The organism is Streptomyces sp. NPDC005402 (assembly GCF_040606575.1).
GTDB lineage: Bacteria > Actinomycetota > Actinomycetes > Streptomycetales > Streptomycetaceae > Streptomyces.
The window spans coordinates 1-57,671 of the sequence record NZ_JBEXFB010000017.1; the positions used below are offsets into that span (position 1 = coordinate 1).

The 57,671-nt window shown below is 69.2% G+C and carries 49 protein-coding genes (1 of these 49 running past the window's edge); 15 read left to right on the forward strand and 34 right to left on the reverse strand.

All coding sequences use genetic code 11. The features are described from left to right. Positions 1-254: 254 nt before the first annotated feature. From ABZT02_RS29235 to thyX, 3 genes are all read right to left on the reverse strand, one after another. Entirely contained in the window at positions 255-1,940 is a 1,686-nt protein-coding gene (locus ABZT02_RS29235; protein WP_356022555.1) for a ribonuclease J, read from the reverse strand. Positions 1,941-2,097: 157 nt separating this feature from the next. Continuing rightward, positions 2,098-2,997, reverse strand: coding sequence for a 4-hydroxy-tetrahydrodipicolinate synthase (gene dapA / locus ABZT02_RS29240; RefSeq protein WP_356022558.1), 900 nt, complete (start codon positions 2,995-2,997; stop codon positions 2,098-2,100). Between the two features lie 211 nt (positions 2,998-3,208). Further along, positions 3,209-3,949 (reverse strand): FAD-dependent thymidylate synthase, encoded by a 741-nt coding sequence (gene thyX, locus ABZT02_RS29245; protein ID WP_356022560.1) that lies wholly within the window; start codon positions 3,947-3,949, stop codon positions 3,209-3,211. 178 nt (positions 3,950-4,127) lie between these two features. Here thyX and ABZT02_RS29250 point away from each other — a divergent pair, with 178 nt between their 5' ends. Together ABZT02_RS29250 and ABZT02_RS29255 are read left to right on the forward strand one after the other, a co-directional pair. After that, positions 4,128-4,367 (forward strand): hypothetical protein, encoded by a 240-nt coding sequence (locus ABZT02_RS29250; RefSeq protein ID WP_356022963.1) that lies wholly within the window; start codon positions 4,128-4,130, stop codon positions 4,365-4,367. A 91-nt stretch (positions 4,368-4,458) separates the two neighbouring features. Beyond that, complete coding sequence (locus ABZT02_RS29255) at positions 4,459-5,016, forward strand: phage holin family protein (RefSeq protein WP_356022562.1); 558 nt, start codon at positions 4,459-4,461, stop codon at positions 5,014-5,016. Between the two features lie 69 nt (positions 5,017-5,085). On the opposite strand, the gene ABZT02_RS29260 is transcribed toward ABZT02_RS29255, so the two are convergent. From ABZT02_RS29260 to eccD, 6 genes are all read right to left on the reverse strand, one after another. After that, positions 5,086-5,541 carry a hypothetical protein gene (locus tag ABZT02_RS29260; protein WP_356022565.1) on the reverse strand — a complete coding sequence of 152 codons (456 nt, stop codon included), beginning with the start codon at positions 5,539-5,541 and terminating at the stop codon, positions 5,086-5,088. Next, a complete protein-coding gene (gene dapB / locus ABZT02_RS29265; protein ID WP_356022567.1) occupies positions 5,541-6,293 on the reverse strand; it encodes a 4-hydroxy-tetrahydrodipicolinate reductase in 753 nt (250 codons plus the stop codon). Before dapB ends, ABZT02_RS29260 begins: the two co-directional genes overlap by 1 nt. A 25-nt stretch (positions 6,294-6,318) precedes the next feature. Next, positions 6,319-7,698 (reverse strand): pitrilysin family protein, encoded by a 1,380-nt coding sequence (locus ABZT02_RS29270; protein ID WP_356022570.1) that lies wholly within the window; start codon positions 7,696-7,698, stop codon positions 6,319-6,321. Next, on the reverse strand, positions 7,695-9,917 hold the full coding sequence (locus ABZT02_RS29275) for a polyribonucleotide nucleotidyltransferase (RefSeq protein ID WP_356022572.1): 2,223 nt from the start codon (positions 9,915-9,917) through the stop codon (positions 7,695-7,697). Before ABZT02_RS29275 ends, ABZT02_RS29270 begins: the two co-directional genes overlap by 4 nt. Positions 9,918-10,230: 313 nt before the next feature. Beyond that, entirely contained in the window at positions 10,231-10,518 is a 288-nt protein-coding gene (rpsO, locus tag ABZT02_RS29280; protein WP_007385095.1) for a 30S ribosomal protein S15, read from the reverse strand. 253 nt (positions 10,519-10,771) lie between these two features. Beyond that, a complete protein-coding gene (gene eccD / locus ABZT02_RS29285; RefSeq protein ID WP_356022576.1) occupies positions 10,772-12,235 on the reverse strand; it encodes a type VII secretion integral membrane protein EccD in 1,464 nt (487 codons plus the stop codon). Between the two features lie 260 nt (positions 12,236-12,495). Between eccD and eccCa the strand changes: the two genes are divergently transcribed. Both eccCa and ABZT02_RS29295 read left to right on the forward strand, forming a co-directional pair. Further along, entirely contained in the window at positions 12,496-16,434 is a 3,939-nt protein-coding gene (gene eccCa, locus ABZT02_RS29290; protein WP_356022578.1) for a type VII secretion protein EccCa, read from the forward strand. Between the two features lie 179 nt (positions 16,435-16,613). After that, positions 16,614-17,216: a hypothetical protein gene (locus tag ABZT02_RS29295; protein WP_356022581.1), complete on the forward strand. Its 603-nt coding sequence runs from the start codon at positions 16,614-16,616 to the stop codon at positions 17,214-17,216. A 75-nt stretch (positions 17,217-17,291) separates the two neighbouring features. Here the strand turns inward: ABZT02_RS29295 and ABZT02_RS29300 are convergent, their stop codons facing one another. From ABZT02_RS29300 to ABZT02_RS29325, 6 genes are all read right to left on the reverse strand, one after another. Further along, positions 17,292-18,155, reverse strand: a complete 864-nt coding sequence (locus tag ABZT02_RS29300) for a hypothetical protein (protein WP_356022583.1) — start codon at positions 18,153-18,155, stop codon at positions 17,292-17,294. 16 nt (positions 18,156-18,171) lie between these two features. Beyond that, complete coding sequence (locus ABZT02_RS29305) at positions 18,172-19,293, reverse strand: hypothetical protein (RefSeq protein ID WP_356022585.1); 1,122 nt, start codon at positions 19,291-19,293, stop codon at positions 18,172-18,174. 5 nt (positions 19,294-19,298) lie between these two features. After that, positions 19,299-20,552: a putative T7SS-secreted protein gene (locus ABZT02_RS29310; RefSeq protein WP_356022587.1), complete on the reverse strand. Its 1,254-nt coding sequence runs from the start codon at positions 20,550-20,552 to the stop codon at positions 19,299-19,301. A gap of 63 nt (positions 20,553-20,615) precedes the next feature. After that, positions 20,616-20,903 carry a hypothetical protein gene (locus ABZT02_RS29315; RefSeq protein ID WP_356022590.1) on the reverse strand — a complete coding sequence of 96 codons (288 nt, stop codon included), beginning with the start codon at positions 20,901-20,903 and terminating at the stop codon, positions 20,616-20,618. Positions 20,904-21,015: 112 nt separating this feature from the next. Next, positions 21,016-21,783, reverse strand: coding sequence for a hypothetical protein (locus ABZT02_RS29320; RefSeq protein WP_356022593.1), 768 nt, complete (start codon positions 21,781-21,783; stop codon positions 21,016-21,018). Between the two features lie 993 nt (positions 21,784-22,776). Then, entirely contained in the window at positions 22,777-23,496 is a 720-nt protein-coding gene (locus ABZT02_RS29325) for a DinB family protein (RefSeq protein WP_356022595.1), read from the reverse strand. 220 nt (positions 23,497-23,716) lie between these two features. Here ABZT02_RS29325 and ABZT02_RS29330 point away from each other — a divergent pair, with 220 nt between their 5' ends. Genes ABZT02_RS29330 through ABZT02_RS29345 form a run of 4 tightly spaced genes read left to right on the forward strand, consistent with a single transcriptional unit; the run spans position 23,717 to position 28,707 of the window. After that, a complete protein-coding gene (locus ABZT02_RS29330) occupies positions 23,717-25,447 on the forward strand; it encodes a nucleic acid/nucleotide deaminase domain-containing protein (protein ID WP_356022598.1) in 1,731 nt (576 codons plus the stop codon). A 53-nt stretch (positions 25,448-25,500) separates the two neighbouring features. Further along, entirely contained in the window at positions 25,501-26,073 is a 573-nt protein-coding gene (locus ABZT02_RS29335) for an SUKH-4 family immunity protein (protein WP_356022600.1), read from the forward strand. 5 nt (positions 26,074-26,078) lie between these two features. Beyond that, positions 26,079-26,855 (forward strand): nucleic acid/nucleotide deaminase domain-containing protein, encoded by a 777-nt coding sequence (locus tag ABZT02_RS29340; protein WP_356022603.1) that lies wholly within the window; start codon positions 26,079-26,081, stop codon positions 26,853-26,855. 19 nt (positions 26,856-26,874) lie between these two features. Next, a complete protein-coding gene (locus ABZT02_RS29345; protein WP_356022605.1) occupies positions 26,875-28,707 on the forward strand; it encodes a WD40 repeat domain-containing protein in 1,833 nt (610 codons plus the stop codon). Positions 28,708-28,771: 64 nt separating this feature from the next. Here the strand turns inward: ABZT02_RS29345 and ABZT02_RS29350 are convergent, their stop codons facing one another. The 4 genes from ABZT02_RS29350 to ABZT02_RS29365 all read right to left on the reverse strand — a co-directional run bounded on the left by ABZT02_RS29350 (position 28,772) and on the right by ABZT02_RS29365 (position 31,508). Further along, positions 28,772-29,461 (reverse strand): hypothetical protein, encoded by a 690-nt coding sequence (locus tag ABZT02_RS29350; RefSeq protein WP_356022607.1) that lies wholly within the window; start codon positions 29,459-29,461, stop codon positions 28,772-28,774. Beyond that, complete coding sequence (locus tag ABZT02_RS29355; protein ID WP_356022610.1) at positions 29,458-30,759, reverse strand: hypothetical protein; 1,302 nt, start codon at positions 30,757-30,759, stop codon at positions 29,458-29,460. The genes ABZT02_RS29350 and ABZT02_RS29355 overlap by 4 nt, the downstream gene beginning before the upstream one ends. Next, entirely contained in the window at positions 30,756-31,070 is a 315-nt protein-coding gene (locus tag ABZT02_RS29360; RefSeq protein ID WP_356022612.1) for a hypothetical protein, read from the reverse strand. Before ABZT02_RS29360 ends, ABZT02_RS29355 begins: the two co-directional genes overlap by 4 nt. A gap of 93 nt (positions 31,071-31,163) precedes the next feature. Beyond that, positions 31,164-31,508 carry a hypothetical protein gene (locus tag ABZT02_RS29365; RefSeq protein ID WP_356022615.1) on the reverse strand — a complete coding sequence of 115 codons (345 nt, stop codon included), beginning with the start codon at positions 31,506-31,508 and terminating at the stop codon, positions 31,164-31,166. A 398-nt stretch (positions 31,509-31,906) separates the two neighbouring features. Between ABZT02_RS29365 and ABZT02_RS29370 the strand changes: the two genes are divergently transcribed. Both ABZT02_RS29370 and ABZT02_RS29375 read left to right on the forward strand, forming a co-directional pair. After that, the gene (locus tag ABZT02_RS29370) at positions 31,907-33,544 is read left to right on the forward strand and encodes a hypothetical protein (RefSeq protein WP_356022617.1); all 1,638 of its coding nucleotides are present in this window, start codon (positions 31,907-31,909) and stop codon (positions 33,542-33,544) included. A gap of 404 nt (positions 33,545-33,948) precedes the next feature. Then, positions 33,949-35,250 (forward strand): PQQ-binding-like beta-propeller repeat protein, encoded by a 1,302-nt coding sequence (locus ABZT02_RS29375; protein ID WP_356022619.1) that lies wholly within the window; start codon positions 33,949-33,951, stop codon positions 35,248-35,250. A 165-nt stretch (positions 35,251-35,415) separates the two neighbouring features. Here the strand turns inward: ABZT02_RS29375 and ABZT02_RS29380 are convergent, their stop codons facing one another. The 8 genes from ABZT02_RS29380 to ABZT02_RS29415 form a co-directional block, all read right to left on the reverse strand. After that, on the reverse strand, positions 35,416-36,762 hold the full coding sequence (locus ABZT02_RS29380; protein WP_356022622.1) for a hypothetical protein: 1,347 nt from the start codon (positions 36,760-36,762) through the stop codon (positions 35,416-35,418). Positions 36,763-36,872: 110 nt separating this feature from the next. After that, entirely contained in the window at positions 36,873-38,003 is a 1,131-nt protein-coding gene (locus tag ABZT02_RS29385; protein ID WP_356022624.1) for a WXG100 family type VII secretion target, read from the reverse strand. Next, positions 38,000-38,323 (reverse strand): hypothetical protein, encoded by a 324-nt coding sequence (locus ABZT02_RS29390; RefSeq protein ID WP_356022627.1) that lies wholly within the window; start codon positions 38,321-38,323, stop codon positions 38,000-38,002. The genes ABZT02_RS29385 and ABZT02_RS29390 overlap by 4 nt, the downstream gene beginning before the upstream one ends. 420 nt (positions 38,324-38,743) lie before the next feature. Next, entirely contained in the window at positions 38,744-39,808 is a 1,065-nt protein-coding gene (locus ABZT02_RS29395; protein WP_356022629.1) for a hypothetical protein, read from the reverse strand. Between the two features lie 24 nt (positions 39,809-39,832). Next, on the reverse strand, positions 39,833-40,495 hold the full coding sequence (locus ABZT02_RS29400) for a hypothetical protein (RefSeq protein ID WP_356022632.1): 663 nt from the start codon (positions 40,493-40,495) through the stop codon (positions 39,833-39,835). After that, the gene (locus ABZT02_RS29405) at positions 40,492-42,687 is read right to left on the reverse strand and encodes a DUF6571 family protein (RefSeq protein WP_356022634.1); all 2,196 of its coding nucleotides are present in this window, start codon (positions 42,685-42,687) and stop codon (positions 40,492-40,494) included. Before ABZT02_RS29405 ends, ABZT02_RS29400 begins: the two co-directional genes overlap by 4 nt. Positions 42,688-42,777: 90 nt before the next feature. Beyond that, positions 42,778-43,215 (reverse strand): hypothetical protein, encoded by a 438-nt coding sequence (locus ABZT02_RS29410; RefSeq protein WP_356022636.1) that lies wholly within the window; start codon positions 43,213-43,215, stop codon positions 42,778-42,780. A gap of 268 nt (positions 43,216-43,483) precedes the next feature. Next, the gene (locus ABZT02_RS29415) at positions 43,484-44,185 is read right to left on the reverse strand and encodes a hypothetical protein (RefSeq protein WP_356022638.1); all 702 of its coding nucleotides are present in this window, start codon (positions 44,183-44,185) and stop codon (positions 43,484-43,486) included. 380 nt (positions 44,186-44,565) lie between these two features. Between ABZT02_RS29415 and ABZT02_RS29420 the strand changes: the two genes are divergently transcribed. Continuing rightward, on the forward strand, positions 44,566-45,078 hold the full coding sequence (locus ABZT02_RS29420; protein WP_356022641.1) for a hypothetical protein: 513 nt from the start codon (positions 44,566-44,568) through the stop codon (positions 45,076-45,078). Positions 45,079-45,518: 440 nt separating this feature from the next. On the opposite strand, the gene ABZT02_RS29425 is transcribed toward ABZT02_RS29420, so the two are convergent. From ABZT02_RS29425 to eccB, 7 genes are all read right to left on the reverse strand, one after another. Further along, the gene (locus ABZT02_RS29425) at positions 45,519-46,859 is read right to left on the reverse strand and encodes a S8 family serine peptidase (RefSeq protein ID WP_356022643.1); all 1,341 of its coding nucleotides are present in this window, start codon (positions 46,857-46,859) and stop codon (positions 45,519-45,521) included. 86 nt (positions 46,860-46,945) lie between these two features. Then, a complete protein-coding gene (locus ABZT02_RS29430; RefSeq protein WP_356022646.1) occupies positions 46,946-48,331 on the reverse strand; it encodes a hypothetical protein in 1,386 nt (461 codons plus the stop codon). A gap of 48 nt (positions 48,332-48,379) precedes the next feature. Beyond that, a complete protein-coding gene (locus ABZT02_RS29435; protein WP_356022649.1) occupies positions 48,380-48,694 on the reverse strand; it encodes a hypothetical protein in 315 nt (104 codons plus the stop codon). A gap of 5 nt (positions 48,695-48,699) precedes the next feature. Next, positions 48,700-49,998: a type VII secretion-associated serine protease mycosin gene (gene mycP, locus ABZT02_RS29440; protein ID WP_356022651.1), complete on the reverse strand. Its 1,299-nt coding sequence runs from the start codon at positions 49,996-49,998 to the stop codon at positions 48,700-48,702. 133 nt (positions 49,999-50,131) lie between these two features. Further along, the gene (locus ABZT02_RS29445; protein WP_057616722.1) at positions 50,132-50,425 is read right to left on the reverse strand and encodes a WXG100 family type VII secretion target; all 294 of its coding nucleotides are present in this window, start codon (positions 50,423-50,425) and stop codon (positions 50,132-50,134) included. 67 nt (positions 50,426-50,492) lie between these two features. After that, positions 50,493-50,813, reverse strand: coding sequence for a WXG100 family type VII secretion target (locus tag ABZT02_RS29450; RefSeq protein ID WP_007385064.1), 321 nt, complete (start codon positions 50,811-50,813; stop codon positions 50,493-50,495). Between the two features lie 264 nt (positions 50,814-51,077). Further along, entirely contained in the window at positions 51,078-52,643 is a 1,566-nt protein-coding gene (gene eccB, locus ABZT02_RS29455) for a type VII secretion protein EccB (protein ID WP_356022654.1), read from the reverse strand. A gap of 267 nt (positions 52,644-52,910) precedes the next feature. Here eccB and eccE point away from each other — a divergent pair, with 267 nt between their 5' ends. From eccE to ABZT02_RS29475, 4 genes are all read left to right on the forward strand, one after another. Beyond that, positions 52,911-54,179, forward strand: coding sequence for a type VII secretion protein EccE (gene eccE, locus ABZT02_RS29460; protein WP_356022965.1), 1,269 nt, complete (start codon positions 52,911-52,913; stop codon positions 54,177-54,179). Next, positions 54,179-55,003 carry a hypothetical protein gene (locus ABZT02_RS29465; protein ID WP_356022657.1) on the forward strand — a complete coding sequence of 275 codons (825 nt, stop codon included), beginning with the start codon at positions 54,179-54,181 and terminating at the stop codon, positions 55,001-55,003. Before eccE ends, ABZT02_RS29465 begins: the two co-directional genes overlap by 1 nt. A gap of 138 nt (positions 55,004-55,141) precedes the next feature. Beyond that, positions 55,142-55,477, forward strand: a complete 336-nt coding sequence (locus ABZT02_RS29470) for a DUF397 domain-containing protein (RefSeq protein WP_356022659.1) — start codon at positions 55,142-55,144, stop codon at positions 55,475-55,477. Between the two features lie 329 nt (positions 55,478-55,806). Next, positions 55,807-57,671, forward strand: partial view of an SCO5717 family growth-regulating ATPase gene (locus ABZT02_RS29475; protein WP_356022662.1) — the 5' portion only. Its footprint extends 1,114 nt past the window's final position; 1,865 of the gene's 2,979 nt are visible here — the first part of the coding sequence; the start codon lies at positions 55,807-55,809; its stop codon lies beyond the right edge, outside the window.

Consider the following 57,671-nt stretch of genomic DNA (forward strand, 5'->3'; position numbering starts at 1 on the left):
GACTCTATCAGACCGTTTCCGGTTCCGATTTCCTCGGTGCTTTCCAGGTTCCCGCTTCCGCGTTTCCCTTTCCGGCGGTTCCGACTTTATCAGAAGTTCTGAGTCGGAATTCCCGCCCCCTGGAGGTTCACCCCGGAGCACGAAGCTGCCGGGTTCCCCCTCGGGCGGAGCCGTAAACGTACTGGAGCGGGGCGCCCCGATGCAAATCGAGGCGCCCCGCTCCATGTTCACTCGGACGCGTGTCCGACGATCCGTCAGACCTCCACCACCACAGGCAGGATCATCGGCCTGCGGCGATACGTGTCGGAGACCCACTTGCCCAGGGTCCGCCGCACCAGCTGTTGCAGCTGGTGGGGTTCGACCACGCCGTCCTGGGCCGAGCGCTCCAGGACCTCGGTGATCCTCGGGATCACGTCGCTGAACGCCGAGTCCTCGATGCCGGAGCCACGCGCCTGGATGTGCGGGCCGCCCGTGATCTTGCCGGTGGACGAGTCGACGACCAGGAAGACCGAGATGATGCCCTCGTCGCCGAGGATCTTGCGGTCCTTGAGAGCCGGCTCGCCGACATCACCGACCGAGAGACCGTCGACGTAGACGTATCCCGCCTGGACCTTGCCGGTGATCTTCGCCTTGCCCTCGACGAGGTCGACGACCACACCGTCCTCGGCGATGACGATGTGGTCGTGCGGGACGCCGGTCAGGGCGCCGAGTTCGGCGTTGGCGCGCAGGTGGCGCCATTCGCCGTGGACCGGCATCAGGTTCTTCGGTCGGCAGATGTTGTAGAAGTACAGGAGCTCGCCCGCGGACGCGTGGCCCGAGACGTGCACCTTGGCGTTGCCCTTGTGGACGACGTTGGCGCCCCAGCGGGTCAGGCCGTTGATCACGCGGTAGACCGCGTTCTCGTTCCCCGGGATGAGCGAGGACGCGAGGATGACGGTGTCGCCCTGGACGATCCGGATCTGGTGGTCGCGGTTGGCCATGCGGGACAGGGCGGCCATCGGTTCGCCCTGCGATCCCGTGCAGACCAGGACCACCTCGTGGTCCGGGAGGTCGTCGAGCGTCTTGACGTCGACCACCAGGCCCGGAGGGACCTTCAGGTAGCCGAGGTCACGTGCGATGCCCATGTTGCGGACCATCGAACGGCCGACGAAGGCGACCCGGCGGCCGTGCTCGTGGGCCGCGTCCAGGATCTGCTGGATGCGGTGGACGTGGCTGGCGAAGCTCGCCACGATGATCCGCTTGCGGGCACTGCCGAAGACCTGCCGCAGGACGGTCGAGATCTCTTTCTCGGGCGGAACGAAGCCCGGGACCTCGGCGTTCGTCGAGTCCGCCAGGAGGAGGTCAATGCCCTCCTCGCTCAGGCGCGCGAACGCGTGCAGGTCGGTGAGCCGGCCGTCCAGCGGGAGCTGGTCCATCTTGAAGTCGCCCGTGTGCACCACCATGCCCGCGGGAGTGCGGATGGCGACGGCCAGGGCGTCGGGGATGGAGTGGTTGACCGCGACGAACTCGCAGTCGAAGGGGCCGATGCGTTCGCGCTGCCCCTCGACCACTTCGAGGGTGTACGGGCGGATGCGGTGCTCCTGGAGCTTCGCCTCGATGAGCGCGAGCGTCAGCTTGGAGCCGATCAGCGGGATGTCCGGCTTCTCGCGGAGAAGGAAGGGGACACCGCCGATGTGGTCCTCGTGGCCATGCGTGAGGACGATGCCCTCGATGTCGTCGAGGCGGTCCCTCACGGACGAGAAGTCCGGCAGGATCAGGTCGATTCCGGGCTGCTCCTCCTCCGGGAAGAGCACGCCGCAGTCGACGATCAGCAGGCGGCCGCCGTACTCGAAGACCGTCATGTTTCGGCCGATCTCGCCGAGACCGCCGAGTGGGGTGACCCGCAGGCCGCCTTCGGGAAGCGGCGGGGGCGGGGCCAGTTCGGGATGCGGATGACTCAAAAGACTCTCCTCACCACGCACGCCACGTACCGGTGGGGCACGTGGCGCGCGTGACGTTCGTGCGTGTAGCAGTTGTCGTTGTGGTGTGTGCGGGCACCGGTGGCCCGCGTATTCAGTTGTTGAGTCCGGTTGCGCGCCGGGCGCGCGAAGTCTGGTGCTAGAGCTGTACCCCGCCGGCGGCAAGATCGATCTTGAGCTGCTCGGTCTCTTCCGGCGAGAGCTCCACCATGGGGGCGCGCAGGGGCCCGGCGGGGAGGCCCTGGAGGGTGAGCGCCGCCTTGGTGGTCATCACGCCCTGGGTGCGGAACATGCCCGTGTAGACGGGAAGCAGCTTCTGGTGGATCTCGGTGGCCTTCTGTACGTCACCCGAGATGAACGCCTCGACCAGGGCGCGCAGGTCCGGGGTGACCACATGGCCGACGACCGAGACGAAGCCGACCGCGCCCACGGAGAGCAGCGGGAGGTTCAGCATGTCGTCGCCGGAGTACCAGGCGAGGCCGGAGCGGGCGATGGCCCAGCTGGCGCGGCCGAGGTCGCCCTTGGCGTCCTTGTTGGCGACGATCCGCGGGTGCTCGGCGAGCCGGACCAGCGTCTCGGAGCTGATCGGGACTCCGCTGCGGCCGGGGATGTCGTAGAGCATGACGGGCAGCTCGGCGGCATCGGCGACGGCCTTGAAGTGCCGGTACAGGCCCTCCTGCGGGGGCTTGTTGTAGTACGGCGTCACGATCAGCAGGCCGTGCGCGCCGGTCTTCTCGGCGGCTCGGGCGAGCTCGATGCTGTGGTGGGTGTCGTTGGTGCCGACGCCGGCGACGACGTGGGCGCGGTCGCCGACCGCCTCCAGTACCGCTCGTACGAGGTCCGATTTCTCCGCGTCACTGGTGGTGGGGGACTCGCCGGTGGTGCCGTTGATGATCAGGCCGTCGTTGCCTGCGTCCACCAGGTGGGTGGCGAGCCGCTGTGCGCCGTCGAGGTCGAGTGCGCCGTCCGCCGTGAACGGCGTGACCATGGCGGTGAGGACCCGCCCGAAGGGGGTCTGCGGAGTGGAGGTCGGAGCCATGGGTAACACGCTACTCGTTGCGCAAGGCGGGGTCTGCCCTAGGGGGGCGGGAAAAGTCAGGACAAATGCGGAGCCCGGCACTGCCTGCTCGGGGGTTCAAGCAGTGCCGGGTCCGTTTGATCAGGCTAGATGAACTTCTCTAAATGCCGCAATACGGACACTTCGCGCGGTGGGCCCGCACATCTGTGCACCGCCGGTAAACAGGCGTCCGTTACGGCGCCACACGGCCGTTCGCATTGAAGGCGGCATAGGTGAGCGGCATGAGCTTCGCCCACTCCGCCTCCATCTTCTCGCCGACCATCTCGATCTCCCGCTGCGGGAAGGACGGCACCTTCGCCTGCTCGTGCTGGGTGCGCAGGCCGAGGAAGTGCATGAGCGAGCGGGCGTTGCAGGTGGCGTACATCGAGGAGAACAGGCCGACGGGCAGGACCGAACGGGCGACCTCGCGGGCCACGCCCTGCGCGAGCATCTCCTGGTAGGCCCGGTACGCCTGGCGGTACGACTCCTCCATGGCGTTTCCGACGGACGCGTGCTGCTCCGGGGTGCCCTCGACGAAGACGTACTTGCCCGGGCGGCCCTGCTGGACGAGCTTGCGGTCGGGGCCGGGGACGTAGAAGACGGGCTGGAGCTCCCGGTAGCGGCCGGACTCCTCGTTGTACGACCAGCCCACGCGGTGCCGCATGAACTCGCGGAAGACGAGGATCGGGGCGCTGATGAAGAAGGTCATGGAGTTGTGTTCGAACGGGCTGCCGTGCCGGTCCCGCATGAGGTAGTTGATCAGGCCCTTGGAGCGCTCCGGGTCCTTGTTCAGCTCGTCCAGGGACTGCTCTCCGACGGTCGACACCCTGGCGGCGAACAACACGTCGGAGTCGGCCGCGCTGTGCTTGACCAGCTCGACGGTGACATCGTCGCGCAGCTCGATCTTGAAATCGTCGTCGGGGGTGGGGGTCACGGTTCGGGGGGTCCTTCCCAGCTCGTTCGGTGGCGACGCCACTCTACGGCCCGCCAAACGGGACTTTCAGTGTCGTGACCGAGTTAAGTCGGCGAAACCGGGCACCTTTTGCGGCAACCGCTCGTCTGTACAGACAGCAGCGATTCGTTCGATCCCCGAAGGGAGAAGTACCCCCATGCTGTTGCGTCGGCGCGAGCCCGTTCCGTTCGCCTTTGTCGCCGAAGCCGACAGGTTCCGCAGCAATGTCACTCCTCCGCCCCGTGAGCGGGCGTCCGCCGGTGAGAGGGTCGGCCGCTGGCTGACGGGGCTCACCATCGTCGCCGGACTCGTGGGGTCCCTGGTCCTCGGAATGCCGGCGCTGTCGCAGGATCAGGCGCCCTCGCAGACACAGCAGTCGCAGGCCTCCCAAGGGCGCTGACTCATCCGGTCCCCCTGAAGTGGTCAGCGAGGACACCGGCGGATAACCTCACCGGGCACAGCCCACCGATGGGATCGAGTGAGGACCCGCCGTGCCCCTGCCCTTCCTGACGGCCGACCGCGCATTCGAGGCGACGGACGACGACGTCGCTCTGCCGTTCGAGAACCGTGACCGCTGGCGGCGCCCCTACCGGCCCGGCCCGTGGCGGGTGGGCGTGGCGGCGGTTCTTCTGCTGCTCGCCTCGTATGTGTTGTTCGCCGCGGTGATCATCGCGCTGACCGATTCGCCGACCGAGGCCGCGGTGGTGTTCGGCCTCGCGGTGCTCGTCATCGTCGGCGCTCTGCGACTGCTGCGCATGGGGGTGTGGGTGTGCGCCCGCGGGGTGCGACGGGTGGGCTTCCTGTTCACTCGTACGGTGTCCTGGGAGCAGGTCGTCGCCGTGCGGACGGCACAGCAGCCGGTGCGCTGGCTCGGACTGCCGCGCACGGTTCAAGGTCAGGCCCTGACTCTCGTACGGCAGGGTCGGGGAGCGGGTGACCCCCAGCCGCTGCTGACCACGCACAACGCGGACTTCCTCGCGCGCGGCCAGGCGTTCGACCGGGCCGCGGACGCGGTGGAGGCCTGGGCGGCGGAGTACGCGCGGGGCTGACCCCGACAGGGACACACGAGGAAGGGGGCCGGTCCACACCAGGACCGGCCCCCTTCGACGTGCCGCGGTTCAGAGCTGCTGGACGGGCCTGCCGTCGTGCAGCGCTATCGCGCGCTGCATGGCCTTGCGGGCACGTGGGGTGTCGCGGGCGTCGTGGTAGGCCACGGCGAGCCGGAACCAGCTGCGCCAGTCGTCCGGGGCCGCCTCCGTCTCGGCCTTGCGCTTGCCGAAGACCTCGTCGGCCGAGTCGCGGTCGATCCGGCCGGCGGGCGTGCGCTTCAGCTCGTCGACGGGCAGGCCGCCCTCGGCGTCGAGTTCGGCGGCGAGGGCGTTGGCCTTGCGGACGAACTGGGTGTTCTTCCACAGGAACCACAGGCCGATCACCGGCAGGATCAGTACCGCGACGCCGAACGTGACGGTGATCAGCGTGCCGGACTGGATCAGCATGACGCCCCGGCTGCCGACCAGGACGAAGTAGAAGACCAGGACGGCGGCCGTGACGGCGTAGGACAGCTTGGCGCGCATCAGCCCAGGTCCAGGAAGTTCTCCAGGCCGAAGGTCAGGCCCGGGGTCGTGACCACTCGGCGGGCGCCGAGCAGGATGCCCGGCATGAAGCTGCTGTGGTGCAGCGAGTCGTGGCGGACCGTCAGGGTCTCGCCCTCGCCGCCGAGCAGGACCTCCTGGTGGGCGAGCAGACCGCGCAGGCGGACGGCGTGCACGGGGATGCCGTCGACGTCCGCGCCGCGTGCCCCCTCCAGGGCCGTCTCCGTGGCGTCCGGGGCCGGGGCCGTGCCCGCCGCGCGCCGGGCCTCGGCGATGAGCTGGGCCGTGCGCGTGGCGGTGCCGGACGGGGCGTCGACCTTCTTCGGGTGGTGCAGCTCGACGACCTCGACGGACTCGAAGTAGGGCGCGGCGATCTGCGCGAACTTCATGGTGAGGACGGCCCCGATGGAGAAGTTGGGAGCGATCAGCACGCCCGTCTCCGGGGACTCGGCGAGCCAGCCGTTCAGCTGCGCGAGGCGCTCGTCGGTCCAGCCTGTCGTACCGACGACGGCGTGGATGCCGTGGCCGACGCAGTACTCGAGGTTGTCCATCACCGAAGCCGGCGTGGTCAGTTCGACGGCGACCTGGGCTCCCGTCTCGGCGAGGGTCTCCAGCTTGTCGCCCCGGCCGAGGGCAGCCACCAGCTCCATGTCCTCGGCGGCTTCGACGGCTTTGACCGCCTCGGCGCCGATCCGGCCCCTGGCTCCGAGGACCGCCACGCGCAGCTTGCTCATCTTCTTGCTTCCTTATGGGGAGGGCTTACGCGACCGCTTCGTGCAGTCGGGCCGCCTGCTTGTCCTTCAGCGGGCCGATGACCGACAGCGACGGGCGCTGTCCCAGGATCTCGCGGGCGACCGCGCGGACGTCGTCCGGGGTGACCGACGCGATGCTGGTCAGCATGTCGTCGACGGACATCTGCTCGCCCCAGCACAGCTCGCTCTTGCCGATGCGGTTCATCAGCGCGCCGGTGTCCTCCAGGCCCAGGACCGTGGAGCCCCTCAACTGGCCGATGGCGCGGCCGATCTCTTCGTCCGGGAGGCCGTGTTCGGCGACCTGGTCGAGTTCGTCGCGGCAGATCTTCAGCACGTCGTGGACCTGCGAGGGCCGGCAGCCGGCGTACACGCCGAACAGGCCGCAGTCGGCGAAGCCGGAGGTGTACGAGTAGACGCTGTACGCGAGTCCGCGCTTCTCCCTGACCTCCTGGAAGAGGCGGGACGACATGCCGCCGCCGAGCGCGGTGTTGAGCACGCCGAGGGCCCAGCGGCGGTCGTCCGTGCGGGCGAGGCCGGGCATGCCGAGAACGACGTGGGCCTGTTCGGTCTTGCGGCCGATCAGCTCTACGCGGCCCGCGGTGCGCAGGGTGCGCCGGCCGTCGCGCGGGGCGATGGGCATGGCGTCGGAGCTCTGGAGGGCGCCGGCCTTCTCGAAGGCGGCGCGGACCTGTCGTACGACCTTGTCGTGGTCGACGTTGCCCGCGGCCGCGACCACGAGATGCGTCGGGTCGTAGTGCTTCTTGTAGAAGCGGCGGATGCGGTCGGCGGTCAGGGCGTTGACGGTGTCGACCGTGCCGAGGACGGGGCGGCCGAGGGGGTTGTCGCCGAACATGGTGTGCGCGAACAGGTCGTGCACGCAGTCGCCCGGGTCGTCCTCGGTCATCGCGATCTCTTCGAGGATCGCGCCGCGCTCGACGTTGACGTCCTCCTCGCGGATGAGGGAGCCCGTGAGCATGTCGCAGACGACGTCGATGGCGAGCGGCAGGTCGGCGTCGAGCACGCGCGCGTAGTAGCACGTGTACTCCTTCGCCGTGAACGCGTTCATCTCGCCGCCGACCGCGTCGATGGCGGAGGAGATGTCCAGCGCGCTCCTCTTCCGGGTGCCCTTGAAGAGAAGGTGCTCCAGGTAGTGCGTGGCGCCGTTCAGAGACGGGGTCTCGTCGCGGGAGCCGACGTGCGCCCAGATGCCGAAGGTCGCGGAGCGGACCGAGGGGAGGGTCTCGGTGACGATGCGCAGGCCACCGGGGAGGGTGGTCTTGCGGACGGTGCCGATGCCGTTCTCGCCCTTGATCAGGGTTTGGGTACGGGCGACGGCCCGCGCCTCCGAAGAGGTGCGGGCCGTCGCCTTGGAGCTACGGGACGTCACTGGTCGGCGTCGTCCTTCTTCTCGTCGGAGGAGCCTTCCTCGCCCTCGATCACGGGGATCAGGGAGAGCTTGCCGCGGGAGTCGATCTCGGCGATCTCGACCTGGACCTTGGCGCCCACACCGAGCACGTCCTCGACGTTCTCCACGCGCTTGCCGCCGGCCAGCTTGCGGATCTGCGAGATGTGCAGCAGGCCGTCCTTGCCGGGGAGCAGCGACACGAACGCACCGAAGGTCGTGGTCTTGACGACCGTACCCAGGTAGCGCTCGCCGACCTCCGGCATGGTCGGGTTGGCGATCTGGTTGATCGTGGCGCGGGCGGCCTCGGCCTGCGAGCCGACCTGGGCACCGATGTAGATGGTGCCGTCGTCCTCGATCGTGATCTCGGCGCCGGTGTCCTCCTGGATCTGGTTGATCATCTTGCCCTTCGGGCCGATGACCTCGCCGATCTTGTCCACGGGGATCTTGACGGTGATGATCCGCGGGGCGTTCGGGGACATCTCGTCCGGCGTGTCGATCGCTTCCATCATCACGTCGAGGATGTGGAGGCGGGCGTCACGGGCCTGCTTGAGGGCGGCGGCCAGGACGGAGGCGGGGATGCCGTCCAGCTTGGTGTCGAGCTGGAGGGCGGTGACGAACTCCTTGGTGCCGGCGACCTTGAAGTCCATGTCGCCGAAGGCGTCCTCCGCACCGAGGATGTCGGTGAGGGCGACGTAGTGCGTCTCGCCGTTGATCTCCTGGGAGATCAGGCCCATGGCGATACCGGCGACGGGGGCCTTGAGGGGCACACCGGCGTTCAGCAGCGACATGGTGGAGGCGCAGACCGAGCCCATGGACGTCGAGCCGTTGGAGCCGAGGGCCTCGGACACCTGGCGGATCGCGTAGGGGAACTCCTCGCGCGTCGGCAGGACCGGGACGATGGCGCGCTCGGCGAGGGCGCCGTGGCCGATCTCGCGGCGCTTGGGCGAGCCCACGCGGCCGGTCTCGCCGACGGAGTACGGCGGGAAGTTGTAGTTGTGCATGTAGCGCTTGCGGGTCACCGGGGAGAGGGTGTCCAGCTGCTGCTCCATACGGAGCATGTTGAGGGTGGTGACGCCCAGGATCTGGGTCTCGCCACGCTCGAACAGCGCCGAGCCGTGCACGCGCGGGATGGCCTCGACCTCGGCGGCGAGGGTACGGATGTCCGTCACCCCACGGCCGTCGATGCGCGTCTTCTCCTTGATGACGCGCTCACGGACCAGCTGCTTGGTGAGCGAGCGGTACGCGGCGGAGATCTCCTTCTCGCGGCCCTCGAACTCCGGCAGGAGCTTTTCGGCGGCAAGGCCCTTGACGCGGTCCAGCTCGGCCTCGCGCTCCTGCTTGCCGGCGATCGTCAGCGCGGAGGCGAGCTCCGGCTTGACGGCGGCGGCGAGCGCCTCCAGGACGTCGTCCTGGTAGTCGAGGAAGACCGGGAACTCGCCGGTGGGCTTGGCGGCCTTCGACGCGAGGTCGGCCTGGGCCTTGCAGAGGACCTTGATGAAGGGCTTCGCGGCGTCCAGACCGGAGGCGACGACCTCCTCGGTGGGGGCCTCGGCGCCGCCCTGGACCAGCTGGATGGTCTTCTCGGTGGCCTCGGCCTCGACCATCATGATCGCGACGTCGCCGTCGTCCAGGACACGACCCGCGACGACCATGTCGAAGACGGCGTCCTCGAGCTCGGTGTGCGTCGGGAAGGCCACCCACTGGCCGTTGATCAGCGCGACGCGGACGCCGCCGATCGGGCCGGAGAAGGGCAGACCGGCCAGCTGGGTGGACGCGGAGGCGGCGTTGATCGCCACGACGTCGTACAGGTGGTCGGGGTTGAGGGCCATGATCGTGGCGACGACCTGGATCTCGTTGCGCAGGCCCTTCTTGAAGGAGGGGCGCAGCGGGCGGTCGATCAGGCGGCAGGTGAGGATGGCGTCCTCGGAGGGGCGGCCCTCACGGCGGAAGAAGCTGCCGGGGATCTTGCCGGCGGCGTACATCCGCTCCTCGACGTCCACCGTCAGGGGGAAGAAGTCGAGCTGGTCCTTGGGGTTCTTGGAGGCGGTGGTGGCCGACAGCACCATGGTGTCGTCGTCCAGGTACGCCACGGCGGAGCCGGCGGCCTGCTTGGCGAGGCGGCCCGTCTCGAAGCGGATGGTGCGGGTGCCGAAGGAGCCGTTGTCGATGACGGCCTCGGCGTAGTGGGTCTCGTTCTCCACTAGGTGCTCTCCGTTACTTTTCGTCTGCGTATCGTCTTTTGTCCCGATCCGCCCGTGTGGCGGGGGGACGTGCGCGGAGAAGCGCTCCATCTGGTGCGGGCCGGTCTTCGATCGAAGCACCCGGGTTCGCAAGGCCCGGGGGCCACTACCGAGGACCGGCGGCGGCGAGGTGCACTTCTCCTCGTGGTACTGCGTTGTGCTACCACACTACAAAGTGGGTGTGACACCGCGCACGTTTCCGCACGCGCGGTGAGCACGTACGGCAAAGGGAGCGGTCCCCGATCGTTTCGGGAACCGCTCCCCTCACGGCGTCCTACTTGGCGCCCGCCGCACCGCGGCGGATGCCGAGGCGGTCGACCAGCGCACGGAAGCGCTGGATGTCCTTCTTCGCCAGGTACTGGAGAAGGCGACGGCGCTGACCGACCAGGATCAGCAGACCACGACGGGAGTGGTGGTCGTGCTTGTGGGTCTTGAGGTGCTCGGTCAGGTCCGAGATACGGCGCGAGAGCATCGCGACCTGGACCTCGGGGGAGCCGGTGTCGCCCTCCTTCTGGCCGAACTCGGTCATGATCTGCTTCTTCGTAGCGGCGTCGAGCGACACGCGTACTCCTCGTAGTCTCTTGGGTAGCCACCGAGTGCCCCTGGTCCACTTCTCAGGGGTGCTTCCGTTACTCGGGAGGCGGGGATCCGCTGGGCGCGGCCTCCAGAGCGATCAGCTCCGGGGGTGCGTACACAAACGGCCGTCAGCCAGGGTATCAGCCCGGCGACAGTGCCCCGGCCCACGCCCGCGTCGTACACATGACACGGCGGCCGCCACCCGAGTGGGTGACGGCCGCCGCGAGGTGCCCGGGTCGTCAGCTGGTCATGCCGCGGGCCGCCGCGTACAGGTCGAGGACCGCGAGGCAGAGCGGGACGAGGGAGAGCAGCACCGCGCCCTCGCTCAGGTCGAGCATCCGGCCCCAGAACGGGGTGACGCCCTTGCGCGGCACGATCAGGGCGACGGCCACGAGGAGCGTGGCACCCAGGGCCACCGCGGCCGACAGCCAGACGGTGCGGATGTCCAGCGGGGCGCTGTTGTGGTCGTAGACGAGGTCCTTGATGATGTCGGCCGGCGGGTTCAGGGCGAGGCCGAGGACCAGCAGGCTGACGGTGATGATGCCCGAGATCATCAGGGTCACGACCTGGGACGTGTACAGGAAGAGACGGGCCCGCATCAGCATGGCGAGGCCGGCCGCCAGGGACAGCAGCTGGGCCCAGCCGCTGCTGGAGAAGCCGAGCACCACGCCCGCGGAGGCGACGCCGGTGACCGCGCAGCCGCCGACGAGGCCGAGCAGCAGTTCGTGGCCGCGGCGGGCCTGGTCGGTGATGAGCCGGTAGTCGACCGGCTCCTGCTCCTGCTGGTCCTCGGCGCGGCCGCGCTTGGCGATCTGGTCGGGCGAGCGGAAGCCGATGGGCAGCCGGGAGAAGCGGGCGGACCAGCCGGGCAGGAAGCCGATGACGGCGACCATGACGACGGCGGTGACGGCGGCGGTCTCACGCGGCTCGGCCTCGGAGACGATCGCGGCGAAGGTGGCGAGGACGCCGACGCCGGAGCCGAACGCGGCGGCGATGAAGGGCGCGTCGTTCTGCGGCAGCATCAGGACGAGCAGCACCGCGGCGACGAGGACGACGGCGAAGCCGACGAGGAGGTTGAGCCGTCCGGGGCCTTCGCCCGCGTCGAGGCTCATGACGCCGGAGCCGCCGACCATCAGGTGCGGCAGCGAGGCGAGTCCGAGGGCCACGGCCGCGTGGTGGTCGTCGTAGACCCGTGCGCGTACGGAGGCGAGCGCGACGAGGATGATGCCGGTGACGCCGGCGATGACGCCGGGCAGGCCGTGCATGTCGTGGCGCAGCGGCTCCGAGAACCACAGCGCCAGCGCCATCATGGTCAGCAGCAGTGCGCCGGCGGTCAGGCCGACGACGCGCATCATGCCGTCGTTCCAACTGCGCCGGTCGGCCTCGACGGCGGCGGCCACGGCGTCGACGACATCGTCGAAGACGGCGGGCGGCAGCGAGTCCGAGAAGGGCCGCAGGAGCAGCAATTCGCCATCGCGTATCTGCTGTTCGGAGAGCGAGCGCCCGTCGTCGAGGACGGAGCCGTCCCTGCGTACGAGGTTGTACCCGGTGGGCGCGGCCTCTTCGGGAGTCTGTCCCGACAGCCGCAGGATCTCCGGGTATACGTCAGAGAGCGGCACGTCCTCGGGGAGTGCCACATCGATCCGGCTGTTCGGTGCCGCCACCGTGACCCGGCAGAATCCGGTTGCTGAAACCGTACTCACCTGACGGTTCCCCCTAGTCCAGTACTCGGTGATTCGTCGCGGTTTGCCAGGGCGATTCCCGCTCCGCGCTTCGTTTGGAGCGTCACCCTACCGTCCTCTTGCGGCATCTCCTCATCCCCTCCCGGCTCAACGGCCCCGCAGAACAGTAGGATCAACGCCCGACTCATGAGTGGGCTGAGCCCCATGAGTCGAGAGACGTACGGGGGCCGTCACGACGGGGGCGGTTCGACATTGCTATTGCGTGAAGGACTGGTGGATCGGTGAGCGTTGTCATCGTCAAGCGCCCGCCGCGGGTTTACCCGCCGGAGGTGCCGAGTGAGGAGGTCAAGCTCGAGTCCCCTCCCGAACTCCCTCGTACCGAGGACGACAGTCTGCTGATGAACCTGCTGCCCATGCTGGGCATGGGTTCGTCGGCGGCGTTCTTCTTCATGCCGGGTGCCCAGGGCTTCATGAAGATCATGGGCATGATGATGATGGCGTCCACGGTCGCCATGCTGGTCGCCCAGATCGTGCGGGCCCGCAAGGGGCCGTCCGGTCAGATGGCCGAGGCCCGGCGCGACTACCTCAAGTACCTGGCGCAGAAGCGGCGTGAGGTGCGGCGCACGGTGCACAAGCAGCGGGACGCCCAGTACTACCTGCACCCGGCGCCGGAGCAGTTGTGGGCGCTGGTCGCCGAGGGCTCTCGGCTGTGGGAACGCCGTTCCACGGACCCGGACTTCGCGCAGGTGCGCATCGGCCTCGGCCCGCAACAGCTGGCGACGCCGCTGGTCGCGCCCGACACCGCGCCGGTGGACGAGCTGGAGCCGCTGACCGCCCACGCGATGCAGCAGTTCATCGCGAGCTACGGCACGCTCGGTGAACTCCCGCTGGCGATCGGGCTGCGCTCCTTCTACCACGTGACGATCTCCGGCGACGCCGAGACGGTCTACGGCCAGACCCGGTCGGTCGTCGGCCAACTGGCCTCGCTGCACTCGCCCGAGGACATGGTGATCGCGGTCGTGGCCTCGCCGGGCGCGGCGGTGGACTGGGAGTGGACCAAGTGGCTGCCGCACATGCAGCACAAGGAGTCCGACGGCGCCGGTACCCGGCGTCTGCTCTGCTTCGACCTCGGCGAGCTGGAGGAGATGATCGCCCACCAGCTGGAGGGCCGCCCGCGCTGGAGCCGGGACGGCTCGCCGGTGCTCGACCAGCCGCACCTGGTCGTCGTCCTGGACGGCGGCGGGGTGCCCGCGGACTCGGTCCTCGCCTCGGCTGAGGGCCTGCAGGGCGTGACCATCCTCGAGGTGGTGCCCGGTGACCTCGGCGAGGAGCGCGGCTCGCTGTCGGTACGGGTGTGGCCCGAGGCGATGGAGCTGGAGGCGGGCACGGGTGTCTTCACCGGTGTCCCCGACGTGCTGTCGCAGGCGCAGGCCGAGTCGCTGTCCCGTCAGCTCGCGCCGCTGCGGCTCGGTGCCGCCGACGCGGACGAACCGCTGCTCGCCAACCTGGACTTCACCGATCTCATGCAGATCGGTGACGCGGCGAGCGTGGACGTCTCGCGCACCTGGCGGCCGCGCACACTGCACGAGCGGCTGCGGGTGCCGATCGGTCTCGGCGAGAGCGGCGAGCCGGTCATGCTGGACCTCAAGGAGGCCTCGCAGGAGGGCATGGGCCCGCACGGCCTGTGCGTCGGCGCCACCGGTTCCGGCAAGTCGGAGCTGCTGCGCACGCTGGTCCTCGGACTCGCGGTCACGCACTCCTCCGAGACGCTCAACTTCGTCCTGGCGGACTTCAAGGGTGGTGCCACCTTCACCGGCATGGGCAACATGCCGCACGTCTCGGCGGTCATCACCAACCTGGCCGACGAGCTCACGCTCGTGGACCGCATGCGCGACTCCATCACCGGTGAGCTGAACCGCCGTCAGGAACTGCTGCGGCAGGCGGGCAACTACCAGAACATCACCGACTACGAGAAGGCCCGTGCCGCCGGTGCCGCGCTCGACCCGCTGCCCTCGCTCGTCCTGATCATCGACGAGTTCAGCGAACTCCTCGCCGCCAAGCCGGACTTCATCGAGATGTTCATCCAGATCGGCCGTATCGGCCGTTCGCTGGGTGTGCACATGCTGCTCGCCTCGCAGCGACTCGAAGAGGGCAAGCTGCGCGGCCTCGACACCTTCCTGTCGTACCGCATCGGTCTGCGCACCTTCTCGGCGGCCGAGTCCCGTACGGCGATCGGTGTGCCCGACGCCTACCACCTGCCGAACGTCCCCGGCGCGGGCATCCTCAAGTACGACACCGAGACGATGGTGCAGTTCAAGGCCGCGTACGTGTCGGGCACCTACCGGCCGAACGGGCCGATGGCGCAGGGCGGCGGCCGGATCGACCGCTCCCCCGTGCTGTTCACCGCGGCGCCGGTGCCGGTGCGCATCCTCGCCGAGCCGGAGCCGGAGACGCGCATCAACCAGATCGACGACGCGCTCGCCGACACCGTCCTCGACGTCATCGTCAGCCGCCTGGACGGGCAGGGTCCGCCCGCCCACCAGGTGTGGCTGCCGCCGCTGGACGAGCCGTTCAGCCTCGACGGGGTGCTGCCGGCGCTCAACATCAGCGCGGAGCGCGGTCTGCACGCCGAGGGCTACCACGCCCAGAGCAAGCTGATCGTCCCGGTCGGCCTGGTCGACAAGCCGTTCGAGCAGCGCCGTGACGTGATGTACGCGGACCTGTCGGGCTCCGCCGGTCACGCGCTGATCGTGGGCGGCCCGCAGTCCGGCAAGTCGACGCTCGTGCGCACGATGATCACGTCGTTCTCCCTCACGCACACCCCGGCCGAAGTGCAGTTCTACGCCCTCGACTTCGGCGGCGGCGGCATGCTCGCCCTGGAGAACCTGGCCCATGTGGGCGGCGTGGCCTCCCGTCTGGACCAGGAGAAGGTGCGTCGTACGGTCGCGGAGGTGCACGGCATCCTCAATGCCCGTGAGGAGTTCTTCCGCTCCAAGAGCATCGACTCCATGAACACCTTCCGCTCCCGCCGGGCCCAGGGGCACTACCCCGACCAGCAGTGGGGCGACGTCTTCCTGGTCATCGATGGCTGGGCGACGTTCAAGAACGACTACGAGATGCTCGACCCGGTCATCGCGGACATCGCTCAGCGTGGTCTCGGCTTCGGCATCCACCTGGTCATCACCGCGACCCGCTACACGGAGATGCGGCCGGCGCTGCGCGACCAGATCCTCAGCCGGCTCGAACTGCGCCTCGGTGACGCGATGGAGTCGGAGTTCGACCGCAAGCGCGCCGAGAACGTGCCGATGGGCAAGCCTGGCCGCGGTCTGTCCCCGGAGAAGCTGGACTACCTCGCCGCGACGCCCCGGATCGACGGGTCGACGCAGGTGGAGGACCTCGCCGACGGCATGGCGAACCTCGTGCAGAGCGTCAACAACGCCTGGCAGGGCCCGCCGGCCCCGAAGGTGCGGATGCTGCCGACGATGCTGCACGCGTCCGAGCTGCCCGGCGGCGGCGACTTCGGCAGCCGCGGTATCGCGGTCGGCGTCGACGAGCTCACCCTCTCGCCGGTCTTCGTGGACTTCGAGACCGACCCGCTGTTCGTCATCTACGGCGAGAGCGAGTCCGGCAAGTCCTCGCTGCTGCGGTTCATGGCCAAGCAGATCTCCGAGCGGTACGCCCCCAACAAGGCGCTGTTCGTGGTCTCCGACTTCCGGCGCGCGCTGCTCGGCCAGGTGCCCGAGAGCCACATGTACAAGTACTGCGCCTCGGGTCCGCAGCTCCAGGAGGTCATGGAGTCGCTGGCCGGCTCGATGAGCCGCCGTATGCCGGGCCCGGACGTGACGCCGGACCAGCTGCGCAACCGGTCCTGGTACAACGAGCCCGACGCGTTCATCTTCATCGACGACTACGACCTCGTCGCCACGTCGATGGGCAACCCGATGTCGGTGCTCCTGGAGTACCTGCCGTTCGCGCGTGACCTGGGTCTGCGCATCATCCTGGCCCGCTCCACCTCCGGTGCCTCGCGCTCGTCCTTCGAGCCGGTCCTCACCCGGATCAAGGAGCTCGGCGCGCAGGGCATCGTGCTGTCCGGCGACCCGTCGGAGGGCCCGGTGTTCAACAACATCAAGGCCACTCCGCAGCCGCAGGGCCGTGGCCAGTTCATCTCGCGCCGGTCGAGCGGCCAGCTCGTCCAGACGGGATACCTGCCGGAGAGCTGAGTTCTGGCTCGGGTGAGAGGGGCGGGCCGTGTCTGCGGTCCGCCCCTCTTTGGTGTGGTGAAGAAACGTGTCGAACGGGGAGAGAGCCTGTGACGGTCTACTGCAGAAAGACGTTGGAGGACGCGAAGGCCGAGCTGGACTACGTCCTTCTTCGGCTGATCCCGATGGAGTGAAACGCCGTGGACGTCCCCCTGACGAAGACGGCGTACGAGGACCCGGCCACCCGACGGGCCTGGCGCCGCACGGCCGCGTTCCGGCTCAGCGCCTTCGTGCTCTCGCTCGGGTCCTTCGTGGCCTGGCTGTACGCGGTGCTCCTGACCCCGGTGTGGACGCTGTGGGTCCTCTTCCCGGCCCTGTTCGTCCTCATCTACCTGGCCATGCTCAGCACGGCGAGGATCCTGGGCATCCGTTCGCTGCGCCGGATCCTGAAGGTCTACCCCTGGCAGTCGGCCCCGGGAGCCGCCTCGCTCGCGAAGAACGGCACCACCCGGTTCTCCTTCACGGACCCGGAACGCCCCGACAAGACCGTCTCCCTGGGCTACGGCAGCTTCCTGGGCAGCGGATACACCTTCTGGGTCCGGACGGTCAGGTCCGGGGAGGTGGGCGAGGTCTGGTTCGCCGGCGACCCCCGCTTCCTCGGCGTCGTCGCCGTACCGGGCCCGCGGCGACTGTTCGGGGTCGCGCAGCGCACGGCCGTGGACGACCGTACGTCGGCCCGCAGACGCGGCGTCAGCGCCGAAGCGCGGGAGCGGGCCAGGGCGGCGGGGGCGCGGGTGGGTTGAGGGGGTGAGAAGTCGTGCGTACGGCGGTGGCGGCGCCCGGAGAGGGGGCCGCCACCGCCGTATGTGTGCCGTCGGTCAGAGCCGTGAGTCCAGGAGCTTGCGCAGGGGTGGCGAGAGCTCGTGCACGGGCGCTCCGGCGGCCTGGGCCCTGGTCAACTCGTCGAGGTAGACGCGGGCTTCTCGGGACAGTTCCCTCTGGCGTCTGCCGAGGCGGTGTCCGGCCACCCACGTCCAGATGCCGAGGCCGATGAGCAGGACGGCCGCGTACGCCGCGGGCAGATTCTTGACCGCGGCGTAGCCCACACCGACGGCCCCCGCGATGACGAGGATCCAGCCCGCCTCGTCGTGCCAGCCGCCCTGCTCGGCGATCCGCTCGTACTCCTCGACCTCCGCGGGCTTGGGCGGCGGCGCCATGGGAACGGCTCCCCGGGCCGGGCCCCCGGTCGGCGCGGCGTACGACGGCAGCGGGGCCACGTCGAGTTGCCCACCGCCCCGGCCGGTCAGCCAGGCGGGCACGTACGTCACGGGCGCACCGTGCGCCAGCGCCGCCGCGAGAACGTGGCGGTACCCCTCCAGGAAAGGGTGCCGGAGCTTGCGCCTGCCCTGAAGGTTTACCTGAACGAAGGCGGCGAGTGCCAGGAGCAGTACGGCGGCCGGGGGCGCGACCGCGACGGCCATGTTCGCCGGCTTGCCGGAGGCGGCCCACACCAGCCAGATGATTCCGACGGCGGTGGCCAGGGAGCCGGCCCACACCAGCCTTCCGCGCGCGACCCGGCGCAGGGACGACTCGTGTTCGGCGAGGGTCCGCCCGACCGTATCGTCGTCGAAGTAGTCATAGCCGTAGGTGCTGCCGAAGTCCCGTACGGCGGCGGCGAGTCGAGGGTCCGAGGAGAGCGCCTGCGCGCCGATCGGCAGAAGTCCACCGGTGTCGTCGTTCATGCCGTGGTCTCCTCCGTCATCCGAACACCGAGTCGCCCGGCCCGCGCACCGTGCGGGTGCAGGGGGCGACGACCTCGACGACGAGCCGCTCCCGGCCGTGCATCAGTGTGACGCTGACGCGGTGGCCCGAGCCGCTGTCCGCGGCCAGGGACACGCTCTCCCCCGGTGTCCCCGCGAGCTTGAGCCAGCCCTGGCTCTGGAAGGCCGCGTCCAACCGATCCACGGCGGCGGCGAGTTGCTCGTCAGGTACACCGTCGATCTGCCAGAGATGGCGGGCCGTGCACACCGACGCCAGGCCCTTGGACCAGCAGTCGGCGCAGGCCACCGAGGAGACCGCGTTGCCTTCGTCCATTCTGCCGCGCACGCCGAGGCCGTCCAGGACCCGACTGGAGAAGGAGTAGAGCTCCTGGACCATGGCCGGTTCGGGCATCACGTCCGGGACCGGCTGGGCCCGGGAGAGGGCGGCCTCCATCTCGGCCTGCTCCTCCGTCGCCCAGTCCAGCGTCCTGACGATCGTCGCGAAGAGCTCCGAGTAGAAGTCCCAGTCCTCCATGCAGGGCGTGGACAGCTCGAACGCCAGCAGGTCCGCGTTGTTAGGCAGCGGGATGTAGACCTGGATCTGGCCGCGCGGCACCTCCAGGGGCTCCCCGGTGGGAGAGGCCTCGGCGGCGAGGGTGAAGGGGGCCTGGCCGATCCGTACGACGGCCCGGGCGTCCCCCTTGCCGGACGGCAGCGTGCTGATCCGGACGTCGTCGTCGGGGTAGGCGCGCTGGAGGCCGGTGAGGGCCTCCGAGAGCACGTCCTCGGCGGTGATGTCGTGCAGCGGCATGCGGTAGACGGCGACGGTCGCGGTGCTGGGGCGGCCGTCGAAGTCCAGGTTGCAGAAGCCCGCGTACACCGCTCCGGCGTCCCGCAGGTCGTCGAGGATGCCGGCGTAGGTGACGAACATGCGGAACCGGTCCTGGTCCGTGCCGCCCGGCAGGACCTCCTGGACCGTCGCGTAGAGCTGCTCGCCCGCCTCGTCGACGTCGTCCGTCCCCAGGGGCAGTTCGTGGAAGAACGGCGGGACCACCCAGCCCACGTGGAGCCCTGGCTTCTCCGCCTCCGTGGCCGGGGCGGCGGTGGTGAGTTCGGTCATGATGCTCAGGCCGCCAGGGTCTGGTGGAACTTGTCACCCGAAGCGGGCCACGGCATCGTCGTGACCTGGGGGGTGGGCCGGGGCTGGCCGGTGGCCGGGGCCGGCTGGGTCGAGACCGCGGGCTGGCTGCTGCCGCCGTCGTCCCCGCCGGAGAGCAGGTGGCCGAGGCCGAAACCGGTGGAGAAGCCCTTGACGCCGCCGGTGATGAGCGACGGGTCGACGGCCTTGCCGAACTTGCCGAGGCCCCAGTTGATGACCTTCGTGCTCATGGGGTTCTTGATCTGGTTCATCATGGTCCTGGCCCCCGAGGCGATCGCCCCGGCTTCCCGTGCACCGGTGAACAGCGCCTTGCCTCCGGAGAACAGTGCCTTGCCCGCGCCACCGACACCGGGGATCACACCGAGCGCGTCGAGGCCGACCTTCCACATCGGGGCGCCGCCCATCCAGTGTCCGGCCATCGCCGCGCCGGCGAACGCCACCGAACCCGCGCCCAGGATGGCCGAGGCGACCTGACCGCCGACCGGAATGACGTTGACGACGATGGCGGCGGCGGCGAGCGCGGCGGAGATCGTGGAGAACAGGTCCGCGTTGTCGATCAGGAAGTTCTTGAAGCCGTCCCAGGCGCCCTTCAGACCGTCCGTGATCTTGTCCCAGATGCTGATGTCCGGCGGCCGGTTGTTCGCGGCCTCACGGATGGCCTTCTCGGCCTTTCCGGCCTGTTCTTCCCAGTACTTGCGCAGCGCCTCGCCGTTCTCGATGAGGAGCTTGAGGTCGGTGGCGGCGTCCTGGGCGGCTCGCGAGGCGGAGTCGGCCTCCTCCGAGAGGGCCTTGGCCTGCTGCTCGGTGAGCTGCTGGAACTGGGCGCCCTCGATCTTGACGTTGACCTTGTCGACGTCGGCGTTCTTCTGGTCGAGCCGCTTACGGGCCTCGACCGCGCGCTCCTCGAGGTTCTTGGCCTGGCGCTGCATGGTCTCGAGTTCGTCGTGCCAGCCCTTGAGCGCCCTGGAGCAGGCGTTCATCGACTCGTGGCCCTGCTGGAGGTACTTGGGCAGTTCGCCGACCTTCTCCTGGAACTTCTTCGCGGCCTCGCCGTCCCAGATCCCGTCCGTCCTGCCGATGCCCACCAGCATCTCGCGCATCTCGTCGAGCTCGTCGCCGACCGTCTTCACGTCGTACGCCAGTGACTCGATCGTGTGCAGGTCGCCCTTGGCCGGATTGAATGTCAGTCCCGGCCAGTTGGGGTCGTCGAACATTCCCATCGTCTTCTCCCCGTTGCGTGCGTATGCGTGTGCGTGTGCGAGTTGTCGGAGCGGTGGTGCGGGCTACTTCTGACTGAAGCCCTTCTGCAAATCCTGGTCGGTCGACTGGTACGCCTCGAGCGTCTTCTGCAGTCCCTCGTGCAGCTGCTTGGCGCCGTCGGCGATCCGCTTGATGCCGTCGCCCCAGTCGTCCTGGAAGCCGTCGCATGCGTTGTCGAGACCGTCCGTGCCCAGACCCTTGGGACCGACCTTGTTCAGCCGCTCCTGGGCGCCGCGCATACGGTCGTCCACCTGGTCCAACCTGTTGATCAGGGTCTTCATCCGATCGACATCGATCTGGAAGTCCGCCATCGCCGTGTGCCTCCCCGTAGCGTGGTCAGTGATCGCCGGTCAGACTATCGGAGCAGCAACTTCCGGCCTACCTGGCGATGTTCGCTGTCGCCAATTTGTGGCATGCGCATGCTCATCTGCGGTCCCACACGTGCAGGACGGCCTGCGCGTAGGCCAGTCGGGGGTCCAGCCGGGGTGAGGCGAGACGGTACTTACGGCCCGTCTGATACTCGATGGCGGCCTCCGCCCCGCCGGCCTGACGCCAGCGTGTCCACGTCGGGGGCTCCATCTCCCAGGCGGCTTCCTTCTTCGCCTCGCCCTTCTCTCCGAGGAGCAGCCAGATCGCGCCCTGCGCGGCCATGACCGCCCAGCACACGAAGTACAGAGGGGAGATCAGCACGAACACCGCCCACGCCTTGCGGGTCCCGACCTCGCCGGCCAGCGGTTCGCCGCCCTGAGCGGGCTGCACGCTCCAGTGGACGCGCCGCGGCCAGGGCACGGTCCGGCCGCCGCGCCGGGTGATCCTGCCGAGCGGGGCGCCGTCACCGCCGTGGACCTCGTAGACGCCTGCGCCGACGGAGCGCACCGAGCTGAGCGGTTCGCCGTTCGGGCCGCTCACGGTGAACGACGGGCGCGTCCGGCGCCCGCCCTTCGGGGCGTCCCGGGGGACGTGGACGTACGCGAGCGGCTCGCCGTTCGCGCCGGGGCCGGCCTGTCGGATGATGACGGTCTGCTCCCCCGGCACGACCTTGTCGTACTTGTGCAGGCCCTTGTTGGGGACCTCGATCACGGTCTCCGCCGGGGCGTGGGCCTGCCCGTACGGTCCCGGGGTCTGCGGGGGGTACTGCGGCTGCCCCGGCTGCTGAGCCTGCGAGGCCCATTCCTGGCTGCTGTGGTTCATGGCCGCCCAACTGTCGATGCGGTTGACGATGACGATCGACAGACTCTCAAAGTCGGTCGGCGATGTCGTGGGGCGGCCCGCGTCAACCGGTCCGGGGACGACTCGTCCACAGGACGTCCACAAGTCTTCCCCCGTTGTCTTTCAGTCTCTGGCCAGGCGTGCGTGCCGGGCCGGTGCGGCGACGGAGCGGGCCTCCGGCTGGGAGCGCCGGGTGCGTGCGGGCCCCGACCGCCTCCGGTCCTGTCTTCGACCTGCCGACCAGGCTCCGGCTGTGGCCCCGAAAGGCGTCCCCGGCGTTCGTGAACCGTCGTGGTGCGATGTCCGTGGTCGTGGGGGGCCACCCATACCGGGTCGGCGGTCGGCCGGAGACGCACGCGCCGATCGGGGCGACCAGGTGTGCGTTCAGCCGGGTCCGTCGGTCTGCGGCAGCATGCTGGGGGTCATGTCCCGCCGAGTGGCCAGCCATGCGGTCTTCGTGTCGTCGCAGGTCGCGGACGTGACAAAGCCGGGGCCCGTTACCGGACGGTCCAGACCGCGCCGGCCGCTTCGCGCAGCGACCCGGGGGCTCGCGACGGGAGACCGGACACCGGCCGACGGGACGGGCGCGGACGGGATTCCACGCCCCTCGACGGGACGCCGCCCTGCTGGGCACGGTGTGGCCGGGAGCGACCAGCGCCCGGCCGCTTCCGGCACCGCTACGGCGCGGCCGCCCGGCTGCACCGTCGCGCGGCCGCCCACCACGGCGCCCTCCGGCGTGCCGGGGGTGCCGCCCGTGCCGGGCGTGAGCTGTCGCCGAGTTCGGCAAGGCCGTCCGGTCGCTCGGCTTCACGGACGCGGCGAAGTCACCGGCCACCCGCTGGGCGGGAGGTCGCCGGGCGCGTGCGTGCGGCCGCGCACCGGGTCCACAGCCCGCACGGCGTCTCTGCCCGGAGCCCACGGTCCCCGACCCCCGACCCCCGACCCCCGCGCCAGCCCGCCCCCCGCCGGGCCGACCTACGCCGGAACGCTGAAGCGGGTCTGCCACAAGTCACGCAGCAGCGCGATCTCCGCCATGTGGTGGATGAGTTCGAGGTTGGACCCCCACAGCACGGAGATGTACGGATCGTCGGGGGCGGAGCCGTACGGGTACTGGGAGAAGCCGACGGTGTCGAGTTGTTCCTCCGTCACCTTGCCGACCTCCTCGCGCCAGCGGTCGATCAGCGACCAGAACCGGTCGAGGGCAAGGGCGGCGGAGGGCGTGAAGTCGACCAACTGCTTGGGGTCGCGGCGGCGTTCGCCGAAGGTCCACTCCCATTCGCCCGCGAAGCAGGAGTGCAGGTGTCCCAGCCGCCATGCGATGGTCGTGACCGGCGTGACGTCGGGTTCCACCGGCCCGGTGTGGGCCAGGACCTCCTCGACCCGCTGGACGCTCACGCTCCAGTCCTCGGCGATCTTGGCGACGCTCATGCCGTCGGCGGCCTGCCGGGCGACCTCGGAGTACTCGCCCGCTGGGATGTCCGGGGCGCCCTGGTCGAGCAGCCACTCGCCGGGACCGTACGCCCTCGGGGTCACCGCCTCGCTCCGGCGCCGGATCGACCAGCAGCCGGGCACCGGCTCCCACAGGTACTCCTCGTCGCCGAGCCCCTCCAGCCGTACCTGCGCCCGTTCCCTGACGCAGTCGAACTGGTCCAGCAGCACTCCCAGACGGTCGGTGCGTACGCGGTCGGTCTCCATGCCGGGCTCCCCCTCGCGGTCGCGCGCGTGGCCACGCTCACGCGGAGGCTAGCGGCCGGCCGACGCGGGGCGCGACGGATTTCCGGGTCCGGAGGCGCCGCCCGCCCGGTAGGTCTACGCCAACTGGGCTCCAGATCCGGTCATGTGAAGCATGGTCAGCTTGTTTCCATGATTCGTTCAAAGTTAGGTTCTTCGAAGTAACTTTCGAACGGGGGTCCCTGTGGGTGTTGTCCTGCCGAGCGAGCTGGATGCGGCCCTGGACCTGATAGGCATCAGCTGGCCCAACGTCGACGAGGACGACTACCGCGACATGGCCCAGGCCATGCGGGAGTTCGCCGACGACATCGACAACGGAGCCGCCGACGCCCATGCGGCGATCGCCGATCTGATCGGGACCAACGAGGGCCTGGCGATCCAGGCGCTGGAGAAGCACTGGGACGTCGTCAAGGGCACACATCTGACCAACCTCGCCGAAGCGGGACGGCTCGCGGCAACCGCGCTGGACGGGGTCGCCGTACTCATCGAGGGCGCCAAACTGGCTGCCATCGTGCAACTGGGCATCCTGGCGGCCGAGATCGTGGCGGCGATCGCCGCGGCCCCCGTCACCCTGGGCCTGTCGACGCTGGGTGGCATCGCGGGAACCCAGGCCACCCGGATCGCGGTCAAGCGCATCTTCGAGGAGGTGTGCGAAGAGGTCGTCTCGCGGGTGATGGACATCGCGATGGGTCCGGTCTACCAGGCGCTCGGCAACATGGCCGGAGACCTGGTGGTCCAGCTCGGCGGCAACGCGCTGGGCACCCAGCACGGAGTCGATCTCGGTCAGACCGCGAAGTCGGGCCGGGAGGGATTCGGCGAGGGCGTCGACGCCGCGAAGTCGGGCGGGATGCAGCTGGCGAGCGCGGACGGAAGCTCCGGCGGCTCGATGCAGCTGGCCGGCGCGGACGGCGGAGGCGGGTCCGGCAGCTCCGGCGGCGGAGGCGGCGGTCAGTTCTCCATGGACCTGGAGTCCTACGACAGGGCCGGCACCCAGCTCAAGGGCGCCGGCGGCAAGATCCGCGACGGGGCGGGCGGCAAGCTGTCCCGCGCCAAGTCCACGCACGGCCGCACCAGGGGCAAGGACGCGATCGCCGACGCCGCCAACGCCATGCTGGACCAGGTCATGGACGGCATCGAGAAGGGCGTGAAGCGGTCCGCCGCGCACCTCGACGAGAACATGACCGGCGGCCTCAAGCAGATGGCCAAGCGCCACCGGGACAACGACGACGAGACCGCCCTGTCCCTCAAGCAGCTCCAGAAGGGCAACGACGGCAAGACGCCCATGTACCTCATGGGCGACGACGGAACGCTCAAGCGGCTGCGGACGGACGGCGGGACCGACAAGCTCACCCAGGAGGACCGGGACCGCATCGGTCTGACGCTCGACGGCGACAACGCCGGGCGGCCGCTGCCGGGTGAATCGAGCCTCAAGCTCCAGGGCAAGGAGAGACCGCGCCCCCTCAGCAATTCGGAGCGGGTCGAACTCGGCAGCACACCGCTGTCCCAGGCCGTTCAGCTCGCCCGCCACGCGGACAAGAGCTACGGCAACCACAAGCAGGTGAACGGGCAGGACAAGTTCGAGAGCAACAACTACGCCGCCGCGCGCCTCAACAGCGGCAGGAAGGACGACAGCGACTTCATCCTGGTCGCGCGCAGTTCGGGCTTCCGCCACTCCGAGCGCATGATCGGCTTCCCGGTCCTCCGGGACGGCGCGGGCGGCCGCATGACCGAGCTGTACACGGAACGAGCCCCCTGTTCGTCCGCGCCGAACTGCAGCGCATGGATGAAGGAAAGACTTGCGCACGTCGATGTCACCCACAGCATCGATTACGGGAACACAAAGGAATCCAGAGCGCAGGGCAACGCCGAAATGATGGATTATCTGGACCGCCTCAAGGCGAACCGGCACAAATAGGCACATGCTAGCATCGGGCACTCCGATCATTCGCAAGGCAGGCAGGTCACGAGATGACGTCCCCCATCGACCGGGAGACCCTGGAATCCGAGTTCGATCCGGACGAGCTCACCACCTTTTCCGCGGCGGCGGTGGCAGGCATCCGGCACGAGCCGAGTGCGGACTTTCTTCGCAATGTCGGCATCCCGGCCCGCCCGAATCCTTGGTTCGACCTCGTGGACGGCTCTCCGGAGCAGGTCAGGACGCTCGGCGACGCCTACGACGACCTCCGCGAGCGGTGGACGGACCTGCCCGAAGGTGCCGAGGGGTGGCTACTGCTGGGCATGGTGCCCTATGACGACATCGCACTCGACGGGGCCTCCGGAGTCGTGTACTGCCTGCCGGGCGACGAATCCGAGTTTTATCCGCTCAACAAGGATCTCCCCTCCTTCGCCCACTTTCTCTACCTACTGGAGAAGGAGCGCCCGAACTACGACTTCGAGTCGGAACTCGAGAATATCGACCCGGAGAGTGCGGCGGCCCGCCTCACCGAGCAGATGCGGGAGATCGACCCGGCCGCTCTCGACGTGAGTAATTCCCGCTGGCACGACATCCTGGAATATGTCGCAGAACCCGAGGCCAGGTAATGGCGATGAATGACAGCGATACTCGGCGCATCGGGGAGATCACCCTTCCTCTGAACGTCGGGCCCTATTTCACGACCGCCGCGTCCGACCCCCTTCCGCTGCAGGAGTTCGCCCAGTCCGTCGGGCGTACCGTCGTGCTGGAGGAGTGCCGGGAGTGGACGCGGTTCGGGTCGGACCGCGGATTCGAGATCTGTGCCGATCAGGAGGGCGTCGTACGCGCGGTGCTCCTCGACTGGAACGAGGAGTCGAGGTTCGTGAACGCGACTCCCGCGGCCTTCGCCCAGTCGCTCACCGCGCTCGACCGGGCCCTCGCCGCGATCCTCGGCACCGATGAGCCGCAGCAGGCGTCCGCCGCGTACGCGGAGCTCGAGCAGCGACTGCGGGCCCTGGATCCCCGGGCGTTCGAGGGCCGTGAGCACTGGTGGCCGCTCGTCCTGGACGACATCCGGGACACCGCGAGCGCGGAGTGGTTCACCGCCTTCGAGATCGTGAACGACCGGGGCGAGAAGCAGATCGTCACGCAGGCCGGTGACATCGGCGTTCACCCGGAGGAGCGGCTGTGGGCCCGGCTGCGGGCCGCGGGCGTCGAGCCGGAGCAAGTGCTGCGGATCCACACCGAGTTGGAGGCCTGCTTCATGCCGGGGCACTACTGCTCGCTGTGGCTCGGGCAGGTCTTCCCCGAGGCGCAGCTGACCCACAACTTCCCCTACGGGGAGACGGCCGAGTCCCGCGCCGAGGGCATCCGGCAACTGCGTGAGGCAGCGGCCCAGCAGCCGCAGTAGAGAGGACGCACAGCACATCATGACCGTCGGGACCGTCACGCCGGACATCGCCTCCTGGCCGCCGCTGGACGACGACAAGCAGGCTCCGGGGCAGCAGCTGCTCGACTGGGCTGCCGGTAGCACCGGGTCGCGGCTGTGTCTGCTGCGGGGCTCGGAGGGCAGCGGCAAGAGCGGACTGCTCGCCTGGCTCCTGGCCGGGACCGTCGGCCGTCCGGGGCTCACCGTCCATGCCACCGTGCCGTCCGAGGGGCTGACGACCGAGAGCTTCGCCTGGGAGTTGGGACGCCAGCTCGGCTACGGCCCCCTCTCCCCCGGCCGACTGCTCGAACAAGTCGGCGCGGACGAGCGGCCGTTGCTGCTGCTCGTACCCGATCTGCACCGGGCGGGGGCGGGCCCCGTGGATCTGCCGTCGGCGTCACCGGAGACCCTGGTCGCCGAGCTGCTGGAGCCGTTGCTGGCCCTTCCCCATCTGCGGGCGGCCGTCGAGGTCGGGACGTCGGGATTGCTCGCCGTGGACGGCGTCGAGGTCATCGACCTGGGACAAAGGGGCGGCGAAGACACCGCACCGGCTTCGTACGCCGATCTCGTCGCCGCGGTCCCGCGTACGGCCGACGGCCGCCCCGACTGGTCCCGGGCGCCCGATGAGGTGCTCCGCCATGTCCTCGACGCGGCACTGCGCACCGACGACCAAGGCGCCGCCGTACGCGGCCTGTTGAGCGACCCCGGGTTCCTGGTGCACGGCTCGGCCGCAGCGCTCACGGCCGCCCTCGCCGACGAGCGCATCCCGGTGCCCGGGCGACTGCGCGAGGTGTGGAGGCGTGCCGCACCGGAGCTGACGGCCTATCACACCGACAGCGCCGAACGAGCCGCCCTGCTGCACGCCGCCGCGGTCGGCACGGACCCGGATCTCACCGAGTACCTGCGGCCGCTCGCCCGTCGGCACTGGTGGTCCGCGGTGTGGGGCCGGCCGGCCCTCTCCGTGAGCGCGCTGGCTCTGGTGCCGGGCGAGGAGCGACGGCTGCTGGTGGCGGACCCGACGGGGCGGCTGCGGACGTACGACGTGGACAGCGGTGCGGCCGCCGGCACGTCCGACGGGGTCTCCGTAGGCGCGGTCCACGAGGTCTCCGTAGGCCCGTCCGACGGAGGCCCGACCGGCGGGGTCGCATCGTCGTTCGTCCGCCCGGCCTCCCTGCGACCGCGCTCCGTCGCCCCTCGTGACGCCCGCTCGGCGCTGCTGCTCGACCGGTCCGACGCGCTGCTGCCGCTCGTGACCGAGGACGACCCGACCACCGCGTTCACGCTCGGGCGCATCGCCGAGCACCACGGTTCGGCCGCGCTCGCGGAGGAGGCGTCGCTGGTCACCGCACTCGGCAGCGGCGGCACCCGGAGCCCGTACGCGGTCGTCGGGGACCGCGGCGGCACGGTGCACGTGTGGTCCCTGGGCGAGTACCAGGACCTCCCGCGCTCCTGCCGTGTGCACGGGCAGCCGGTCACGGCCGCCACCTGCGTCGACCTCGCCGACGGGCCGACCCTCACCTTCAGCGCCGGGGCGGACGGCTCGGTGCGGCTGTGGGAGACCTCGGCCGAGCCGATGCCGGTGCCGGTGCAGCAGCGCGGGTACCGGACCACCGCACTCGCCGCCGCGGACACCCCCGCCGGTCCGGTGCTCGCCGTGGCCTGGAGCGACGGCGAGCTGCATCTGTGGCACGTGTTCTCCGGCAGGATGCGTGTGCTGCCCTGGCTGTACGGCTGTGACACCCTCGCGCTGGCCCCCGAGGGCCTGCTGGTCGTCGGGGACGCGGGCGGGCTGTACGCCGTACAGCTGCGGTTGGACGTGCTCTGGGAGCAGTGAGCTGCGGTTGGACGTGCTCTGGGAGCAGTGAGCTGCGGCAGTACGCGCCCTGCTGCTGGGTCGGCTAGCCGAAGGGGCTGGTCGCTCCGGTGCCGGCCGTCTCCGGTTCCCGGGTCGGCGGTTTCGGTGCCGTGAAGGAGATCCCGGCGGCCACCAGCGTGGCCAGTTCCAGGAACTCCTCCTCCGCCTCGAAGACCTCGGTGGACAGGGACACCACCACCGCCTGCGGGATCCGTGGGAAGGCGAGGTGGAACGTGGCGGTGCGGACGGCCGAGGTGCTCACCCCCTCGACGCCGAACAGCGCTCCGGGGACCGTGACAGCCTGGTCCGCCACCACGACCGCGGCGAGCCCGGCCGGAAGCGGGACGACCGCCTTGTGCGTGTCCGGCTGGTCCGGGTGGGCGCGCAGCGCGCTGTGCGGGTAGAGGTGCGGATCTCCGGCGGGGCGGTCGGTCACGGAGATCTGGCAGATCCCCGTGAGGAGCAGATCGTCGTCCGTGCGCAGCACGAAGGAGCTGAAGTGGACCAGTCCGTCCGCGACCAGTCTGCCCAGCGCGGCCTCGAAACCCAGGGCGCTCGCGACCAGTTGACCGGTCGTCGCGTCGGGGCAGAGCTCGGCGAGCGCGGTGTAATGGGCTTCCAGGCGCTCTTCGGGATCGGACCAGAGCTCGACCGGCCGGAAGCCCTCCGGCACCGTGTACCAGAGCGGTAGCGGCAGGCCGGTGCCGGCGGTCTCCGTCGCCCGGGCCGTCACAGGGCCCTGGCCACGGCGAAGATTTTCTGGAGGGGTTCGACGGCGAGCCCGCCCGCCATGACGCCGTCGCCCGCGACGGTCGCGTTCGTGGCGGGTGTCGCCCACCTGTCGGTGTAGCCGGGGTCGAGGGTGATGGCGGTGGGCAGGGCGAGGGCTCCGGTCGCCACGGCCTGCGTGACGTCCGCGGCCATCGCGCCGGCGGCCGACGAGGAGCCGAGCTTCGCGGCGGCCCACTCGACGGGCCTGGCGATGAGCGGGTTGGACGGGTCCGCGGCCTTCGCGGCCCAGTTGAAGGCCTCGCCGCCGTCTTTCACGGCCTGTGAGACGGTCGCACCGGTGCGGGCGAGCGTCTCGGCGCCCCGTGCCGCCTCGAAGGCGGTCCTGCCTCCCTCGATGGCGGCCTTCGTACCGTCGATGGCGGGGCCCACACCCGGGACCGCACCCAGCAGGTCGCCGCCGAGGGTGGCCCACTCGCTCAGGTTCCTCGACGTCGGCGGCCACATGTCCTTGCCGCTCCGGACGTACTGGTAGGTGTGCTGGGCCGCCGCGGCCAGGCTGAGCCCGATGGCGATGGGCGCGAGGACGGGGCAGAAGATCGCGGCGATGCCGACCACCGTGGCCGCGACGGTCAGCAGGTCACCGCCGTGCTCGTTCCACCAGTCCTTGAACTTCTCCCAGGCCCCGCCCTCGGGGGCATACTCGCTCGCGTACTTGCGGATCGCGTCGGCGTACTCCTGGGCCCGGTCCCCGTGCTGGGTCTCCAGCCGCTTGGCGTCGTCGATCAGATCCTGGAGTCGGCCGCGGGCGCCCTCCAGGGTCTTGCCCGCGCTGTCGAGCCGGTCGTTGGCGCTGTCCAGCCTGGCCTGGGCGTCGTTCAGTCGGGCCTTGTCGGTGAACATCTGCCCGGCCAGTCGCAGATCCGGGTCGGAGCGGGCCGTCTCGTAGTCCCGCTCGGCCCGGTCGGTCGTGCGGCGCGCCTCCTCGGCGTCCGCCTCGTAGTGACCTGCTCTGACCTTCAGGTCGTGCAGGGTGTCGCTCCACTCGGCGATCTGGCCGCCCGCTGCCTTGAGGGAGTCGTGGGCACGCTGGAGGTAGTCGGGGAGGTCCGTCACCTTCTCGGTGAACGCTTTGGCCGCCTCCCCCGACCACCAGGCGCTCTCCTTGCAGAGGGAGTCCAGCAACTCGTAGGTGGTCTGCAGGGTTTCGGCGGTGTGCAGCAGGTTGTTCGACAGGCTGGTCGCCAAGTGGGGGTGGCCAGGGGTGGGATTCCAGCCGAGGCCGCTCCAGTCGTCGCTCACTTCGCCGTCCCTCCGGTGTGGGCTCCGGTGTGCTGGAACGCGCCCTGAATCTCCTGCTCGGTCTGCTCGTAGGCCTTGATGATGGCGGGCAGGGCATCGTTGAGGACCTTGATGCGTTCCTGCGTCTTGCCGAGTCCGAACTCCCAGCCGTCCTCGAAGTCCTCGCAGGCCTTGTCGAGCACGCGCTTTCCCAGGTCCTTCGGCCCGGTGTCCTTCATCCGGCGCATCGCCTCGTCGAGTTGGGCCTGGCTGTCCTCGAGCTTCTTCTTCAGATTGCGCAGTTCGTCGAGACTGACCCTGAAATCGGCCATGTTCCTTCCCCCGTGTTCCGGTCCTGCGTGTCAGTCGGAGACTTGGCGCCGTGGTCGGAGAACCCGGCGCCTCGGTCGGCCGACGCGGCCCCTTCAGTCGGAGACCCGGCGCAGGAAGAGCCACATCCCCTTGGTGCCGTGGGTCTGTCGGGCGAATCCCTCTTCCCCGGCGATGACCTCCGCCTCTCCGGCGGAAATCCCGGGGTACCGGGCGGGATTGACCCGGACGTGCCCGCGCACGTTCGGGGCGCCGTCGCGGATCTCCCCGCGCAGCTCTTCGCGGAGCTGCCCGGGCGGAACCCGCCTGCGCCGTCGCCGCGACCCGAACGCGATGAGGAGGTTCACGAGCACCAGAGCGGCCACGCCGGCACCGATCCACCCGAGGGCGGCCGGGCTGACGACACCACCGGGCGGGGCCGCGAGCGGAACACCAGCCATGTGCATCGAGGGAGAACCTCCAAGTGACAACGGCAGAGCGCCCGCACCTTAGCCATCCCTGGTAAGGATTCGGCCAGGCGGTCGGCGGCCGGAACGCCGCGTCCACCGTCCGTTCTGTGACTGTACCGGCACTGTTGTACCCCCGGAGGCCATGATTCCGTCACGGGCGTTCACACCATCACCCCAACCGGCCCACACCACCCCCATCGGCCCTTTCCGTATGGATCACCATCTTTTTCCGCCTGGATGAGGAAGGCGGCGAGCAACGGCACGGGCGGAAACCGACAAGCTTGTAGGGTGTCATGAGCATTTCGGGGGAGCTGTTGATCACTTGAGCGTCATGTGCCATTTCTCTGTGGGCTCCCACGCGTCATCGAGAGTCAGGGGAGAGGGAGTTCATGTCGTACCCTCCGCCGCCCGGAGGACCGGGTAGCGCGTATCCGCAGGGGCAGGGAGGGTGGGCCCAGCAGCCGCAGCCGTACCCCCAGCCACCGCCACCGCAGCCGTACCCGCAGCAGGCGGGCGCGCCGTATCCGCCCCAGGCCGCGCCAGGCCCCTACGGCTATCCGCCGCAACCGCCCGCCACGGCGCAGGGTTGGCCCGGGCCGCCCCACACGCCGTACCCGCAACCGCCGCCTCCCGGCGCAGGCGGCGGTGACCAGGGCGGGAGCGGAGGCGGGAGCGGGAGCGGTCTGAAGAAGGCCGTCATCGGTGTGGTCGTCCTGGCCGTGCTCGCCGTTCTCGGCCTCGGCGGGCTGGCCGCCTACCGGGCCTTCGGCGGCGGCGGCGCGTTGCCCACCGCGGCGGGCGATCCGCAGAGCGAGCAGTTGCTGAGTCCCGAGGACATCCAGGATCTGCTCGACGGCCGTAGCCAGGCGCTGCGGAGCGGCGAGGAGAACACGTATCTCGCGCCCTTCACCGGCAAGGCCAGGGACACGCAGAAGAACCTCTTCGAGAATCTGCGCAAGATCCCCTTCGCGCAGGCCGAGTACTCCGTCCTCAAGACGACGGGCACGGGCACCGACGAGTACGGCGACGGGGCCACCGTCGCCCTCGACGTCGCCTTCGTCCACAAGATCCAGGACGTGGACGTCCGGCCGGTCTCCGAGTGGTACCGGTGGATCATCAAGCGGGAGTCGAAGGACGCCGAGCCGCGGATCACCAGGGTCGGTCCGGCCCCCGGAGCCTTCGGTGCCAAGAGCTATGTGTTCTACCCGGCTCCCTGGGACCTCTACGAGGACATGCACGTCGTCAAGAAGGCCCACACGCTGACCATTTCGGACAAGAAGTACGCCGGTGACACGGACCGTTACGCGCCGTACATCGAGAAGGCGGCGAAGGACGACATCGACCTGTGGAAGTCGAGCGGCCCCGAGGGCACCGAGACGCCCACCGGGTTCGTGACGGTCCTCGAACCCGACCGCAGGACCTACTCCTCCCTCTACGGCTCGCAGTCCGTCGAGTGGGAGGCCGGCCAGAGCGTGGCGATGCCCACCTTCGACGCCGGGTTCGGCGGCGACAAGAAGGACCTGGAGTACGGCGGCGCCCGGGTCAAGATGGACATGTCGGGGAGCCGCTTCACCAACGCGACGTACTGGCCGAAGCTCGTCCAGGAGATCTCCCACCACGAGTTCGCGCACGCCATCGTGCAGCCGCTGGAGGCCGCTCCCGGCGGGTTCGCCACCGAGTCCAACACCCGCTGGTGGGTCGTGGAGGGTTTCGCGGACTACGTGGCGTTCCGCTTCGACGGTGAACTCGGCGCGTGGACCGTCCGCAACGACGTCACCGGCAAGAAGTTCAGCGGCACGCTGCCCGAGGATCCCGGGGCCGGGGACGAGGTCTCCACGAACTACACGGTCAGTTACCTGGCCATCCGGTTCATGGCCGAGAAGAACGGCGAGGCGGCGGCACTCCGGTTCGTCACCGACCAGTACCGCCACCCGGGGCAGCTCGACCGCCAGTTGCGTACGGCCACGGGCATGGGGGAGAGCGAGTTCCAGGCCGCCTGGGCGCGTTACGTGAGGAGCAACAGCTGATGAGCGCAGACGGCACACAGGGCCCGGCCGGCCCGCACGGACAGCAGCCTCCCCCGGTCCCCCCGCCGGGGTACGGGTACCCGCAGCAGCCTCCGGCGCCGCCGCAGGGTCCGATGCCGCAGGGTCCGCCACCGCAGGCCCCGCCACCGCAGCCGTACGGCTATGGGTACGGGTACGGCGGGCCGCAGCAGGCGCCCCCGCCGGGGTACGGGGCACCGCAGGGCTACGGGCCCACTCAGCAGCAGGGGTACGGATTCCCGCAGCAGCCCCCGCAGGGATACGGCTCTCCCGGCCCGGGCGGCCCCGTCGGACCCGGCGGAACCGGCGGACCCATCGGACCTGTCTGGCCTGTCGGACCTGTCGGCGCACCTAGGCCGGGGAACACGCGCGGGAAGCCGGTCGGGATGATCGTGCTGCTCGTCATGGCCGTGCTCGTCCTCGGCGGGGCCGGTTTCGGGGCCTGGTACCTGCTGGTCGGCTCCGCGAGCAACAACGTGCTGTGGAGCGTGGCCGCCAAGCAACAGGGCGAGGACGTCGACGCGATCCTCGGGGCGAAGACACGGGGCACCTGGTTCACCGGCAAGGCGGTGGTCCAGACCCTGCCGAACGGCGTGAAGGCGTACGACCTCGACACCGGCGAGCAGTTGTGGGCCACGGCGCTGCCCGGCGACAGCAGCGAGGCGTGCGTCGCGCCCGAGAACTCCTCCGGCGACATCGGGATCATCGCCTACGGCGAGGGCAAGGCCTGCGACCACCTCGTGGCCTACGACCTCGGCACCGGCAAGGAGCTCTGGGACAAGGACCTCAAGCCCGGTGCCAGCACGTCGAAGGACAACGTGTCGGTCGCTCGGGCCGGCGAGGTGGTCGTCGTCAACGCCGCGAAGGTGACGCTGGCCCTGAAGGCGGCCGACGGCACCACGGCCTGGGATCCGAAGAAGTTCGCGACCGAGGACTGCGGAAGCGGCGAGTTCACGGGCGGCAAGGCCCTGATCCGGGTGCGTGGCTGCCGGGTCAACGACTTCGACGACCCCGACTGGGACCAGAAATGGGACGAAGTCTCGCTCATCGACCCGGCCACCGGGCAGGCCCGCTGGACCTACCGCCACAAGGTCCCCGAGGACAGCTTCGGCGAGATCGAGGGCGGCGACGTCATCTCGACCTCTCCCGTCGTCCTGATCCGGCACGGCGACGACGGCGACGCCCTCTTCTCCCTCGACGACGAGACGGGGAAGGTGCGCAGCCAGTTCTCCCCCGCCACACCCGCCGAGTACGTCAGGAGCGACGACTCGCTGGGCGGCCCCTGGTCGGAGGCGGGCGTCTTCGGTGACACCTTCGTCATCGGTGTGAGCGGCGCGAAGAGCAAGGAGCTGCTGGCCGCCTACGACCTCGACAGCGGCCGGCAGCTGTGGAAGACCGACGCGGTCGAGTTCCGGTCGTTCTATCCGTTGCCCGCGGTCGGTGGCGACCGGATCCTGGCCTACAAGACCAGCAACGACAACGACAAGGGGCCCGAGCTGGTGGAGTTCGGCGCGAAGGACGGCTCGATGAAGACCGTCGTCGAGTACCCGACGGACATTCGCAAGGGCATGTCGATCTCGGCCCGGCCCTATTGGCACGAGAACCGTCTCTACGTCTCCGAGCCGAACCCTTCCGTCGGCTACGGGGAGACGCCGTACACCCTGGTGGCCCTCCCGACCACCGACTGACGGAGGGGCTGCCGTCCAGAAGGCTCCCGTCGTCCGCGGACCGGTGACGGGAGTCTTCTGCACGGGGCGGTGCCGCGCACGCGGGGGCGGGGCCCAGGTGGTGGCGTACATCGGGGTGGACGGGCCCAGGTACCGGCAGTTACGGACGGTGCCGGCGTCGTCTTCTCAACTCGCCGCGCCGCCGTCGCCGTCGCCGGGGTCCATCCTCGCCAGGGCCTGCGCGATGAAGCCGACGAGGGGCGCCAATACGCCCGCCGCAGCCGTCCACCACCGCCATGCACCACCGTCCGGGACGAGCAACAGGGCGGCGAGGCACCCCAGAGCCACCGCGAACCCCACGACCACCGACACGGACGCGGTCACGAGATAACCGGCGCCGAGGTCGAGGAGCCGGATACGCCGCTCGGGGTCCGGTTGCGCGGATTCCATGACACCCGCCTCCTCGACCCCCTCAGCCACCTGGACCGGAACGGCGCCCGGCAGTTGCCATCCGTCGTCGCCCACGAGCTCGGCGAGGACGTCACGGCCACGGCGCTGTTGAGGGTGCCAGAGCAGCCAGGCTTGTGTGCCGCTCAGGGCGTCCCCTGCGGCTTCGGCGGCCATCTGGGAGTGGAACGGAACCTGCCGGCCACGGCCCTCCAGCACCAGACATTTCAGTGTGCGGGTGTTCTCCCGACGCTTCTTCTCGTCGGCCGCCTCCGGACTGCCGGGCGGAGGAGCGTCGATGTGCTCGCCCGACCCGGTGACGGAGACGCGCAGCGCCTTCCAGTCGGGGCCGACGGTGCGTTGGGGGCGACGCAGGCTCTCGTTCTTCCACCAGTAGCCGAGCGGGCCGAGAGTCGCCAGCGCCCAAAAGCCAGCGATCGTCCACGAGTCGCCGAACTGTACGGCCCGTCCGGAGAGTTGGCGCTCCACGTCTTCGCGTTGGTCGTCACCGATGGCACCCAGTTCGGGGCGGTCGGGGACGTAGGCCACGTAGAGCTCGCTGCCGATTCCCTGGCGTCGATTCGTGGACGCCTCGAACGTCGCAGGCACAGCGTGCCCCCCGGTCGGTGACGGGAGCAAGACGGTCAGATCGGCCGTCGCGGCGGCAAACCGACTCTTGCCCTCCGCGATCTCGTTCTCGACCTTCACGATGGGGCGTTGCTCGATCACCGCATCCGCCTCGGCGAGCGCGGAACTCCTGCCTGTACCCCGCGCGTCGGCTGCCACCAGCGTCACCCAGAGAGCCAGCAGCGCGGGAACGGCGACCATCGCCCCTGCGTAGCGGGCCGACATCCAACGCGCGCCGCTCAACCGCAACGGCGTCCTGCTGTGCTCGCCGAGGCCAGGAGTTGCCGAAGCAACGCGAACGCCCCACTCGTAGGTCTCGCAGCGAGGCCGGCCGCCGCCGCACGCCACTGTCACACCCAAAATCACCAAGCAGGCGGCCAGCAGGATCAGCGAGCACCACAGGAGTGCTGTCCGGAGCGGCGTAGCTCCCAGGAAGAGCCACGCGGCGGTCAGCGCCACAAGGGCGAGCGGGGCGGCTGAGGCCACGAACCTCCCACAACGTGGGAAGAGCCGGAAACCGGCGGCGTGGGCTGCACCGTTCGCGCCCTTCTCCATGGACCACTTACTGCTCACCCGAAAGCTCCGTAGCGCCGCGTGTCGGGCCGATCCCGCAAGGCCTTGGCATCCTCACTCGAGTCCCTCCGTGTGTCAGCGACCGCACCGGGCCTCTCATCTTCCTCATCCGCGTTGGCATCACCGTTGACTGCCCCGTCGAGTTCCTTGGACATGTTGCCGCCCACGCCGAGGCCGAGGCCGATGGGGGCGTTGGTCGCCACATCACCCACCAGGCCGTGCGCCGTGGAGACCGCCCGTCCGTCTGTGGCCCGATGAACAGCTGCGCCGCCGGCTCCTCCGGTGAGACCTCCTGCGAGGGCTCCCAGCGCCAGCTGTGATCCGTCGAAACGTTGATGGCTGCGAAGGTTGTTGACCGTGTCACCGGCGACCGAGGAGAGAACACCGACCGATGCCCCGTCCACGGCATTCGCCATCATGCCTCCGCCCAGCTGCGAGGCAAGATGACCCGTCAGGTACTTCCCGCCGAGGACGCCCACAGCACCGTTGATCGCGTTGCTCCGGTACTCGGGGCCGTTGTCAGTGGCCAGACTCGTCGCAATTCCCGTCCCAGTCCCCGCCCCCCACTGCACACCCAGCTCGACAGCCAGCCGCAACGGTCCGCTGCCCCTCACCAGCCCTCGAACGTACCGGAACAAACGAGCGGCGCTGCTGAGCAGCCGCCCCAATTTTGACGCGGCATTGGCAGCCTGTGCCCCCAGCCGCAAGGCATTGGCAGCCCCGGCCGCCGCCGAGAACCCGACCGTCACGAAGGAAAGCGCGACGGACGCCGCGATCGAGACACCGATCTCAAGGTAGATCTGATGAATCTCGTCATTGATCTCCTCGATATTGTCGGCAGCCTCCTCAAGCCCCCTCGCCGCCTGTTCGAAAAGCGGCACGGTCTCCTCTACCGCTCTCCCGACCTTCTCCCAGTACGCACGGAAGGCCTCAGCGGATTCCCCCCGCCAGTGCTCACCGAGAACACCCCGCACACTCCTGTCGAGCCCGCCGTACGCCTCCTCCAGCTCCTCCCCCATCGTGCGCCACCCCTTGGCCGCCGCACGCAGCACATCGGGACGGCCACCGGGATTAACGACCTCGATCCCGGCTTCGTACACCTTCTCGGCGACGCTCTCCTCGCTCACGCCTTCCCACCCTTGAACAGACCGGCGAGAGCATCGTCCGCAGCTTCGGAATTCTTCGCGTTGTCCTTGAGGGCCTGGCTCACCTCATCGAAGTGCCGAGCCAGACTCCCCAACGATGCGACCATCCCCGCGGCCAATTCCACGTAGGCCGACGTCACCTCTTCGGACTCCGTCAGAAACCCGAAGCCGTCATGAATCTGCTCCGTCCCCGTCGTACGCTCAAACGCCCTGACCGCACTCGCCAGGTCATAGGCCCGCGTATCGAACGCGTCGGCCAGCTTCGCTAATTCCTGCGGGTCCAAAGAAAAGTCACCAGACATGCGCCGCTCCGTACACTCATCCCTCGACGACCTTTGACGTGCACTTCCGCAACCGCACACCGACCGAAGAGTCACGTACCAGCACACGATGGAGGGACGGCGTCAACTACGAGCCTGCAAACGCCCCTTGGGCCGCCCCAGGCTGGGACTCGTCAGGAACGTCCCGGTCCGGCCCAACTCCGGCCATCGCAACAGCAGCCCGAAGATCCCTGCGGAGGCCTCGCATCGAGAGAGCCGCATGCCAACACGGCCGTACCGGATGCATGGTCAAGGGGTCACCGGACCCGGAACAGCCACGAGTCGCGGCGAAAGCCCTACGCACCGGCGCTCACGGACTCATTTTCCGCAATGCTGTCGGCCGGCCCCAGCGGATCGCTTCGACCGCCATGCCGTCGGGTATGCGCTCTCGTCGGCCCTGCTTCACGACGTCGGCTTCGCCGGGGCGCCGCACCCGTGGCGGGCCGCCGACTGTTCGGCGAAGTGCTGCAGATCCGCCCGCTCTTCTTTGGTGAGCGGTTTCGAGGTGAACTCGCGGTCGCTGTCCTCGACCGGCGTGGCATGGTAGTAGCCGACGCCCAGAGCCCCCTGGCAGGTGGACGATGTCCAGACCGTGTGTGTGCCGGTTCCCGAGGGAGTGTCGTGGCCGCCGTACTTGCCGTTGACCACAGCCTGGGAAGCATCGCTGAAGGGCCCGTATGCGGCAGTCAGTTGCAGAGCGCCGACAAGCACGCACTCTTCGGCCGGTGACGTCCCAGCGGCGGTTTCCCGCACCTGCGTTACGGAAGTCATCCCCTTACAGGTCCCTGTGGCATCACTCGCCGACACGGTCGTGGCTTCGGCAGCAGGGGCGGTGAGCTTGCTCGAGTCTCCCGGTTCCGCCACGCAGTCGGTCTTTTCTGCGGCGCGCCGGGCTGCCCCGGTCACAGCACGGGCGAGATCGAGCCGTACGGCCTGAGTGGGCTCGCTGCCGTCAGGCGACTCGGCTGCCACGAGAATTCCGCTGCCCTCGTTCGGCGTCCAGTTCTTACAACTGAGAAGCACGGATGCGGTGGCCCCGTCTTCGTCAGTGACCATGAATCCTTGCCAACCCGCGCCCATGGGTACGGGAAGGGACTCCTGGTCATCTTGGAAGGTATAGAAGCCGTAGGCGTTGTGGGCACCGGACGCGGTCTCGATCGATACGACGACTCCGTCGACATCGCACCTCGTCGCCAGGCCCGACGGCTCCGTCACATCACTCGAGACGTCGAACTCTCTGCTGGTGACGTGGAATCCGAGGCCGAGAAGGGTGAGCTTCGACTTCCCCGCGAGGCCCAGCACCGAGTCGACCGGGAGCATGCCACTGCAGGCCCGTGCCGTCCTGGCTGCCGGATACTGCAGTTGAAATCCGTATCCCCCGGCAACCAGAACGGCCAGCGCCACTGCAGAACCAATCAGCAGACGCTTGACGTTTCCGCGCAGCAGCGCCCGGTTGTTCCACTTCACCTGAACCTCATCCCGTCTGCTTTTTCAGCTGCCCGAGGGACTCGGAGAGGCTGAACCAGAGTTCGCCCCGGGTCGGACCGCAGAGCACTTGAAGACATCGTCACCGAGGTAGCTCGTGGCGATGGTCAGGGCGGAGACGAAGGCCTTGGTCAGCGAGTCGTCGAGGGTCCGTGCCGGGGGCGGCTCCTTCACCTCGATCTCCAGCACGGCGTGATCACGCGTCGCCCCTCCCGGAATGGCGCAAGGAAGAGCCAACCATGCCCTGTTCTGGTGCACGTTCCCCTTGGCCACCCGCACCTCGGTCCTCTCCAGGTACCCGGTGGCTGAACCGACCTTGAAGGTCTTGACGGTGGAAGGGCCCGGAGACCTGTACCTGTCGAGACTACCGAGGGTGTCCGAGTGCCAGAGGTAGTCGATCTCCACGGAGTGCTCTTTTCCGTAGAGACTGCAGTCCCCGGCTGCGGTCCACTCCTTGGGAGAGAACGTTTTGAGTCGTTCCCCTGTGACGCCACCGTCGCCGGCAAGAACTTGGAAGGCGCTTCCGTCGAGCTTGCCGCCGCACACCGGTTTGCTCTCGTCGTTCGTTTGCGTGCCCCAGCTGCTGCAACCTGCCGCGGCGATCAGGGTGACGGCGAGCGCGACCAGGTATCCGGTACTTCGGGAAGAGCGTGACAGCACAGCGATCATCGTCCGTTCACTGAGGAGTTCCAGGCGGTTCCCGCCGTGTGCCCGGACTTCGCGGCCTGTTCCACGGAGCCCGCCAACACGTTGAGGTCCTTTTGCGACATCTGCCGTCCCGAGTGCGCGACGGCCTCCCTTACCGACGACGCGCTGGATTCGCCCGCCGCGGTCCATCCTTCGGCGTACTTCGTGGCGGCTTCCCGCTTGGCCTCGTCCGTGGTGTCCTGTTGGACCTGCTCCACCACCATCGCCTGGATGTCCTCGACGGCCCAGCCCGCGATCGTTCCCACGATCGGTGCGGCCGTACCCGTCGCCGCACCGACTGCCATGCCCAGGCCGCGTCCCGCCCATTTGTCACCGGTCGCCACGGCGTCATTGAAGTCCTTGTCGGACGCCGAGTGCTCCTCGAAGATGGCCTGGTCGCGTGAGTCGCTGAGGATTCCGGCCACGACGCCCCCCGGATAGGCGACGTTCTCCATCGCGGCGTTCAGGTCGGACGGATTGCCGTCCGCCACCTGCTGCATCCATATCGCGGTGTTGGCCTGCGAAGCCTCCGTGATCGCGACATAGGCATCAGGATCCCGGCCGACCGTCGCGATGAACGGCTCCAAGGTGCCCATGTCCAGGTGGGCATCCGCACCGAAGGGCTTGATCGTGCCCTGCTCGTTCGCTATCGCGCCCTGCACGTCCGCCATGTACTCGGCCGTCATGTTGCCCAGGCTGTCGCGCAGCGCGTCCCGGGGCGAGTCGCTCGCCAGGCCCGGATCGCCTCCGATCGTGTCGACGACCTCCTTCATCAGAGCCGCGCGCTCAGGCGTGTGCTTCACGGGAGCACCGTCGTCGTCGAACGAGCGGCCCGAGGTCGCGGACTCCAGCGCATGCCCCAGGTTGTTGTAGCCGCTGGGGTTCCCGGGGTCGCCCGTGTAGCCGGGGCCCTCTGGCCAGTGCCGGTCCTTCAGCAGGTAGTCCAGGTGATCGACCTTCTCACCGTCGATGGTGGCGTCGGAGGTGAGGAACTCGGTGGAGGCGTCCGGGTTGTGCCCCAGCGCGTCCATGAATCCCGCCATCGGATCGAGCGCCCCGATGTTGGTCGTCCCCAGCGTCCGCGGGTACCCCCAGTAAGCGTCCGGGTTCTGCCCCGCGTTGGCGCCGTTCTTCTCCGCGGTGATCAGCGCGTCGCCGTAGTCCTGGAGGAAGTCCTTGTCCCACTTGCCCTCGCTCATCAGGCTGCTGGTGAGCTGGTAGCCGCTGAGGCCGTACGGCGACTCGGTGGGGTTGGCGTTGAAGTCGCGCTGGCCCGCCTTGAGCAGGTCGTTCTGGAACTTGGTGATCTCCGGGTCGGGCCCGCCCTTGCGGTGGTCGTCCGACGTGGTCGCCGTACCGATGGTGGTGCCCAAGTTCGCCTTGAGCTCCTTGAGTTGGGCCAGCTGGGCTTTGGAGAGCGTGGTCCCGGCCGGCGGACTCATGAGTTCGTTGTACTTGCTCAGCGTGTTCTCGCCGCCGGTCTTGACCGCGAACTCCCGTGCGAACTCGGGGTCGTTCTTGTTGGCGGACAGAAGAAGGTTGAGCTTGGTGATCTCGGCGTCGGAGAGTCGGCCCTTCTTGTTCATCAGGGCGGACGCCTGGTCGGCCTCGACGGAGTCGAGCGTGGTGTAGACGCTGGTGTTGAAGGACTGGCTGTCGCCGTTGGCGTCGCGTTCCAGGGCCGCGCTGGCGGCCTCGTCGGCGGCGGTGGCCACTTCCAGGACGCGCGTCAGCCGGGAGACGAGCGAGTCCAGCTTCTTCTTGCGTTCCTCGGCGAGGCCCGGCGAGGCGGAGGCGGTCGGGCTGTCCTGCCGCGGGTCGACGTCCTCGACGCGGCCGTCGTCGTAGACCTTGTAGTGGTCGTTGCGGGCCTCGTCGAGCAGGGTGTGCAACTGCTTCTGGGAGGCGGTGAATTCGCCGTGCGCGTCCAGCAACAGCTTGGCGATGCGCTCCGCTTCGGTGGCGGCGTTCTCGTACTCCGTGCGGGCCTTGCCCATGGTGGTGAAGGCGGCGTCGGCCGCGTCCCCCTCCCAGTGGCCCTTGAGGTGGTTGACGACCCGCTGCTCGAACTCCCGCTGCAAGGCCTGGTACTTGGCCGGCAGCGCCTTCCAGGATGCGGCTGCGTCGGCCAGCGGGGCGAGGTCGGCCTTGTCGAGGTAGGGGATGGACACCATGTGCGACTGCTCCTTGTGAGGTGGTTCAGGTCCGACTCGATGGGCTCACCCGGGCGCGGCGCCACGGCGACGGCCTCGGGCTGCCTGACATCACCCGAAGGGCGTGCTGATCGAGTGCTGCCGGGCCTGTTCCTCCTTCTCGGTGCGGGTGTAGTGGCCGGACGTGGTGTGGAGCTTGTCGCTGATGTCCTGGAGCAGGCTCTTGAGGTTGAGGACCTGGGATCCCCAGCGGACGTCCATGGTCACCAGGGAACCGGCGGTGGCCCAGGAGCCGGCCTCGGCCATGCCTCCGGCGCTGTGCTTGTTGAGCCCCCTGGAAGCGCTCAGGCAGTCGTCGTCGGCACCGTTGTCGGCGTTCTCGGTGTCACCGCGCAGCTCGACGAGCGCGTTGGCCGCTTGGTCGAGACGCTGGGTGTCGACGTTCGTACCACCGCCGCCCCCTCCCCCGCCCCCGCCGTCCGCGGGCACGGAGTTCAGCCGCGTCTGAGTGGATCCGCTGTGCTGCGGCGCATCGAAGGGAGTACTCATCCCTTGTCCCATCCCCGTTGTGAAAGTGGTGGACATGCCCGGTTCGCTCACTCGACCACGGATGCCGTTGCATCCGTACGACGGGAGGCGCCCACTCCAGCCGGGCCTCGCACCCGGCGACCTAGGCAAGGACATGCCAATCAGCAGGCCGAAAGATACCGGATCTTCCTCTGCGTGGCCCACTGCCGGCCGCACTGTGGGACGCGAAAGTGAACGCGAACGGCTCGGCGAGCACCTGCCCACCCAGCCGTTCGCCGCTCACCGAAGATCAGTCCGTGGGTGCCTCGACCACCGCCCCGGAAGGCGCCTTCGCACCCACCGACACGCCGAAGTCGGAGTCCGTGAGGTCCGGCATGTCGTCACGGGTGCTGTCCTGCTTGATGAAGTACGGCTTCCCGGTGGCCGCCACGTACCACGTGACCGACGCCCCCTTCTCCGCCAGGACTACCGGCACCGCCTGCTGCCCGTCCACCGTGCTGACCTTGCCCTTGGTCGCCTTGCTGCCGGCGTCGAGCGTGTCCGGGGCGCTGAGCTGCTCCGGGTGGCACCAGCTGGCGAGCTTCGCCATGAGCGCGTTGCTCGATGTGCCATGGGTCCACTTCTCGGTGGAGAACGCGTCTTCGCCGAGCGCTGAGTTCAGACCCTTGGCGAACGTCGAATCGGGCTTGGCCCAGATGTCGTTGCCCTTGCGGATGATCTCGAAGGAACCCTTCTCCGAGACGTCGACGGTGCCGACACATTCCGTGGCGGAGAGCCGCAGATCGCTCTTGCTGCCCTCGCGCTCCATCTTCTCGTGGAAGGAACCCGCCTCGGCGTTGGTCTTCATGCCGGTGTCGTAGATCTCCTTCGCGGAGAGCTTCTCGATACCGTTCGGCTCGGCAGCGGGACTGGCTTTCGCAGCCTTGGACGGCGTGGAACCAGCCGCGGACTCCGCAGCATCGCTGCCACTGTTGCAGGCCGTGAGCGACACGAGCGCAACGGCACAAGTGAGTACGACGGTTGCATGCCGAGCAGACAGAACGTGCGTCTTCATAAAGATCCCCGTGAGTATTCGATTGCGGGCGAACTTGCGTGATCATTTAAACAACGATCGCCCGGCACTCCAACTCGGGTCCCCATAGCCGGATTTGGCCTCGGAATCAGCGACGCAGTCTAGTCGCCGGAGTCACCCCGGCCGGCACTGGGGACAGTGAAACAAAGCCGCAAGCTCGGACGAGCGGCGGAATCGCAGCCGCATTTCCACGAACCGGACACCAATACTTCACGCAACCCGCCCCGGATCTCCGCTCAGCACAGGACCCTTCCAAATGTTCTTCCGACCAGTGGCTGCGGAGCCCGTAGATTGACCTCGTGGGACTCTTCGACAAGTTGACCGGCACCCAGCGCCCCGCCGACGGTGTCACACCGGCTTCCGCCAAGGACGTACGCACGGCCCTGCTCGGCCTCAACCGGCCCGACCTTCCCTACGTCATCCGCGACGGCGCCCCGGAAGACGTCGATCTCGTCGCGGAGTGGCGGCTGGCGGAGCCGACGTGGCAGAACTTCTTCATCCAGTCACAACTGTCTCGCGCCATCCGCATCCGCATGCGCCTGAACCACGAGGACCACGAGGTACGCGCCCTCGAGGAAGGGTGGGAGGTCAGCCGCGTCGGGAATCCTCCGAGGCTCAAGATCTCGTCGCAGTACACACGCGGACCCAGCAGGACCGTCTCCACCCACTGGAACATCCGACGAGGAGACGACGGCAGCCTCGAAACAACGCAGGCCTTCCGCTTCGACAGCTCGGACCTGGTCAACCCTCTCCGGGACACTGTCCTCAAGTATGGATGGAGCTGGCGTGGCGTGGTCTTCGGCAGATTGTGAGAGCGAGCGTTCCCCGCTGGACAGGGGAGTTCGCTTCACCACGAATGCTTGGCGATTCTGTGCCGACCGGACCGGCGCGCGCTGAGCGTCCCTCACCCGGTCAAGAGATCTGCAATGGCGGTACCGTCACGCCCTCGTCGGCCGCATACGCCCACTCACGGGCACCGCAGCTGCAGCCACCCTGGCAGTTTCTTCTCGAAGCCCTCGGCCGGCACCCAGCCGAACTCGTTGTGGTCGATGTCCAGAGCGCGTCTCGCACTCAGGAGACGGTAGTAGCAGTCATCGAAACCCAGCCGATGCTTGCCCCCGGGCAGGGCAGCGACACCGGCGCCCGGGGTCTCGGCGGGACACAGTTCAGGCGGTGATCCGCGAGGAACTGCCGCAGGTCGCGCTGTTGTTCCTGTGGGTCACGGATCCGGTCGAGACGCAGACGTTCACACCTACTGCTGAGGCGGCCACTGTCCGTGCGGCGGAGTGGGCTGCTGCTGGTATGGGTTCTGTTGGGGCGCAATCTGCTGCTGGTACGGGTTCTGCTGCGGAGGAGGAGGCTGCTGGCCATAGTTCGGATAGCCGCCCGGCCCGCCAGGACCGCCGTTCTTGTTCTTGTTCCGCCGAGCTAGCTTCACAATCAGAAGAACGATGAGGCCGATCACGACCAGGGCGACAACTCCAAGAACGGCGAAGAAGATCATCTGCTTCTGGTCTGCCTTTTCTTGTGCCGAGTCCTCGGTGCCGGACGAGCTGGCGGTTGCGGCAGCAGAGGGGCTCTTAGAGCCTGCCGCTGGGGTCTTGAGCGGTCCGTACCTTGAGCCTGCAGGGATGGCATCCGACAGCGCGGCGAGTGGACGAATGGTTCCGTAACCGTACTTCTCGTCGGGGAGAGACATTCCCTTGGCGGAATCAGGCAAGATAGCGGTCTTGACGAGGCGATTCGCGATCTGTCCTGCTGTAAGGTCAGGAAACTTCGACCGAAGCAAAGCCGCTGCTGCTGATACGAAGGCAGTAGCGTCTGAAGTTCCATCTCCGATAGACAGCTTATTGCCAGGCCATGCTGCATGAACAATGCCGGTGGCGGGAGCGGTCAACAAAACCTCGGGACCATAATTGGAATTCTGCCAGACAGCACCACTCTGGCTTACCCCTCCCACTGCCAGAACGCCTGGGGCATTGGCGGGGAAGGCAACGCCACGCTTCCCGTCGTTTCCCGTTCCGGCCACAATCAAAGCGTCATGCTTCACCGCGTAGGAGATGGCTTCTAGATCTTCGGGAGACCCGCCACCTTTATAGTACTGGTCAGTAATATCCATCGAGATATTAATGACGGATGCCCCATTATCCACTGCATAACGGATCTCATCGGCGAATCCTGCGAGATCCGCACGGATAGGGAGAATCTTGGCTTCCGGCGCTAGCCCCATCACACCGTCCGCCGCCCCTGGACCGTGTCCGTGCCCTGCAATCACGGAGGCCATCGCCGTCCCGTGGGAGGCTTGATCATCTGAGGATTCAGGTGAGGCGTCATCGTCGCCATCTACAAAATCCTTGCCTTTGAGCACGTTATTCTTCAGATCAACATGCTCGGCATTCACGCCCGTATCGATCACAGCAACGGTGACGTTTTTGCCCTCCGAGATTTTCCAGGCAGGCTCAGCCTGCAATGCTCCTAGCGCCCACTGGTCGCGTCTGGTTTGGTCGGCAGAGGCAGCGGGGGCTGCCGCCAAAATCAGCGCGCCCGTCAGTGTCGTGGCGCTCAAAGCACGCACCGTTCGCGTGAAGGCCATTCCCTGTTCCTCTCCCGTACCCGACGTGGGCGCAGCCCGAAGACCACGCCCACGCATCCTGTCACGTGCCGGTGAGCGCCCAGCGACTACTCGATGACGCGAGGCGCTACGTCGGTTTGCGGGGTCCAGGTCTCCTCGTCCTCGACCAGGTAGTCGGGACGCTCACCCTCGCGCTGCTCCTCTTCCTTGCGGCGGCCAGTGCGCGAACCGGGGGCGCCTGCGACGCCGCCTTTTCGGACAGCGCTGGCTCCCTTTCCTGCGGCACCGCGGCTGCTGTGCAGGCCCGAACCACCGGCGGTTCCCCTGCCCGCGCCCGCACCAGATTTCGGGGTGCCACCGACTACGCCACCACGAGCCGTGCCTCCGACACGTCCCGCGGCACCCCTGGCAGCGCCCGCGCCACCCACGCCGCCGGCACCAGCGCGGCCCATGCCCGCAGCGCTGGCACGACCGACCATGCCGCGAGCGGCACCGGCTCCTGCCGCCCCGCCAACTGCGCCGCCGACGAAGCCAGTACCCACGACACCACCACCGCCAGCGGTTCCACCTCCGACCGTGCCTGCTCCGCCAATTGTCGGTGCACCCGTGCGACCGCCGGCGATGCCGTCAATCGCCGTGCCTACATTCGGGGTCGACGGTGTCGCCTTATGCGCCCCACCCGTAACGCCCGAAGGCGGCGACACCGACTTCGATTGGCCGATTGTGCCGGTCTGAGCGCGCCCAGCCGTACCTGAAGACACACTCCGCGGGCTTCGCGTCGCGGACTCTGCGGGCATGATCACCGGAGCGGGTGCAATGCCGCCGGGATCGCCAGGGTAGTCCTGACTCTCTTCGATGCTGCCACGTCTCCACGACCCCATCTCCGCAGCCCGACTGTTATAAGCCGCCCCCAACGCCTCCATCTTCACAGCCATCCGCAGCTGCGCCTCGCGCCCCTCGGACAAGCTGCCCGCGTTGCCGTCGAGTGCCTGCTGGGAGCCGGCGCCGTTCTCGAGGGCCTTGTTCGCGCCCGAGTCGTCGCGGTCGCCCATGTTGCCGACGTAGTCGAGCGCGCTGGAGACCTTGCCCGGCTTCTCCATCGCAAGGACCGCGGGCTTGATCTCCTCGAGCTTCGCCGCGGCGCCCCGCAGGGAGATCGAGGTGTGAGAGGCGTACTTGGAGCTGTCGGTGATCTTCTGGCCGATCACCTGCGCCCGGGCCCTGAACAGATCCGCGCTCTGCCCTTCCCAATGGGCGAGAACGTGCTCGACGGCGGCGTCGAGGCTCTCCTTGATCCCGCCCGGCCCGACCAGGTCCTTGCTGAGGGCCTCCCAGGCCGTCGCGACCCTCGTCACCGTGCCCGGGTCGGCGTCACGGACCATGTCCTTCATCTGGTCCATGTCGTAGTTGAGCCCGAACGGCGTGGTGTGCTGCGCCGAAATGCACTGATTCGTCTCGACGTACTTGAAGTCGTCGACGTCCTTGTCGCCCATGTCTACAGCCCCCTCTGATCCACGCGGTCCACGTAGCAGGACATCCCGTTACTTCCCGTTGAACGCCGCATAGTTCTCCGCCTCAGCGTCGCTGAACGCGTCATGCGTCCTCTTCGTCTTCTTCCCGAAGTCGTCCAACACGTCTTCCAAATGCGCGACGATCTCGTAGAGACGTTCCTTCATCGCTTCGTGCGCGTCGTACAGCGCCTTCGCCTCACCGAAGCCCGTACCCAGCGCGCCCTGCGGCAGGTACGTGTTGCCCATGCAGCTCGACTTGGACGTCGTCATGTCTCTGATGACGCCGTTGAGCTTGGTGATCGTCCCCTCGATCTCACTCAGATCGACCTTGTACTGCTCAGCCATGATGCTCAGCTCCCCGTTGACTCCACGTTGTTACCCACACCCTGCTTGCGCCGCCAGTCGCTGAGGACCCGTCCGCCCCCGAACAGCAGCAACACCAACGCGAACCCCGCCGCCAGGACGTACAGCGCGTACCGTTCCGTGCGTTGTTGCTCGGACTCGCCGAGGACCAGTGTCGCGGCCTGGACGTTGGCGGAGTCGCCCGCGGGGCCGACCGAGTCCGGCTTCGGGCCGTCGGCCGAGGGCGCCGTCGTGTCGTCGTTGACCGCGGCGGCCGGGTCGACGACGCCCCAGCCCACGAAGTCGTCGCGGCCCGCCTTGGTCCGGTCCGCCGTCTGCTCGATCTGCGTGATGACCTGCTTGTAGCTCCAGTCCGGGTGCTTGGCGCGGATCAGGGCCGCGACCCCCGAGACGTACGGAGCCGCGAAACTCGTGCCCTGGTCGACGCAGTTGCCGCCCACCGGGACGGTCGAGACCATGTCGATGCCCGGTGCCGCGACGCCCACGAACGGGCCCGACTGGGAGAAGGGGGCACGGGCGTTGTTGCGGTCGGAGGCCGCGACCGCCAGCACGCCCGGGTACGCCGCCGGGTACGTCTCCTTGATCTTGCCGTCCGCGCCGTCGTTGCCGGCCGCCGCGACGATCAGGGCGTCGTGCTTGTCCTGCGCGTACTCGACGGCCTGCCGGAAGCGCGCGTCGACCGTCGGGTCCATCTTCGAAGCGGTGTCCTGCGAGATGTTGATGACCTTGGCGCCGGCGTCGGCGGCGTACTTGATCGCCTGGATCATCGTGCCGACGTTGCCGCTGCCCTGGTCGTCGTTCTGTCGGATCGGGATGATCGTCGCTTCCGGGGCGAGGCCGACGAATCCGGTGCCGTCGAGCTTCCTGGCCGCGATGATGCCGGCCACCTTGGTGCCGTGGCCCACCTTGTCGGTCCTGCCGTTGCCGCCGGGGTGCAGGTAGTCCTTGCCGTTGGCGACGGCGCCGCCCTTGAGCTGCGCGTTGACGGTGTCGACACCGGTGTCGATGACGGCGACCTTGACGTTCTTGCCCTTGGTGCTCTGCCACAGCTGGTCGAGGACGATGCGCTGCAGGGACCAGGGCGTTCCCTTGATGATGTCGGACGGGAACGAGCAGCTGGTGTCGTCGACCTGGAAGCGCACGTCGTCGTCGGCCAAGGTGGTCCGCACGCGCTCGGCGGCGGCGATCGGTGTGGCCCCCGCCAAGGGCAGCCCACAGGCGAGTACCGCCACGGCGGCGGTGCCTGCGGCGCTCCGACGCGCGGCGCGCGATGCCCCGGATCCCACTGTCTTACGTCCTCCCGTTTTGTTTCTGTACAGGACGCATGAACCAGCTATGAGCGGAAAAGTCCATACGCCCCGTGAACCGCCGATGGGGGCGGGTGCGCGACCGCGCACCCGCCCCCATCAAGCGATCACGTCAGCCGCCCCAGATCTGGGCGTTCTTCGACTCGGTCGCCTGGTAGTTCTGGGCGGCGCTGTCGAGGGCCTTGGCGATGGCCTCCAGCGTCTGCTGCATGGAGGCGGCGCGCTGGTCCCACTCGGCCTGCTTGGCGCGGTAGGACTCCTGCGCCGTGCCTTCCCAGCTGGCGGAGATCCGCTTCACGCCGCTCTCGAGCTCGTCCAGCTGCGTACGGATCTTGCCCGCGGTGCTGCGGACATCCTGCGCGGCCTGGGAGATCGTGGCGAAATTTACAAGAATCTGCCCGGACATCTCTTCTGTGTCTCCTCAGATGTATGGATGGTCGCTTACGGACGTGCGCCGCGGCGCACAGGTCCGATCATCCGAAGGGGGACGAGGCCGCGATGTTCTGGATGGACGCGCGCTGCTCCTCTTCCGAAGCCGCGTAGGCCTTAGTGCTCTGGTCGATGGCTTCCTTGATGTCGTTCAAGATCTGGTTGATCTTGTTCGCATCCTGGTTCACCTGCGACTGCAGGTTGTTGTACGCGGTGGCCGCCGAGCCCTTCCAGCCACCCGTGATCGTGTCGATCACGGTCTGCAGGCGGGAGATTTCGCCCTGGATCGAGGAGTTGACCGAGGAGATCTTGCCGCTGAACGCGACCATCTCCTCCTCGGTCATGGTGAACTGCTGTCCAGCCATGTTGTGTCCCCCATGAGACGTAGGAGTTCTGAGTAGACCTCACTCGGAACGCCGACACCGAATGGTGGCAGACGTATCCAGTCCGGTCTGGTTCCACTCTAGTCGCATCCTCTGACAGAGCGAACATCAGTTGGGGTATGTAGCAAGATCGCGATCAACTCAACTCACCTTTTTCACAAGTGTGTTGGTTGAATGCGAAAGGGGTGGGCCCAGCCGCCCGACCGGACCGCTCCGAAAACGGTCCGGGTTCGGGATCCTGCGGGCCTACGACCCCTGCGCCTGCTCCGCGTTGCCGCTGCTGAGCTCCGGCCCCGCCGCCAGCAGGTCCGCCCACGCCGCCGGTACCCCGACCGGCTTGATCTTGCCGTAACCGAGCCTGACCTGGGCGGTGTTGGTCTGCTGGGTATCGGCCTTCTCGCCGCCGGTGACCTCGCTGTCGTTGCGTGCGGGGACCGAGTAGCGCAGGCCGGTGTCGGTGACGAGGAAGGTGCTGCCGCCACCGGCGTCGGCGCCGGTGAGGCGCTTGAACAGGAGGCCGCTGCCGGGTGAGACGTAGGTCCGGGAACCGCTCTGGGAGAGGTCCTTCGGATAGTCCTGGCCGGTCCAGACCGTCATCAGCGGCCTGTTGGTCCTCTCGTTCTTCTCACCGCCGTGCCAGACGCTGCACGAGATCTTGTTGCCGCCCTGCTCCCAGTGTGTGTTGGCCTGGACCACCGGCTCCTGGGGCCAGTTCATCTCGTCCATCCACTGTCCGGTCTCCGGGTGGATGTCGTTGAAGCCGACCTTCACCGCCGCCGGCGTCTGGCCCGGGTACACGGTGTTGATGAAGGGGCTGCGCAGCCACATCTGTGCCGCGAAGTCGGAGACGGGCTGGACCTTGTCCTTCAGCACGACGTACTTCTGCTGTCCGGCTCCGGAATCGGCCACGAGGACCATGCCGACCTTGGAGAGGTTGGGCGCGAGTCCCTCGACGTGCGCGGTGGTCCCCGCATCCTGCGCCATGTTGGGGAACTCCAGGGGTCCCGCGAGGTTCAGCGTCTTGAGGAAGTCCGGACTGACGCTCTGCGGCTGCTTGCCGTCGCCGAACACCGCGCGCTCGATGTCCCGGAGCGAGTTCTTGCTGTCGAGCCGCCAGTCCTTGCCACCGATCAGGTACGCGCTCCCGTCCGCGGTGACCATGTACCGCGGGCCGTTCCCGCTGAGCGAGGTGGGGTCCTTCGGGCCCTCGACGTACAGGACCTGGCCCTGCTTCAACTCGCCCTTGTTGTGCAGCAGCTTGTTGTAGTCGCCCTTGTCCAGCACGTACGTCGCGCTGACGGGCTGCCCGTCCTGCCCCGGCGACTGGCACAGCGCCCAGGTCTTGACCGTCTCCGCGTCCGAGGCGGACGGCAGCCGGTCGGGGGCGAAGGGGATGCCGACGGTGGCGCCCATCGGGTACTTGCTGTTGTCGAGCACCGACTCCTTGATCTTCATGACCTGGGGGTTCTCGCTGTTCAGCAGCAGCTTGGCGGAGGCCAGGTTGAGGACCGGGTGCAGGCTGAGCTTGTTCTCGCCCTTGGTCTTCACGAGCACATAGCGCGTCGTCGACTCACTGCCGACGAGGATGTTCTTGCCCTGCGTGTTCCAGCCCTTGGGCGCGGTCGGGCTGAGCATGCCCCAGGCGCCGAATCCGATGAGCACCAGCGCCGCCACACCGAGACTGGGCAGGACGGTCTTGAGGGGGCGCGGCGCCGCCTCTTCCGAACCGTGCGGAGACGGCTGAAGAAACGCCGCCACCGTGCGCCTGCGCGCGAAGGAGTAAGCGTTCAGCTCATCCCGACGTGTCGCCATCGATGGGTCAACTCCCCGTTTTTTCGCTTTGTTTCCGAATGCGGAACTCCCCAGGGCCGCCCGGTACTCCGTGGCGTTTGCTCCTGCAGGGGCCTCTACTATGCCGTGTGACGATCGCACCGTACGGTACGGGGTACGGTGATCCGCCGCCAGCTCGAGTCGCGGCCAGACAATGCAAAGGGGTTGTACCGGGGGATGAGCACTGCGACCAGGTCCCGGCGCCGTAACGGCAGCCGTCGTACCCAGGAGAACCAGGGGCCGGGGCAGGTGCCGGAACCGGCACAGCCGTCCTCGACCCCGAGGCCCCCGAGTCCGGCCTCGCCGTCGCTCGCCCGGCGCCCCGGCAGCATCGGCCCCATCCGGGTCCAGCAGCTGGTCGGTTTCGAACTGGCCGCCGCGGTCCTGCTGATCGGCTGGCTGCTGCGCCCCATCGGTCTCACCGTCGGCATCGTGCTGGCCGTACCCCTGGTCCTCGCCGGACTGCTGCGCCGGCGCGGCCGCCCGCTGCCCGAGTGGTTCAGCACCGCCCACGCGCTCCGCGACCGCCGCAGGCGCAACGCCGAGCCCGTGCCGCCCGGCACCGACCCCGGTTTCGCCCCGGCCGTCGAGTGCGACCCGGCGCTGCGCACGTACAGCTTCCAGGACCGCGAGCAGCGCGAGATCGGCATGCTCGGCGACGGCACCTTCCTCACCGCGCTGGTGCAGGTGCAGGCCGCGGACACCCCCCTGCGTCCCACCTATGGCACCGGTGACATCCCGCTCGATCTGCTGCAGGGCCTGCTGGAGGTGGACGACATCCGGCTCGCCTCGGTCCAGATCGTCCAGCACACCCAGCCCGCGCCCGCCCCGCACCTGCCTCCGCAGGCCATGGCGGTCCGTTCCTACGGGCCGCTGCAGGCCCAGAGCCTGACGCCGGGACTGCGCATCACCTGGGTCGCGCTCAAGCTCGACCCGGAACTGTGCCCGGAGGCCGTGGAGGCCCGCGGCGGCGGTATGCAGGGAGCCCGACGAGCGCTGCTGCGGGTCGCCGACCAGCTGGCCAGTCGGCTCATGGGGGCCGGCATGCAGGCCAAGGTGCTGAGCGAGGCGGACATCTGCGGGGCCATCGCGACCTCCAGCTGTGTCAACCCGATGGCCACCACCGGCGGTGCCGCCCTGGACGGCAGCCGCTCGGGCCGCCGTACGGCCGAGACCACCCGTACCTGGCGCTGCGACGACCGGCTGCACACCACGTACTGGGTCTCCAAGTGGCCGCAGTTCGGCGGCGCCGGACCGGCGTTCCCCCGGCTGGTCGGCGCGCTGACCTCCGCGCCCACCCTCGCGAGCACCTTCTCGCTCACCATCAGCAGGCACCGGGGCAAGGTTCTGGCCCTGTCCGGGCACGTGCGTCTGACCGGCCGCGGTGAGAACGAACTGGGCGAGGCCGCCCAGCACTTGGAGCGTGCCGCGTCCGCGTTCAAGGTCGGTCTCGTACGGCTCGACCGTGAGCAGCTGCCCGGAGTTCTGGCCACCCTGCCGCTGGGAGGTACCCGCTGATGTCCGCTCCCACCATGCGTCCCTCCGGCCGCTCCGGTTTCGGATCCACCCCGGGCTTCCCCGGGCAGCGTCCCGGGCATCTGCCCCGCTCCCCCGAGCCCGCCCGGCTCGGCCCCGAGCGGCGCCTGCGGGCGGCCTTCGGTCTGCTCGGCCCCCGGCGTGAGCGTCACCTCGTCGACGCCGAGGTGCTGTCGCAGCTGACCCTGCCGGTCGGCGACGACGGTCTGATCCTCGGCATCGACCAGGACAACCAGCCAGCGGTGCTGGGCCTGTGCCGTCCCACCCGCCTCGACATGGTGCTGGTCGGCGGCACCTGGATGGCCCAGGTCATCGCCCTGCGAGCGGCGGCGATCGGCGCGCGCGTGGCCGTCGAGACGGCTCGTCCGCAGCTGTGGGCGCCGATGGCGCAGGCGGCCGGCGGCGGCCAGCAGTGCGTGACGGTGCACCAGGTCGGCCGGATCGCCCCGCAGGGCCCGTCCCCGGCGAGCCCGGTCCTCATCATCCGCGACCTCGGCATCCGCCCGCCGCGCAGCCGCCTCACCACGGCGCCCTGGCAGTCGGTGCTGACCCTGCTCCCCTACCTCGGCCCCACCGCGCCCCGCCTGCTGGCCAACGCGGACGTGGTCGGCGTACAGCGGATCTCCCCTCAGGAGTCCCAAGTGGTCGGCAAGTCCATGCGGTTGCCGCAGAACGACGCGGCCTCCTTGCCGTCCCTCGCCGACAACGTGGCCCTGTGGTGCACGCAGAAGAGCCGGCAGTACGTGATGACCCAGCCCACCGACGCGGAGACCGGTCTCCTCGGGGCGCCCCGCCGGATGGACTGACGGGCGGACTCGTGGCGCGGGCCAAGGCGTCGGCCCCTCACGCGAGTTCGTGACCGAACCGTTGCGCCGTGTGAGGGGGCCCAGGCCAAGTAGGGTGCTCGTGCACGAGGTTCGCTCAGGAGAAAGGGCCCGCCGACCATGACCGACGCGGACGACATCGCCGCAAAGACACCGGACGCGGACGTAAAGGCGCGAAAGGCGCGGGAACGGGACGAGCTGTACGGCCTGGACATCTCCGGCGTCGAGTGGCACAGCGCGCCCGGCACCGAGGAGCACGAGGAGCGCGTCGAGATCGCCTATCTCCCCGAGGGCGCGGTGGCCATGCGGTCCTCCCTGGACCCGGACACCGTCCTGCGGTACACGGAGGCGGAGTGGCGGGCGTTCGTACTGGGCGCGCGCGACGGCGAGTTCGATCTGGAGCCCGCACCGCACGACGGCGGGCTCACCGCAGAACAGACGAAGCAGGCGGAGTAGGCGGAGTAGGCGAAACAGCGGGGAGCAGGTGCGTCGGCCCGCCTCTGCCGGGACAGAGCCGACCATCCCGGGCTTCAAGAGACAGACAACCGTCACAAGGGCGACATCGCGGCAGGCACCGCTCCGTTGCGCGCGAGAGCACAGCGGACGGGCCTGCCCCGCCGACGCCTGTGGCGTTTACGCTTGATGCGGGTGCGACGTCAGAACCCACGGGTGGGTTGTTCGCGTCCAGGGGACTTCAGTCGGATCGGACCACAGGAACGGTCGCCCCCAGCCCGGCACATGAGTGCCCACACGGCACGAGGGTGCTCGACCAACCAGGAGGAATTGTGCAGAGCGATCGGGACGGGCTGCGCGCGGGCTGGACCACGCCCAGCGACGACCAGTCCGACGCGGAGTCCGCCACCGAGATGACGGGCGAGTTCACCATCGACTACGCCGCCCCTGCCTGGTACACGCAGAGCGCGGCGCCCGAGGCCGAGCCTCCCGCGCCCGCCCCTGCCCCCACCGCGCCTGCACCGCACCCCGGTTACCCCGATACGTCCGGTTCCGCACCGTCGGCTCCCGTTCCCGGCCCGCAGTTCGACCCGGCCGCGGGCCCGGCCGGCGCGACGCCGCCTCCGCCGCCGCCGTGGGCGGGAAACCCCGCGGCCCCCCAGCCGCCGGCTCCCCCGAACCCCCAGGGCGGGTACGGCTACCCGCAGCCGCCCGCACCTCCGACCCCTCAGGCCGGTTACGGCTATCCGCAGCCGCCCGCACCCCCGCACCCCCAGGCCGGCTACGGCTACCCGCAGCCGCCCGCGCCCCCGGCGCCCGCGGCCCCCGTGCCGTCTGTGGCTCCGGCGGCTCCCGTTGCTCCCGTGGCTCCGGCGCCTCCCATGGCGTCGACGGCGCCCGCTCCCCCGGTCGCCCCCACGCCGCCCGCCGCCCCCGTGGCCCCCGCACCCCCGGGTCCGCCCAGTGTCCAGGGCAGCACCGACACCGCCGCGCCTGCGACCGGCGCGGACGCTGAAGGCGGTAGCGACACCCCGTCCGCCGCCGCTGCGCCGACGAGCGCCCCGCAGCCCCCCGCGGCCCCGTCGGCGGACGCACCCACCGCTGCCCAGCCGTCGCCCTCTGGCGAGGCTCCGCAGGCTGCCGCGGACCCGGAAGCCACCACACCGACCGCCCCCGCCCCGAGCGAAGCGGCATCCGCAGCCGGCTCCGACGACCAGCCCGGCACCACCGGCCACGGCGCGGACGCCCCCCAGCCCCCGGCCGACGGCGCCTCCGCAGGTGACACCGAGACCGGTACGGAACCGCAGGCCACCGCACCGGACACCCCGGCCGCGCCTACGGCCGTACCGGAGCAGCAGCCCCCGGCCGCCCCGAGCGCCGCTCCGGAGCAGCCCGAGGCCGCACAGCCCGCCGCACCGGAGCAGCCCGACGCCCAGCACGCCCAGCAGGACGGCTGGCGGCCCCCGCCGGCGCCGCAGGGTGCTGTCCCGCCGCTCCCGCCGCAGTTCGCGTCGGCGAACTCCGGCGCGGCCCCGCAGTCGGCCCCCGAGTGGTCGACGGGCGGACAGCCGCAGCCGCCCGCCGCGCCGCCCGGCACCCCGCCTCCGGCCGCCCAGCCGGCGGCCGCCGCGGCCCCGCCCCAGGCACCGCAGCCGGCACCGGGCGGCTGGCCGGCCAACCCGCCGCAGCCCGGCGACCCGGCGGCGCAGGGCGGTTACGGCTTCCCGCAGCCCCCCGCGCCCCAGCACCCGCAGAGCGGCTACGGCTACCCCCAGCCCCCGGCTCCGCAGCCCGACCAGAGCGGCTACGGCTACCCCCAGCCGCCCGCTCCCCCGAACCCCCAGGCCGGTTACGGGTTCCCGCAGCCCCCCGCACCGCAGAACCCGCAGAGCGGCTACGGCTTCCCGCAGGCCCCCCAGCCCGCACCGGGCGGCTACGGCTATCCGCAGCCGCCCGCCCCGGGCCAGCCCCAGCAGCAGGCTCCCGGCCGGCCCGGTCAGCCGATGCCCCCGGCCCAGCCGGGGCAGCAGCCGCAGGCGCCTCACCCCAACCCTTACGCGGGCGCCCCGGGCCAGCCCGGCGTGGATCCCCGTACCGGTGCCGCCTGGCCCGCCGCCGTCCAGCACGACCAGCGGCAGCAGGTCGCCGGCGCCGGTGCGCCGCTCGGCTACAACGCCGCGGTCGAGCTGACCTCGGA

Excerpts from the sequence above, each read along its gene's own strand:
- ABZT02_RS29400 (WP_356022632.1), bottom strand. The coding sequence starts at position 40,495 with ATGATCGCTGTGCTGTCACGCTCTTCCCGAAGTACCGGATACCTGGTC.
- ABZT02_RS29320 (WP_356022593.1), bottom strand. The coding sequence starts at position 21,783 with ATGAACCACAGCAGCCAGGAATGGGCCTCGCAGGCTCAGCAGCCGGGG.
- ABZT02_RS29260 (WP_356022565.1), bottom strand. The coding sequence starts at position 5,541 with ATGCGCGCCAAGCTGTCCTACGCCGTCACGGCCGCCGTCCTGGTCTTC.
- ABZT02_RS29425 (WP_356022643.1), bottom strand. The coding sequence starts at position 46,859 with ATGGCCTTCACGCGAACGGTGCGTGCTTTGAGCGCCACGACACTGACG.
- ABZT02_RS29470 (WP_356022659.1), top strand. The coding sequence starts at position 55,142 with ATGACCGACGCGGACGACATCGCCGCAAAGACACCGGACGCGGACGTA.
- ABZT02_RS29450 (WP_007385064.1), bottom strand. The coding sequence starts at position 50,813 with ATGGCTGGACAGCAGTTCACCATGACCGAGGAGGAGATGGTCGCGTTC.
- ABZT02_RS29360 (WP_356022612.1), bottom strand. The coding sequence starts at position 31,070 with ATGGCCGATTTCAGGGTCAGTCTCGACGAACTGCGCAATCTGAAGAAG.
- eccB (WP_356022654.1), bottom strand. The coding sequence starts at position 52,643 with ATGGCGACACGTCGGGATGAGCTGAACGCTTACTCCTTCGCGCGCAGG.
- ABZT02_RS29465 (WP_356022657.1), top strand. The coding sequence starts at position 54,179 with ATGTCCGCTCCCACCATGCGTCCCTCCGGCCGCTCCGGTTTCGGATCC.
- ABZT02_RS29335 (WP_356022600.1), top strand. The coding sequence starts at position 25,501 with ATGACGTCCCCCATCGACCGGGAGACCCTGGAATCCGAGTTCGATCCG.
- ABZT02_RS29310 (WP_356022587.1), bottom strand. The coding sequence starts at position 20,552 with ATGGGAATGTTCGACGACCCCAACTGGCCGGGACTGACATTCAATCCG.
- dapA (WP_356022558.1), bottom strand. The coding sequence starts at position 2,997 with ATGGCTCCGACCTCCACTCCGCAGACCCCCTTCGGGCGGGTCCTCACC.
- ABZT02_RS29445 (WP_057616722.1), bottom strand. The coding sequence starts at position 50,425 with ATGTCCGGGCAGATTCTTGTAAATTTCGCCACGATCTCCCAGGCCGCG.
- ABZT02_RS29390 (WP_356022627.1), bottom strand. The coding sequence starts at position 38,323 with ATGTCTGGTGACTTTTCTTTGGACCCGCAGGAATTAGCGAAGCTGGCC.
- ABZT02_RS29340 (WP_356022603.1), top strand. The coding sequence starts at position 26,079 with ATGAATGACAGCGATACTCGGCGCATCGGGGAGATCACCCTTCCTCTG.
- ABZT02_RS29315 (WP_356022590.1), bottom strand. The coding sequence starts at position 20,903 with ATGGCGGACTTCCAGATCGATGTCGATCGGATGAAGACCCTGATCAAC.
- ABZT02_RS29430 (WP_356022646.1), bottom strand. The coding sequence starts at position 48,331 with ATGGGCGACAAGGACGTCGACGACTTCAAGTACGTCGAGACGAATCAG.
- ABZT02_RS29305 (WP_356022585.1), bottom strand. The coding sequence starts at position 19,293 with ATGACCGAACTCACCACCGCCGCCCCGGCCACGGAGGCGGAGAAGCCA.
- ABZT02_RS29405 (WP_356022634.1), bottom strand. The coding sequence starts at position 42,687 with ATGGTGTCCATCCCCTACCTCGACAAGGCCGACCTCGCCCCGCTGGCC.
- ABZT02_RS29435 (WP_356022649.1), bottom strand. The coding sequence starts at position 48,694 with ATGGCTGAGCAGTACAAGGTCGATCTGAGTGAGATCGAGGGGACGATC.
- dapB (WP_356022567.1), bottom strand. The coding sequence starts at position 6,293 with ATGAGCAAGCTGCGCGTGGCGGTCCTCGGAGCCAGGGGCCGGATCGGC.
- ABZT02_RS29410 (WP_356022636.1), bottom strand. The coding sequence starts at position 43,215 with ATGAGTACTCCCTTCGATGCGCCGCAGCACAGCGGATCCACTCAGACG.
- ABZT02_RS29365 (WP_356022615.1), bottom strand. The coding sequence starts at position 31,508 with ATGGCTGGTGTTCCGCTCGCGGCCCCGCCCGGTGGTGTCGTCAGCCCG.
- ABZT02_RS29325 (WP_356022595.1), bottom strand. The coding sequence starts at position 23,496 with ATGGAGACCGACCGCGTACGCACCGACCGTCTGGGAGTGCTGCTGGAC.
- ABZT02_RS29370 (WP_356022617.1), top strand. The coding sequence starts at position 31,907 with ATGTCGTACCCTCCGCCGCCCGGAGGACCGGGTAGCGCGTATCCGCAG.
- ABZT02_RS29375 (WP_356022619.1), top strand. The coding sequence starts at position 33,949 with ATGATCGTGCTGCTCGTCATGGCCGTGCTCGTCCTCGGCGGGGCCGGT.
- ABZT02_RS29345 (WP_356022605.1), top strand. The coding sequence starts at position 26,875 with ATGACCGTCGGGACCGTCACGCCGGACATCGCCTCCTGGCCGCCGCTG.
- ABZT02_RS29300 (WP_356022583.1), bottom strand. The coding sequence starts at position 18,155 with ATGAACGACGACACCGGTGGACTTCTGCCGATCGGCGCGCAGGCGCTC.